Origin of the sequence: Kitasatospora sp. NPDC088391 (genome assembly GCF_044753345.1) — a bacterium.
GTDB lineage: Bacteria > Actinomycetota > Actinomycetes > Streptomycetales > Streptomycetaceae > Kitasatospora.
The window spans coordinates 300257-356347 of record NZ_JBIVNB010000007.1 but is presented as its reverse complement, the minus strand read 5'-3'; the positions used below and the strand labels follow the sequence as shown (position 1 = coordinate 356347).

Annotated in this window: 51 protein-coding genes and 1 riboswitch (1 of these 52 running past the window's edge); of the genes, 34 read left to right on the top strand and 17 right to left on the bottom strand. The window is 72.7% G+C overall.

Going from position 1 to position 56091, the window contains the following annotated elements:
- Positions 1 to 85: 85 nt before the first annotated feature.
- From ACIQBJ_RS22855 to ACIQBJ_RS22835, 5 genes are all read left to right on the top strand, one after another.
- Positions 86 to 1228, top strand: a complete 1143-nt coding sequence (locus ACIQBJ_RS22855; RefSeq protein WP_400713462.1) for an ATP-binding protein — start codon at positions 86 to 88, stop codon at positions 1226 to 1228.
- A gap of 300 nt (positions 1229 to 1528) precedes the next feature.
- Positions 1529 to 5269 (top strand): multifunctional oxoglutarate decarboxylase/oxoglutarate dehydrogenase thiamine pyrophosphate-binding subunit/dihydrolipoyllysine-residue succinyltransferase subunit, encoded by a 3741-nt coding sequence (locus ACIQBJ_RS22850; protein WP_400713459.1) that lies wholly within the window; start codon positions 1529 to 1531, stop codon positions 5267 to 5269.
- Between the two features lie 27 nt (positions 5270 to 5296).
- The gene (locus ACIQBJ_RS22845; protein ID WP_400713456.1) at positions 5297 to 5476 is read left to right on the top strand and encodes a DUF6104 family protein; all 180 of its coding nucleotides are present in this window, start codon (positions 5297 to 5299) and stop codon (positions 5474 to 5476) included.
- A gap of 246 nt (positions 5477 to 5722) precedes the next feature.
- Positions 5723 to 6616: a DUF4097 family beta strand repeat-containing protein gene (locus ACIQBJ_RS22840; protein ID WP_400713453.1), complete on the top strand. Its 894-nt coding sequence runs from the start codon at positions 5723 to 5725 to the stop codon at positions 6614 to 6616.
- Between the two features lies 1 nt (position 6617).
- A complete protein-coding gene (locus ACIQBJ_RS22835; protein WP_400713450.1) occupies positions 6618 to 7583 on the top strand; it encodes a PadR family transcriptional regulator in 966 nt (321 codons plus the stop codon).
- Positions 7584 to 7661: 78 nt separating this feature from the next.
- Here the strand turns inward: ACIQBJ_RS22835 and ACIQBJ_RS22830 are convergent, their stop codons facing one another.
- A complete protein-coding gene (locus ACIQBJ_RS22830) occupies positions 7662 to 8624 on the bottom strand; it encodes a zinc-binding dehydrogenase (protein ID WP_400713447.1) in 963 nt (320 codons plus the stop codon).
- A gap of 147 nt (positions 8625 to 8771) precedes the next feature.
- Entirely contained in the window at positions 8772 to 9965 is a 1194-nt protein-coding gene (locus tag ACIQBJ_RS22825; RefSeq protein ID WP_400713444.1) for an NADP-dependent malic enzyme, read from the bottom strand.
- 560 nt (positions 9966 to 10525) lie between these two features.
- Between ACIQBJ_RS22825 and ACIQBJ_RS22820 the strand changes: the two genes are divergently transcribed.
- The 5 genes from ACIQBJ_RS22820 (at position 10526) to ACIQBJ_RS22800 (ending at position 15193) form a co-directional block, all read left to right on the top strand.
- Positions 10526 to 11473 carry an ABC transporter substrate-binding protein gene (locus ACIQBJ_RS22820; protein WP_400713440.1) on the top strand — a complete coding sequence of 316 codons (948 nt, stop codon included), beginning with the start codon at positions 10526 to 10528 and terminating at the stop codon, positions 11471 to 11473.
- Positions 11474 to 11746: 273 nt separating this feature from the next.
- On the top strand, positions 11747 to 12688 hold the full coding sequence (locus ACIQBJ_RS22815; protein WP_400713438.1) for an ABC transporter substrate-binding protein: 942 nt from the start codon (positions 11747 to 11749) through the stop codon (positions 12686 to 12688).
- 35 nt (positions 12689 to 12723) lie between these two features.
- Positions 12724 to 13680, top strand: coding sequence for an amino acid ABC transporter permease (locus ACIQBJ_RS22810; protein WP_400713436.1), 957 nt, complete (start codon positions 12724 to 12726; stop codon positions 13678 to 13680).
- Positions 13677 to 14471, top strand: a complete 795-nt coding sequence (locus tag ACIQBJ_RS22805) for an amino acid ABC transporter ATP-binding protein (RefSeq protein WP_400713433.1) — start codon at positions 13677 to 13679, stop codon at positions 14469 to 14471. Before ACIQBJ_RS22810 ends, ACIQBJ_RS22805 begins: the two co-directional genes overlap by 4 nt.
- A 122-nt stretch (positions 14472 to 14593) precedes the next feature.
- Positions 14594 to 15193, top strand: coding sequence for a CGNR zinc finger domain-containing protein (locus ACIQBJ_RS22800; protein WP_400713430.1), 600 nt, complete (start codon positions 14594 to 14596; stop codon positions 15191 to 15193).
- A gap of 7 nt (positions 15194 to 15200) precedes the next feature.
- On the opposite strand, the gene sodX is transcribed toward ACIQBJ_RS22800, so the two are convergent.
- Positions 15201 to 15608 carry a nickel-type superoxide dismutase maturation protease gene (sodX, locus tag ACIQBJ_RS22795; protein ID WP_400713427.1) on the bottom strand — a complete coding sequence of 136 codons (408 nt, stop codon included), beginning with the start codon at positions 15606 to 15608 and terminating at the stop codon, positions 15201 to 15203.
- Positions 15609 to 15711: 103 nt separating this feature from the next.
- On the opposite strand from sodX, the gene sodN reads away from it, so the two are divergent.
- From sodN to ACIQBJ_RS22765, 6 genes are all read left to right on the top strand, one after another.
- Complete coding sequence (gene sodN, locus ACIQBJ_RS22790; RefSeq protein ID WP_030457790.1) at positions 15712 to 16107, top strand: superoxide dismutase, Ni; 396 nt, start codon at positions 15712 to 15714, stop codon at positions 16105 to 16107.
- Between the two features lie 556 nt (positions 16108 to 16663).
- Complete coding sequence (locus ACIQBJ_RS22785; RefSeq protein WP_400713424.1) at positions 16664 to 17011, top strand: GntR family transcriptional regulator; 348 nt, start codon at positions 16664 to 16666, stop codon at positions 17009 to 17011.
- Positions 17008 to 17991 (top strand): DUF1648 domain-containing protein, encoded by a 984-nt coding sequence (locus ACIQBJ_RS22780; protein ID WP_400713421.1) that lies wholly within the window; start codon positions 17008 to 17010, stop codon positions 17989 to 17991. Before ACIQBJ_RS22785 ends, ACIQBJ_RS22780 begins: the two co-directional genes overlap by 4 nt.
- 107 nt (positions 17992 to 18098) lie before the next feature.
- The gene (locus ACIQBJ_RS22775) at positions 18099 to 18578 is read left to right on the top strand and encodes a GNAT family N-acetyltransferase (RefSeq protein ID WP_400713418.1); all 480 of its coding nucleotides are present in this window, start codon (positions 18099 to 18101) and stop codon (positions 18576 to 18578) included.
- 172 nt (positions 18579 to 18750) lie between these two features.
- Entirely contained in the window at positions 18751 to 19164 is a 414-nt protein-coding gene (locus ACIQBJ_RS22770) for an anti-sigma regulatory factor (RefSeq protein ID WP_400713415.1), read from the top strand.
- A gap of 133 nt (positions 19165 to 19297) precedes the next feature.
- Positions 19298 to 20188, top strand: a complete 891-nt coding sequence (locus ACIQBJ_RS22765; protein WP_400713412.1) for an RNA polymerase sigma factor SigF — start codon at positions 19298 to 19300, stop codon at positions 20186 to 20188.
- Between the two features lie 84 nt (positions 20189 to 20272).
- Here ACIQBJ_RS22765 and ACIQBJ_RS22760 read toward each other — a convergent pair whose 3' ends face one another.
- Positions 20273 to 20689, bottom strand: a complete 417-nt coding sequence (locus ACIQBJ_RS22760; protein WP_400713409.1) for a hypothetical protein — start codon at positions 20687 to 20689, stop codon at positions 20273 to 20275.
- A gap of 51 nt (positions 20690 to 20740) precedes the next feature.
- On the opposite strand from ACIQBJ_RS22760, the gene ACIQBJ_RS22755 reads away from it, so the two are divergent.
- Positions 20741 to 21712 carry a diacylglycerol/lipid kinase family protein gene (locus ACIQBJ_RS22755; RefSeq protein WP_400713406.1) on the top strand — a complete coding sequence of 324 codons (972 nt, stop codon included), beginning with the start codon at positions 20741 to 20743 and terminating at the stop codon, positions 21710 to 21712.
- Positions 21713 to 22055: 343 nt separating this feature from the next.
- On the top strand, positions 22056 to 22307 hold the full coding sequence (locus ACIQBJ_RS22750) for a WhiB family transcriptional regulator (RefSeq protein ID WP_014138019.1): 252 nt from the start codon (positions 22056 to 22058) through the stop codon (positions 22305 to 22307).
- Between the two features lie 336 nt (positions 22308 to 22643).
- Here the strand turns inward: ACIQBJ_RS22750 and ACIQBJ_RS22745 are convergent, their stop codons facing one another.
- The 3 genes from ACIQBJ_RS22745 to ACIQBJ_RS22735 all read right to left on the bottom strand — a co-directional run bounded on the left by ACIQBJ_RS22745 (position 22644) and on the right by ACIQBJ_RS22735 (position 27095).
- Positions 22644 to 24164, bottom strand: a complete 1521-nt coding sequence (locus ACIQBJ_RS22745) for a sensor histidine kinase (RefSeq protein ID WP_400713403.1) — start codon at positions 24162 to 24164, stop codon at positions 22644 to 22646.
- Positions 24165 to 24536: 372 nt separating this feature from the next.
- On the bottom strand, positions 24537 to 25595 hold the full coding sequence (locus tag ACIQBJ_RS22740; protein ID WP_400713400.1) for an SIS domain-containing protein: 1059 nt from the start codon (positions 25593 to 25595) through the stop codon (positions 24537 to 24539).
- Between the two features lie 195 nt (positions 25596 to 25790).
- Positions 25791 to 27095: an extracellular solute-binding protein gene (locus tag ACIQBJ_RS22735; RefSeq protein ID WP_400713397.1), complete on the bottom strand. Its 1305-nt coding sequence runs from the start codon at positions 27093 to 27095 to the stop codon at positions 25791 to 25793.
- A gap of 1064 nt (positions 27096 to 28159) precedes the next feature.
- On the opposite strand from ACIQBJ_RS22735, the gene ACIQBJ_RS22730 reads away from it, so the two are divergent.
- The 8 genes from ACIQBJ_RS22730 to ACIQBJ_RS22695 all read left to right on the top strand — a co-directional run bounded on the left by ACIQBJ_RS22730 (position 28160) and on the right by ACIQBJ_RS22695 (position 37132).
- A complete protein-coding gene (locus ACIQBJ_RS22730; RefSeq protein WP_400713394.1) occupies positions 28160 to 29452 on the top strand; it encodes an extracellular solute-binding protein in 1293 nt (430 codons plus the stop codon).
- Between the two features lie 151 nt (positions 29453 to 29603).
- Positions 29604 to 30593, top strand: a complete 990-nt coding sequence (locus tag ACIQBJ_RS22725) for a carbohydrate ABC transporter permease (RefSeq protein ID WP_400713391.1) — start codon at positions 29604 to 29606, stop codon at positions 30591 to 30593.
- On the top strand, positions 30590 to 31510 hold the full coding sequence (locus ACIQBJ_RS22720; protein WP_400713388.1) for a carbohydrate ABC transporter permease: 921 nt from the start codon (positions 30590 to 30592) through the stop codon (positions 31508 to 31510). The genes ACIQBJ_RS22725 and ACIQBJ_RS22720 overlap by 4 nt, the downstream gene beginning before the upstream one ends.
- A gap of 62 nt (positions 31511 to 31572) precedes the next feature.
- Entirely contained in the window at positions 31573 to 33147 is a 1575-nt protein-coding gene (locus ACIQBJ_RS22715) for a glycoside hydrolase family 3 protein (protein WP_400713385.1), read from the top strand.
- A gap of 171 nt (positions 33148 to 33318) precedes the next feature.
- A complete protein-coding gene (locus ACIQBJ_RS22710) occupies positions 33319 to 34104 on the top strand; it encodes a GntR family transcriptional regulator (RefSeq protein ID WP_400713382.1) in 786 nt (261 codons plus the stop codon).
- Between the two features lie 193 nt (positions 34105 to 34297).
- Positions 34298 to 34603, top strand: coding sequence for a DUF3311 domain-containing protein (locus tag ACIQBJ_RS22705; protein WP_400713379.1), 306 nt, complete (start codon positions 34298 to 34300; stop codon positions 34601 to 34603).
- Between the two features lie 20 nt (positions 34604 to 34623).
- On the top strand, positions 34624 to 36222 hold the full coding sequence (gene mctP, locus ACIQBJ_RS22700) for a monocarboxylate uptake permease MctP (RefSeq protein ID WP_400713613.1): 1599 nt from the start codon (positions 34624 to 34626) through the stop codon (positions 36220 to 36222).
- Positions 36223 to 36376: 154 nt separating this feature from the next.
- Positions 36377 to 37132, top strand: a complete 756-nt coding sequence (locus ACIQBJ_RS22695; protein WP_400713376.1) for a histidine phosphatase family protein — start codon at positions 36377 to 36379, stop codon at positions 37130 to 37132.
- 27 nt (positions 37133 to 37159) lie between these two features.
- Here the strand turns inward: ACIQBJ_RS22695 and ACIQBJ_RS22690 are convergent, their stop codons facing one another.
- Positions 37160 to 38134, bottom strand: a complete 975-nt coding sequence (locus ACIQBJ_RS22690) for a helix-turn-helix domain-containing protein (protein WP_400713610.1) — start codon at positions 38132 to 38134, stop codon at positions 37160 to 37162.
- Positions 38135 to 38403: 269 nt separating this feature from the next.
- On the opposite strand from ACIQBJ_RS22690, the gene ACIQBJ_RS22685 reads away from it, so the two are divergent.
- The 3 genes from ACIQBJ_RS22685 to ACIQBJ_RS22675 all read left to right on the top strand — a co-directional run bounded on the left by ACIQBJ_RS22685 (position 38404) and on the right by ACIQBJ_RS22675 (position 42777).
- The gene (locus tag ACIQBJ_RS22685) at positions 38404 to 38919 is read left to right on the top strand and encodes a GNAT family N-acetyltransferase (protein WP_400713373.1); all 516 of its coding nucleotides are present in this window, start codon (positions 38404 to 38406) and stop codon (positions 38917 to 38919) included.
- Between the two features lie 126 nt (positions 38920 to 39045).
- Positions 39046 to 39173, top strand: a riboswitch (cobalamin riboswitch).
- Between the two features lie 173 nt (positions 39174 to 39346).
- Positions 39347 to 41761, top strand: a complete 2415-nt coding sequence (locus ACIQBJ_RS22680) for a ribonucleoside-diphosphate reductase subunit alpha (protein ID WP_400713370.1) — start codon at positions 39347 to 39349, stop codon at positions 41759 to 41761.
- 20 nt (positions 41762 to 41781) lie between these two features.
- The gene (locus ACIQBJ_RS22675) at positions 41782 to 42777 is read left to right on the top strand and encodes a ribonucleotide-diphosphate reductase subunit beta (protein WP_400713607.1); all 996 of its coding nucleotides are present in this window, start codon (positions 41782 to 41784) and stop codon (positions 42775 to 42777) included.
- A gap of 82 nt (positions 42778 to 42859) precedes the next feature.
- Here ACIQBJ_RS22675 and def read toward each other — a convergent pair whose 3' ends face one another.
- From def to ACIQBJ_RS22635, 8 genes are all read right to left on the bottom strand, one after another.
- Positions 42860 to 43522, bottom strand: a complete 663-nt coding sequence (gene def / locus ACIQBJ_RS22670) for a peptide deformylase (protein ID WP_400713366.1) — start codon at positions 43520 to 43522, stop codon at positions 42860 to 42862.
- Between the two features lie 71 nt (positions 43523 to 43593).
- Positions 43594 to 44577: a tetratricopeptide repeat protein gene (locus ACIQBJ_RS22665; RefSeq protein WP_400713363.1), complete on the bottom strand. Its 984-nt coding sequence runs from the start codon at positions 44575 to 44577 to the stop codon at positions 43594 to 43596.
- A 161-nt stretch (positions 44578 to 44738) separates the two neighbouring features.
- Positions 44739 to 46058 (bottom strand): HD-GYP domain-containing protein, encoded by a 1320-nt coding sequence (locus ACIQBJ_RS22660; RefSeq protein WP_400713360.1) that lies wholly within the window; start codon positions 46056 to 46058, stop codon positions 44739 to 44741.
- Complete coding sequence (locus ACIQBJ_RS22655; protein WP_400713357.1) at positions 46055 to 47500, bottom strand: HD-GYP domain-containing protein; 1446 nt, start codon at positions 47498 to 47500, stop codon at positions 46055 to 46057. Before ACIQBJ_RS22655 ends, ACIQBJ_RS22660 begins: the two co-directional genes overlap by 4 nt.
- Before the next feature lie 127 nt (positions 47501 to 47627).
- On the bottom strand, positions 47628 to 47993 hold the full coding sequence (gene rsrA, locus ACIQBJ_RS22650; protein WP_400713354.1) for a mycothiol system anti-sigma-R factor: 366 nt from the start codon (positions 47991 to 47993) through the stop codon (positions 47628 to 47630).
- Positions 47990 to 48640, bottom strand: coding sequence for a sigma-70 family RNA polymerase sigma factor (locus ACIQBJ_RS22645; protein ID WP_400713604.1), 651 nt, complete (start codon positions 48638 to 48640; stop codon positions 47990 to 47992). Before ACIQBJ_RS22645 ends, rsrA begins: the two co-directional genes overlap by 4 nt.
- A gap of 387 nt (positions 48641 to 49027) precedes the next feature.
- A complete protein-coding gene (locus tag ACIQBJ_RS22640; RefSeq protein WP_400713602.1) occupies positions 49028 to 49588 on the bottom strand; it encodes an alpha/beta family hydrolase in 561 nt (186 codons plus the stop codon).
- Between the two features lie 318 nt (positions 49589 to 49906).
- Positions 49907 to 50644, bottom strand: a complete 738-nt coding sequence (locus tag ACIQBJ_RS22635; RefSeq protein WP_400713351.1) for an SOS response-associated peptidase — start codon at positions 50642 to 50644, stop codon at positions 49907 to 49909.
- Between the two features lie 134 nt (positions 50645 to 50778).
- Between ACIQBJ_RS22635 and ACIQBJ_RS22630 the strand changes: the two genes are divergently transcribed.
- The 5 genes from ACIQBJ_RS22630 (at position 50779) to hisN (ending at position 55139) form a co-directional block, all read left to right on the top strand.
- Positions 50779 to 51492, top strand: a complete 714-nt coding sequence (locus tag ACIQBJ_RS22630) for a M50 family metallopeptidase (protein ID WP_400713348.1) — start codon at positions 50779 to 50781, stop codon at positions 51490 to 51492.
- A 28-nt stretch (positions 51493 to 51520) separates the two neighbouring features.
- Positions 51521 to 52840, top strand: a complete 1320-nt coding sequence (gene aroA / locus ACIQBJ_RS22625) for a 3-phosphoshikimate 1-carboxyvinyltransferase (protein WP_400713345.1) — start codon at positions 51521 to 51523, stop codon at positions 52838 to 52840.
- Positions 52841 to 52854: 14 nt separating this feature from the next.
- On the top strand, positions 52855 to 53910 hold the full coding sequence (gene rsgA / locus ACIQBJ_RS22620) for a ribosome small subunit-dependent GTPase A (RefSeq protein ID WP_400713342.1): 1056 nt from the start codon (positions 52855 to 52857) through the stop codon (positions 53908 to 53910).
- A gap of 88 nt (positions 53911 to 53998) precedes the next feature.
- Positions 53999 to 54322: a DMT family transporter gene (locus tag ACIQBJ_RS22615; protein WP_400713339.1), complete on the top strand. Its 324-nt coding sequence runs from the start codon at positions 53999 to 54001 to the stop codon at positions 54320 to 54322.
- Positions 54323 to 54341: 19 nt separating this feature from the next.
- On the top strand, positions 54342 to 55139 hold the full coding sequence (gene hisN / locus ACIQBJ_RS22610) for a histidinol-phosphatase (protein ID WP_400713336.1): 798 nt from the start codon (positions 54342 to 54344) through the stop codon (positions 55137 to 55139).
- 35 nt (positions 55140 to 55174) lie between these two features.
- On the opposite strand, the gene ACIQBJ_RS22605 is transcribed toward hisN, so the two are convergent.
- Positions 55175 to 56091 carry the 3' portion of a tetratricopeptide repeat protein gene (locus tag ACIQBJ_RS22605; RefSeq protein WP_400713332.1) on the bottom strand. 1006 nt of this gene lie beyond the right edge of the window, so the window shows 917 of its 1923 coding nt (coding positions 1007-1923); its start codon lies beyond the right edge, outside the window; it ends in the stop codon at positions 55175 to 55177.

Genomic DNA, 56091 nt, shown 5'->3' with positions numbered 1-56091 from the left:
CGGGCCTCCGGGGGGCCCGCACGGCGCCCGGCCGTCCCCCCGGGGGACGAGTCCGCACGACCAGGTCCTGACGACCAGGGGCACCATGACCTTTCCGCAGCAACGCAACGGGGAAGCCGAACCGGCCGCCCCGCGACCCCCGCTGGCGGTGCGCGCCGCGCGCCGGGTGTGGGCCGACATCCGCCCGTTCGACCCGGTCCGCTCGATCAAGGGCAAGCTGGCCCTGCTGGTGGTCGTCTCGGTGGTGCTGGCCACCGGCATGGTGGTGGTCGCGATCCGGTCGGAGACCCAGATCCGGATCATCATGATCTTCTCGCTGATCGCCTCGCTGCTGTTCATGCAGTTCCTGGCGAACGGCCTGACGGCGCCGCTGCGCGACATGACGGCAGCGGCCCGGTCGATGGCCGAGGGCGACTACAGCGCCCGGGTGGACGTCTCCTCCCGGGACGAGATCGGCGAGCTGGCCGACACCTTCAACCGGATGGCGGGCGACCTGGAGGCGGCCGACCGGCACCGCCGGGAGCTGATCGCCAACGTCTCGCACGAGCTGCGGACCCCGATCGCGGCGCTGCGCGGCCTGCTGGAGAACGTGGTCGACGGCGTGGTGAAGCCGGACCCGAGGAACCTGGGCACCGCGCTGGAGCAGACCGAGCGGCTGGGCCGCCTGGTCACCCACCTGCTGGACCTGTCGAAGCTGGACGACGGCGTGGTCCCGCTGGACTCCCGCCCGTTCCAGGTCCGCCCGTTCCTGGAGGGCGTGCTGCGCGGCCTGACGGTGGACGGGGCGGTGGCGGGCGGCGCGTACGCGCGGCGCGCGGACGTCCGGCTGGCCGTCGAGGTGCAGCCGGCCCAGCTGGCCGCGGTGGCGGACGCGGAGCGGCTGCACCAGGTGGTGGCCAACCTGGTGGACAACGCCTGCAAGCACTCGCCGGAGGGCGGCACCGTGACGGTGCGGGCCCGGGCGGCCGAGGGCGGCGGGCTGCTGCTGGAGGTCGAGGACCAGGGCCCGGGCATCCCGCCCGCGGACCGGGAGCGGGTGTTCGAGCGGTTCGGCCGGAGCGGTGCGCCGACCGCGCTGGGCCCCGGCAGCGACGGCGGGACGGGCCTGGGCCTGGCGATCGCGCGCTGGGCGGTGGACCTGCACGGCGGCCGGATCCGGGTGGCGGAGGCGGCCGCGGGCTGCCGGATCGAGGTCACTCTCCCGGGTGAGGCTCCGGTGCTCGCCTAGCTTGTGGCGGAATCGGTACAAACCGGCGTCCGGCCCTGTCGGGCCGCTCCCGGGCCGGGCCGGGCAAGTGGTCCAGACCACTGCTTTGTCCGATTTTCCACAGGTATGACCACGATCGACCACGGGCCTTGTTCCCTGCTTTCCGGCACCTCTAACGCTCGGTTCCGGCCAAAAATCGCTCCGACAATGTGATCTGGGCGACGCCTGCCCACCGGGGACTGCGCGATCACTCGTGGGAGGCGTAGCCTTAATCCCCGCTGTCCACCATCCCAAAAGGAAGCGGAAGAGGGCGGTTGCCCCGTGTCGCCACACCAAGAAACCCCCAGCTCGGCAAGTTCCACTGGCTTCGGCCCCAATGAGTGGCTCGTCGACGAGATCTACCAGCAGTACCTCCAGGACCCGGCCTCGGTCGATCGTGCCTGGTGGGACTTTTTCGCCGACTACAAGCCCGGTACCGAGGTGACTCCAGTGACCCAGGCCGCACCGGTCGGCGCCCAGCCGGCCCCTGTCGCCGCTCCCGCCGCCGCAGCTCCGGCCGCGACCGCCCCCGCTGCCCCGGCCGCCGCTCCGGCGCCCGCGCAGCCGGTGGCCGCGCCCGCGCCGCTCGCGGCCGCCCCCGCCGCCCCGCCCGCGCCGAAGGCCGCCGCTCCGGCCGCCCCGGCGCCGGCCGCCGCGGCGGGCCCGGAGCTGGTGCAGCTGCGCGGCCCGGCCAAGGCCGTGGCGTCCAACATGGACGCCTCGTTGGAGGTTCCGACCGCCACCTCGGTGCGCGCGGTGCCCGCCAAGCTGTTGATCGACAACCGCATCGTCATCAACAACCACCTGCAGCGCGCCCGCGGCGGCAAGGTGTCCTTCACCCACCTGATCGGCTACGCGCTGGTGCAGGCCGTGAAGGCCAACCCGGGCATGAACTACACCTACAAGGTGGAGGACGGCAAGTCCTACCTGGTGAAGCCCGAGCACGTGAACCTGGGCCTCGCCATCGACCTGGTCAAGCCGAACGGCGACCGCCAGCTGGTCGTCGCGGCGATCAAGAAGGCCGAGACGCTCGACTTCTTCGGCTTCTGGCAGGCGTACGAGGACATCGTCCGCCGGGCCCGCGCCAACAAGCTGACCATGGACGACTTCACCGGCGTCACGGTCTCGCTGACCAACCCGGGCGGCATCGGCACCGTGCACTCCGTGCCGCGCCTGATGCAGAACCAGGGCACCATCGTCGGCGTCGGCGCGATGGAGTACCCGGCCGAGTTCCAGGGCTCCTCCCCGGAGACGCTGGCCCGCCTGGGCATCTCCAAGATCATGACGCTCACCTCGACCTACGACCACCGGGTCATCCAGGGTGCGGCGTCGGGCGAGTTCCTGCGCTCGATCCACCAGCTGCTGCTGGGCGCGAACAACTTCTACGACGAGGTGTTCGAGTCCCTCCGGATCCCGTACGAGCCGGTCCGCTGGGCCACCGACGTGGCGACCACCCACGACGACGAGGTCAACAAGACCGCGCGCGTCATGGAGCTGATCCACTCCTACCGGGTCCGCGGCCACCTGATGGCGGACACCGACCCGCTGGAGTACATGCAGCGGAAGCACCCCGACCTGGACGTGGTCCAGCACGGCCTCACCCTGTGGGACCTGGAGCGCGAGTTCGCGGTCGGCGGCTTCGGCGGCCAGAAGATGATGAAGCTCCGCGACATCCTCGGCCTGCTGCGCAACACCTACTGCCGCACCGTCGGCATCGAGTACATGCACATCCAGGACCCGGCGCAGCGCAGGTGGCTGCAGGACCGCCTGGAGAAGCCGTACACCAAGCCGGAGCGCGAGGAGCAGCTGCGCATCCTGCGCCGGCTGAACTCGGCCGAGGCGTTCGAGACCTTCCTGCAGACCAAGTACGTCGGGCAGAAGCGCTTCTCGCTGGAGGGCGGCGAGTCGCTCATCCCGCTGCTGGACGCCACCATCGACGCCGCCGCCGAGCACCGCCTCGACGAGGCCGTCATCGGCATGGCGCACCGCGGCCGCCTGAACGTGCTGGCGAACATCGTCGGCAAGCCGTACGGCAAGATCTTCGGCGAGTTCGAGGGCAACCTCGACCCGAAGTCGATGCACGGCTCCGGCGACGTGAAGTACCACCTCGGCTCCGAGGGCACCTTCACCGGCCTGGACGGCGAGACCATCAAGGTGTCGCTGGCCGCGAACCCGTCCCACCTGGAGGCCGTGGACCCGGTCGTCGAGGGCATCGCGCGCGCCAAGCAGGACATCCTGGACTTCGGCGGCACGACCTTCCCGGTGCTGCCGATCCAGATCCACGGCGACGCGGCCTTCGCGGGCCAGGGCGTGGTCGCGGAGACCCTGAACATGTCGCAGCTGCGCGGCTACCGCACCGGCGGCACCGTGCACATCGTGGTCAACAACCAGGTCGGCTTCACCGCCGCCCCGGCGTCCTCCCGCTCGTCGATGTACTGCACCGACGTGGCGCGGATGATCGAGGCCCCGATCTTCCACGTGAACGGCGACGACCCGGAGGCCGTGGTCCGGGTGGCCCGGCTGGCCTTCGAGTTCCGCGAGGCGTTCCACAAGGACGTCGTGATCGACCTCATCTGCTACCGCCGCCGCGGTCACAACGAGGCCGACAACCCGTCCTTCACCCAGCCGCTGATGTACGACCTGATCGACAAGAAGCGCTCGGTGCGCAAGCTGTACACCGAGGCGCTGATCGGTCGCGGCGACATCACCATGGAAGAGGCGGAGCAGGCGCTCCAGGACTTCCAGGGCCAGCTGGAGAAGGTGTTCTCCGAGGTCCGCGAGGCCACCACCGCCCCGGCGCCGGCCGAGACCGGCCGCCCGGTCGCGGACTTCCCGGTGTCGATCCAGACCGGCATCTCCGCCGAGATGGTCAAGCGGATCGCCGCCTCGCAGGTCAACCTGCCGGACTGGCTGACCGTGCACCCGCGCCTGCTGCCGCAGCTGCAGCGCCGCGCCGCCTCGGTCGAGGACAACACCATCGACTGGGCCACCGGCGAGGCGCTCGCCATCGGCTCGCTGCTGATGGAGGGCCACCCGGTCCGGCTGGCCGGCCAGGACTCGCGCCGCGGCACCTTCGGCCAGCGCCACGCGGTGCTGATCGACCGGAACACCGGCGAGGACTACACCCCGCTGATGTACCTGACCGAGGACCAGGCCCGGTTCACCGTCTACGACTCGCTGCTCAGCGAGTACGCGGCGATGGGCTTCGAGTACGGCTACTCGCTGACCCGCCCGAACGCGCTGGTCATGTGGGAGGCGCAGTTCGGCGACTTCGTCAACGGCGCGCAGACCATGGTCGACGAGTACATCTCGTCCGCCGAGCAGAAGTGGGGCCAGCACTCCGGCGTCACCCTCCTGCTGCCGCACGGCATGGAGGGCCAGGGCCCGGACCACTCGTCCGCCCGCCCGGAGCGCTTCCTGGCGCTGTGCGCGCAGGACAACATGACGGTCGCGATGCCGACCCTGCCGTCGAACTACTTCCACCTGCTGCGCTGGCAGGCGCACAACCCGCACCACAAGCCGCTGATCGTCTTCACCCCGAAGTCGATGCTGCGACTGAAGGCCGCGGCGTCCGCCACCTCCGAGTTCCTGAGCGGCTCGTTCCGCCCGGTGATCGGGGACAGCACGGTGGACCCGGCGCAGGTGCGCAAGGTGGTGATCACCTCCGGCAAGTTCTACTACGACCTGGAGGCGGCCCGGACCGAGCGCGGCATCACCGACACCGCGATCGTCCGCGTCGAGCGCCTGTACCCGCTGCCGATCGCGGAGCTCCAGGAGGAGCTGAGCCGCTACGGCGAGGACGTCCAGTTCGTCTGGGCGCAGGAGGAGCCGGCGAACCAGGGTGCCTGGCCGTTCATCGCGATGAACCTGGTCGACCACCTGCAGGTCGTGGTCGGCCGCTCGGGCGGCACCGCCCGGCTGCGCCGGGTCGCCCGCACGGCGTCCTCGGCCCCGGCGGTCGGTTCCGCGAAGCGGCACGGCGCCGAGCAGAAGGCGCTGCTCGACGAAGTGTTCTCGCTCTGACATCCCTTCGACCGGAGAAACCCCACCGTGTACTTCACCGACCGTGGCATCGAGGAACTGCAGAACCGACGTGGCGAGGAGGAGGTCAGCTTCGAGTGGCTGGCCGAGCGCCTGCGGGAGTTCGTGGACCTGAACCCGGACTTCGAGGTGCCGGTGGAGCGGCTGGCCACCTGGCTGGCCCGGTTGGACGACGAGGACGACGAGTGACCGTCTGACGGACGGTCAGCAGCACGGCCCGGAAGGCGTTTTCGCCTTCCGGGCCGTTCGCTTTCCCGGGGCGGCCCCGGCGCGACCCCGGGGTGGTTCTCGGGGCCGGCTCGGGGCCGGCTCGGGGTGCGCTCCGGGTCGGGGTCGGGGTCGGGACTCCTTGACTTCCCGCCGACGCGATATATCGTAAGTAGCAGAAGAACGCGATACATCGCGTATGGCACGCGGGAGGACGGGGAACCCGACATGACGCAGTGGACGGTAGAGAGCGCCGAGAGCATCACCTTCGACGAGGCCGTGCGGACGCTGCACGTGCGCGTCGTCGACGGCACCGTGAACGTGGTCCCCACCGAGGGGCCGGCCCGCCTGGAGGTCGCCGCCCTGGAGGGCGAGCCGCTCCAGGTCACCGTGGTGGACGGCGTGCTGACCGTCACCTACCGGGACCTCAGCTGGGGCGAGTTCGGCGAGGCCGTGAAGTCGGTGCAGACGGTCAAGTCCTTCTTCTCCGGCCTGCGCCGCAAGCGCCGCGCGGAGCTCACCGTGGCCGTCCCGGCCGACACCGCCGTCAAGGTCGGCACCGTCTCGGCGGACGCCACGGTCTCCGGCATCACCGGCGAGGTCGGCGTGCACGGCGCCAGCGGCACCGCCACGCTGGCCGGCCTGACCGGCCAGGTCAACGCCAACACCGTGACGGGCGACGTCGACGCCGAGGGCCTGTCCGGCGAGCTGAAGGTCAACACGGTCTCCGGCGCGGTCACCCTGGTGGCCGGCTCGGCGACCCGGATCAGGGCCAACTCGGTCTCCGGCGCGGTCACCCTGGACCTCGACGCCGCCACCCCCACCGACATCGGCGTCACCACCGTCTCCGGCCCGGTCGGCCTGCGGCTGCCGTCCTTCGCGGACGCCAAGGTCGAGGCCGGCACCACCAGCGGCAGCCTCTCCAGCGCCTTCGCCGAACTGAGCGTCGGCGGCGGCTGGGGCTCCAAGAAGCTCTCCGGCCAGCTCGGCACCGGCCGCGGCCGCCTCCAGGTGACCACCGTCACCGGCGCGGTCACCGTCCAGCGCCGTCCGGACGCCGAGGAGGACCAGCCGGTCCGGGAACTGCCCGCCGGCCCGCTCGACCTGACCAAGGAGGTCTGAGATGACCCCGGTGTTCGGCCACGGCAGGCTCCGCCTCTACCTGCTGAAGCTGCTCGACGAGAGCCCCCGGCACGGCTACGAGGTGATCCGGCTGCTGGAGGAGCGCTTCCACGGCCTGTACGCCCCCTCCGCCGGCACCGTCTACCCGCGGCTGGCCAAGCTGGAGGCCGAGGGGCTGGTCAGCCACACCACCGAGGGCGGTCGCAAGGTCTACCGGCTCACCGATCCCGGCCGGGCCGAACTCGCCTCCCGCCAGTCCGAGTTGACGGACCTGGAGGCGGAGATCCACGACTCGGTCGGCCAGTTGGCCGGCGCCATCCGGCAGGACGTCCGGGACAACGCCAAGGACCTGCGCACCGAGCTGTGGAACCAGGCCGAGCACACCCCGGCGGCCGGCGGCAACCCGCTGCAGGACCGCGAGTCCTGGCAGCGCGCCAAGGAGGAGTTCGCCCAGTTCAAGGCGGAGGCCAAGGAGCAGGCCCGGCGCGCCAAGGAGCAGGAGAGGACCGCCCGCCAGCAGGCCAAGGCCGCCGAGGCGGAGGCCCGGAAGCTGCGCGAGCAGTCCAAGGCCGCCCGCACCGCCGCCCAGCAGGAGGCGCTGCGCCTCAAGCGCCGGGTGGAGGAGCAGGTCCGCGAGCACGCCTCGCGCGGCGACTGGTCCACCGGCCTGGCCGAGGGCCTGGCCGAACTCACCCGCGGCCTGGGCTCGTTGGCGGACGCCGCGCGCTGGGGCGCGGCCGACGAGCCGGTCCGGATCGACCTCGACAAGGACGCCCCGGCCGCCGAGGCGCCGGACTGGGCCCGCACCGACCCGGCCGGCGACCCGGCCCGCGAACTGGAGCGCCTGCTCGACCGCTTCCGCGACCACGTCCGGGACACCGCCCGCGACCGCGGCGTGGACGCGGCCCGGCTGGCCCGCGCCCAGCAGGCCCTGCCCGCCGCCGCCCGGGCCCTGTTCGAGCGCTAGGCAAAGTAGGCACCCCGTGTGCACGGAGCGCCCCCGGTGGACGGCCGGGGGCGCTCCGCCGCGTCTCCCGCCGCCCCGTCAGGGCGTGAGCACCAGCTTGCCGAACACGTCCCCGCTCGCCAGCCGGGCGAACGCGTCCCGGGCCCCGGCCAGCGGCAGCACCGAGTCGATCACCGGCCGGACCCCGGCGTTGGCGCACAGTGCCAGCAGGCCGGCCAGCTCCTCCTTGCTGCCCATGGTCGAGCCGACCACCTTCAGCTCCAGGAAGAAGATCCGGTTCAGCTCGGCGGCCTTCGGGTTCGGGCCGCTGGTCGCGCCCGAGATCACGATCGTGCCGCCCGGCCGCAGCGACTTCACCGAGTGCGACCAGGTCGCCGCGCCGACGGTCTCCATCACCGCGTCCACCCGCTCGGGCAGCCGGGCCCCGCTCTCGAACGCCGCGTCCGCGCCCAGTTCCACCGCGCGGGCCCGCTTGGCCTCGTCCCGGCCGGTGACCCAGACCCGCAGTCCGGCCGCCTTGGCCAGCACCACCAGGGCGGTGGAGACCCCGCCGCCGGCGCCCTGCACCAGCACCGTGTCGCCGGGCTTCACCCCGGCGTTGGTGAACAGCATCCGGTAGGCGGTCAGCCAGGCCGTCGGCAGGCAGGCGGCCTGCTCGAAGCTCAGCCCCTTCGGCTTGGGCAGCAGGTTCCAGGTCGGCACGGCGACCCGCTGCGCGAACGTCCCCTGGTAGCGCTCGGTCAGGATCGAGCGCGGCTCGGCGGGGCCGACGCCGTGGCCGCTCTGGCCGACCACCGAGTGGATCACCACCTCGTTGCCGTCCTGGTCGACGCCGGCGGCGTCGCACCCCAGCACCATCGGCAGCCGCTCGGCCGGCAGCCCGACCCCGCGCAGCGACCACAGGTCGTGGTGGTTGAGCGTGGCGGCCTTCACCGTCACCACGCTCCAGCCCGGTCGGGCCACGGGCTCGGGCACCTCGCCCAACTCCAGCGCGCTCAACGGGTCGTCGGGACTGATGCGGGCGGCATAGGCAGCGAACATGCCCGGACCATAGCCCCGCGGCCGCGGCCCTGGTAACCACGACCCGCTGTGACGGTGCGCATATTGCGCGACCGGGAACGGGCCGGGGCGCGGGGCACGGCGTCCGCCGTGCTGCCCGCGCCCCGGCCCGTCGGTGCGCTCCCGGCGTCAGATCCGGGCGATGCCCTCGGCCCGGGCGGCGGCGGCGACCGCGGCGGTGACCGCCGGGGCGACCCGCTCGTCGAACGGCGACGGGATGACCTTCTGCGGGGTCAACTCGTCGGCGACGACGCCCGCGAGGGCCTTCGCCGCGGCGAGCTTCATGCCCTCGGAGATCCGGCTGGCCCGGACCGAGAGGGCGCCCGCGAAGATGCCCGGGAAGGCCAGCACGTTGTTGATCTGGTTCGGGAAGTCGGAGCGCCCGGTGGCGACCACCGCCGCGTGGCGGTGCGCGACCTCGGGGTGGATCTCCGGGGTCGGGTTGGCCATCGCGAAGATGAAGCAGCCGGGCGCCATGGTGGCGACGGCCTCCTCCGGGACGGTGCCGCCGGAGACGCCGATGAACACGTCGGCCCCGGCCAGGGCGTCCGCGAGGCTGCCGGTCAGGCCGGTCCGGTTGGTGAGCGCCGCGATCTCCGCCTTGACGTCGGTGAGGTCGCCGCGGCCCTCGTGCACCACGCCGCGGCGGTCGCAGACCGCCACGTCGCCGATGCCGGCGGCGAGCAGCATCTTGGCGATGGCGATGCCGGCCGCGCCCGCGCCGGAGATGACGGCGCGCAGGTCGCCGACCTGGCGGCCGGTCACCTCGGCGGCGTTCCACAGCGCGGCGGTGGTGACGATCGCGGTGCCGTGCTGGTCGTCGTGGAAGACCGGGATGTCGAGCCGCTCCTGGAGCTGCTTCTCGATCTCGAAGCAGCGCGGGGCGGAGATGTCCTCCAGGTTGACGCCGCCGAAGGACGGGGCGAGCCGGACCACGGTCTCGACGATCTCGTCGACGCCGGTGCAGGCCAGCGCGATCGGCACCGCGTCGACGCCGCCGAACTGCTTGAACAGGATGGCCTTGCCCTCCATCACGGGGAGCGAGGCCTCCGGGCCGATGTCGCCGAGGCCGAGCACGGCGGTGCCGTCGGTGACCACGGCGACCGTGTTGGACTTCCAGGTGTAGTCGTTCACCAGGGCGGGCTGCTCGGCGATGGCGGTGCAGACCCGGGCCACGCCCGGGGTGTAGGCCAGCGACAGGTCGTCGGCGTCGCGGACCGGGACGGTCGCCCGGATCTCCATCTTGCCGCCGCGGTGCAGCGCGAAGACGGCGTCGACCGGGTCGTCGGTGCTCTGGGTGTCGGTGATGATCTCCGCTGCCACAATGACCTCTTCGTCATGTATTCGGCGAAGGCGCATCCGACGGACTTCGACCCGGCTCCGCGTGGCAATGCGCGAGTGCGGGCGCGCCGTCGCTGGCGCACCCGTGGCCGGGTCGGGGCGCTGCCGTCGGGCCGCGCCCTCGGGTGAGGGTATGGGTGTTCTGCGCTGTCGTCGGGACGCCGGTACCGCACCTGTGCCGGGTCCTTCTTGTCCGCGTGGCCCCCCGAGCGAGGAGTCCGCACGGCACTCGCAGGAGTGAACGCAGACACGGAGGAGAGTGGGCGCTTCGGATACGGAGCCGGTGAGGGCTTCCGTTCCTGGCACCCCGGCCCTTGTGGCGAACCGGCGGTCTGAGTTCTGCGTCGGGGGTCACCCGATACCAGATTCTGACATACCCGCGACCTGAAACATCAGGCCGGGATGGCAGTATCCGGTGTTCGACCACCGTTGTCCGGACGTTCCCGCTGCCGTCGGGCGGCGTCCGACCCCCGCCCTGACCAGGCACGCAGACCCGCGCGCGCGGGGGCGGGGCGCACCACCTCTCCCACAGGAGCTCCCCGATGACGTCCGCAGCCCGCCGTCCGATACTCCACCGCCGCCCGAGCGCCGCCGCGGCCGTCGCCGTGACCGCCGCCCTGCTGCTGTCCGGCTGCGGCAGCGGGGACGGGGCCTCCTCCACCGCCAAGGCGCCGGAACCGGGCGCGAACCTGAACACCCTGCTGCCGGACACGCTGCAGCGGACGGGGGTGCTGCGGATCGGGGCCGACCTGTCGTACGCGCCGATCGGCTTCAAGGCCGCGGGCGGCCGGCCGGACGGCATGGACGTGGACCTGGCGCAGGCCCTGGGCCAGGCGCTGGGGGTGCAGGTGCAGTTCGTCGACGCGCCGTTCGACAAGCTGATGCGGGGCCTGCAGGCCAGCCAGTTCGACGTGGTGATGTCGGGCATGACCGACAACGCGCAGCGCCGGGACGGCGCCGACGACGAGGGCCAGAAGTCGGGGCCCGGCGTGGACTTCGTGGACTACTTCATCACCGGCAGCTCGATCGTGGTGTCCCAGGGCAACCCGCAGAAGATCGGCTCGCTGGACGACCTGTGCGGCCGGACGGTGGCGCTGCAGAAGGGCACCATCCAGGCGACGCTGGCCGACCGGCAGAACCAGGCCTGCGAGAAGGTCCACAAGAAGCTGACGGTGCGCACCACCGCGACGGACGACGAGGCGCTGGCGCTGGTCGCCCAGGGCAAGGCGGCGGCGGACCTGAGCGACGCGCCGGTGGCGGCGCTGGCCGCCAAGGAGGGCCGCGGCGGGGCGCGGTTCCAGCTGACGGGCGATCAACTGTCGCAGGCGCCCTACGGGATCGCGGTGCTGAAGACGGACACCGCGCTGCGGGACGCGCTGGCGCGGGCGCTCGACCGGGTGATCCGCAGTGGCGACTACGAGAAGATCCTGGCGAAGTGGGGACTGTCGGCGGGTGCGGCGCAGAACGCGGTGGTGAACGGCGGGTTCTGAGCCGTCCGCCGACCGACTCGAAGCATGTGCATACTTATGCATCATGTGACATGGCCCGGAGAATGGTCCGAATAGCGGACACATGATGCTCCTGTTATCCGATTTTGATCTGTCGCGGGGCCCGTTCGCCCGGGCACGGTGGCAGGATTCCCCACACATCGGCTCCACCTGTCACCTCGGCGGAGGGTGGCGAGCACCGACCCCGCTGTACCCCGCGCCGCTCCCCCCGGCGGCGCGACCACCCGTCCGACTCCCCAGGAGGAGATCCCCCTCATGACCGCTCGTACCCAGCGCACCCGGCTGATCGCCGCCGCTGCCACCCTCGCCGCCGGCTCCCTGCTCCTCACCGCCTGCGGCAGCAGCACCAGCAGCAGCTCCGGGTCGACCGGCACCGCGGGCGGCAACGCGACCCAGCAGGTCTCCGCGGCCGCCGCCGACCCGGCCCTGGCCGCCCTGGTCCCGGCCGAGGTCAAGTCCGCCGGCAAGCTCGTGGTGGCGGCCGACGCCTCCTACGCGCCCAACGAGTTCAAGGACGAGAAGGGCAACATCGTCGGCATGGACGTCGACCTGGCCAAGGCCGTCGCCCAGAAGCTCGGCCTGACCGCGGACGTCCAGAACGCCGACTTCACCTCGATCATCCCGGGCATCTCGTCCAACAAGTACCAGCTCGGCATGAGCTCCTTCACCGACACCAAGGAGCGCGAGCAGACCGTCGACATGGTCACCTACTTCACCGCCGGCTCCGCGGCCGCCGTGAAGAAGGGCAACCCGGACAAGGTCAACCTGGACGACCTGTGCGGCAAGAAGGTCGCCGTGCAGACCGGCACCACCCAGGCCGACGAGATCAAGGACACCCGGAACCCGGACTGCACCAAGGCCGGCAAGCCGACCATCCCGAACGACGGCGACAAGTTCACCCTGCAGACCGACGTCACCGGTGCCCTGGTGGCCGGCCGCGACCAGGTCATGCTGGCCGACTCCCCGGTCATCGACTACGCGCTCAAGCAGACCGGCGGCCAGCTGGAGAAGATCGGCTCCACCTACGACAGCGCCCCCTACGGCATCGTCGTCGCCAAGGGCAGCGGCCTGACCAAGGCCGTCCAGGGTGCCGTCACCGCGCTGATCGCCGACGGCACCTACAAGCAGATCCTCGACAAGTGGGGCGTCGCCGCCGGCGCCGTCACCACCTCCGAGATCAACGCCGCCAAGAGCTGACCCTCCGCCACCCGAACCCCTGACGAGGTAATCACGTGAACAAGACCGACCAGGGGTCGGTGACACCGGGACGGCCCGAGGCCATCAAGGCCGTCCCGGTACGCCACCCCGGACGCTGGGTGGGCGTGGCCGTCATCGCGGTGCTCGTCGCGATGCTGGTGCACGCCCTGCTCACCAACCAGGCGATCAAGTGGGACGTCGTCGGCAACACCCTGACCGACCCCACCATCGTCCACGGCATCTGGGTCACCCTGGAGCTGACCGCGCTGTCCATGCTGATGGGCGTGGTCGGCGGCGTGCTGCTGGCCGTCATGCGGCTCTCCGGCAACCCGGTGCTCTCCGGCGCCGCCTGGGTGTACATCTGGGTCTTCCGCGGCACCCCCGTGCTGGTGCAGCTGGTCTTCTGGAACAGCATCGGCGCGCTCTGGCCGACCCTGTCGATCGGCATCCCGTTCGGCCCGTCGTTCTGGTCCGAGAGCTCCAACACCCTGATCCCGGTGTTCACCGCGGCCCTGCTCGGCCTCGGCCTGAACGAGGCCGCCTACATGGCGGAGATCGTCCGCTCCGGCATCCAGTCGGTGGACGAGGGCCAGACCGAGGCCGCGCACGCGCTCGGCCTGTCCAAGGCCGCCACCATGCGCCGGATCGTGCTGCCGCAGGCGATGCGGGTGATCATCCCGCCGACCGGCAACGAGACCATCTCGATGCTGAAGACCAGCTCCCTGGTGCAGGTGATCGCGCTGGTCGAGCTGTTCACGGCCGGCCACGACATCTACGCCCGCACCTTCCAGACCATCCCGGTGCTGATCGCCGTCTCCATGTACTACCTGCTGATGACCTCGATCCTGACCGTCGGCCAGTACTACATCGAGCGCCACTACGCCCGCGGCACCAACCGGACCCTGCCGCCCACCCCGGTCCAGCGGCTGCGCACGCTGCTCGCCGGCCGGGCCCCGGCCAGGCCCGCGCAGGACGGAGGGACCCCGTCATGACCGACCTGTCCAAGCCGCAGGCGGCCCCCGGCCGCCCGATGGTCCGGGCCGAGGGCGTCCACAAGTCCTACGGCCAGGTCGAGGTGCTCAAGGGCATCGACCTGGAGGTGCAGCAGGGCGAGGTGTTCTGCCTGGTCGGCCCGTCCGGCTCCGGCAAGTCCACCTTCCTGCGCTGCATCAACCACCTGGAGAAGATCAACGCCGGGCGGCTGTACGTGGACGGCGAACTCGTCGGCTACCGGCAGCGGGGCGACCGGCTGTACGAGCTGAAGGACCGCGAGGTCGCGCTCAAGCGCCAGGACATCGGCATGGTGTTCCAGCGCTTCAACCTCTTCCCGCACATGACCGCGCTGGAGAACGTCATCGAGGCGCCGGTGCAGGTCCGGAAGGAGAACCGGGCGCAGGCCAGGGAGCGGGCGATGGCCCTGCTGGAGCGGGTCGGCCTGGCCGACAAGTCCGGCAACTACCCGTCCCAGCTCTCCGGCGGCCAGCAGCAGCGGGTGGCGATCGCCCGGGCGCTGGCCATGAAGCCCAAGCTGATGCTGTTCGACGAGCCCACCTCGGCGCTCGACCCCGAACTGGTCGGCGAGGTGCTGGACGTCATGCGCGGCCTCGCCGAGGAGGGCATGACCATGATCGTGGTGACCCACGAGATGGGCTTCGCCCGCGAGGTCGGCGACGCGCTGGTGTTCATGGACGGCGGCGTGGTGGTCGAGTCCGGCCACCCGCGCGAGGTGCTCACCAACCCGCAGCACGAGCGGACCAGGGCCTTCCTCTCCAAGGTGCTCTGACCCGCCCGCACCCCCCGGTGCCCGCCCCGCGCCCCCGGCGCGCGGCGGGCACCGCCTTTTCCGGGCCCGACTGTAATACCCTGGAGTCATTCGACCCGTTACATTCGTTCGGAAGGAACCCCGTGGAGCTCTCCTCCTACGCCGACTTCGCCGTCCGGCTGGTCAACAGCGAGGAACCCGCCCGCGGCACCGACGAACTGACCTCGGCGGACGCCGTCCGCGCCCTGTTCGGGGCGCCGTCCCGGGCCGCCGCGCTCGCCGACGGCTCCGACCTGCCCCGGCTGCGCGCCGTCCGCACCAGGCTGCGCGGGGTCTTCGAGGCCGCCGACGCGGGCGAGGACGTCCGGGCGGTCGACCTGCTGAACAGCCTGATGGTGGAGTACCCCGTCAGCCCGCTGGTCTCCGGCCACGACGACCTGGACGACACCGGCCGCCCCAACTGGCACCTGCACCTGGCCGACAACGCGCCCACCGCCGCCGCCAACTACGCGGCCGTCGCCTGCATGGGCCTGGCCATCCACCTCACCGAACTCGGCGTCGACCGGCTCGGCATCTGCCAGGCCGCGCCCTGCCGCAACGCCTACCTGGACACCTCCACCAACCGCTCCCGGCGCTACTGCTCGGACCGCTGCGCCACCCGGGCCAACGTGGCCGCCTACCGGGCCCGCAAGCGCCAGGAGGCCCAGCGGGCCGCCGAGGAGGCCGTGGCCGCCGGGGCCTGACGCCCCGTCACGGCTCCGCCTCGAACGGTGCCACCACGCCCAGCCGCGCGGCCAACCGCCCCGGCCGCCCGCGCAGCACCCGCTCCAGCCGCCGCCCCGGAGCCAGCCAGGCCGGCCGGGGAGCCAGCCGCAGCAGCACCCGGCCCAGCACCAACTCGTCCGGCACCACGCCGTATTCACGGCTGTCGGTACGCACCAGCGGATTGTCGGAGAGCATCCACCACCCGCCCGGACGGCGCCCGACCGCCCGCTTCACCACCAGCAGCTCCGGCCGCCGCGGGTGCCGGAACAGCACCACCGCGCCGGGCCGCGGCGGCGCGCCGTACCGCACCAGCACCCGGTCGCCGTCGGACAGCAGCCGGCGCATCGACGGGCCGGCGACGTCGACGACGCCGAACGGTGTCCCATATCGCACGATTCGGACTCCTTCTTTTGCCCTAGGCCCCCGGGGCGACCGCGAATTCGGCCGGGCGTCGGGGTAATCTCGGCGCGGGAAGACGATCTAAGGAAGGACCACCATGTTCTCTCGTCTGTTTGCTCCGCGAGTCACCGCCCACGCCCACTGCGACCTGCCCTGCGGCGTCTACGACCCCGCCCAGGCCCGCATCGAGGCCGAGTCGGTGAAGGCGACTCAGGAGAAGTACCAGGCCAACGAGGACGCCGAGTTCCGCGCGCGCGCCATCGTCATCAAGGAGGAGCGCGCCGAGCTGGTCAAGCACCACCTCTCGGTCCTGCACACCGACTACTTCAAGGCCCCGCACTTCGAGGCCTACCCCGGCCTGCACGACCTCTTCAACCGGGCCGGCAAGGCCGCCTCGGCCGCCAAGGCGTCCACCGACCCGGCGACCGGCCAGGCCCTGCTCGACCTGATCGCCGAGATCGACGCCATCTTCTGGGAGACCAAGAAGGCCTGACGCCCTCTCACCCGCACCACCGGAACACCCGGCCACCACCACCCCGACCAACGGGGCCCCGGCGGCCGGGTGTTCCGCATTCCCGCCCCGACACCTCACCCCACACCGCAGGCCCTCCCACACCAACGCCTCGTCACCCACCTCACGCCGCAGGCACTCCCACCCAGCGTCCGGCGTCCACACCCGCCGCAGGCGTCCCGTCCCGACACCTCGCCACCCACCGCAGGCAGTCACGCCTCGTCACCCGCCTCCCAGCCGCCACCCCTCGCCGCAGTCGCTCCCACCCAGCGCCCGGCAGCCACACCCGCCGCAGGCGTCGCCCCCGCCTGCCCTGCCCTGCCCTGCCCTGCCCCCGCAGGCATCGCCTTCTCTCCTGCGCCCGCCGCAGGCGTCTCCTCTCCGCCGCGTCCGCCGCAGGCGTCGCCCCCACCTGCCTCCCCTCCCCCACTCGCCCCTCCATCTCTCCGTCCGTTCCCGCCCCCGCCCGCCGCAGGCGTCGTCTCCCCACCGACCCCCCTTCACTGATGAAGCCGATGGTGCTACTTTCATTAGCACCATGCTGCTGAGACTGGACACCCGGGACACCCGCCCCCTGCACGAGCAGGTCGCCGCCGCCGTCCGCCGCGCCGTCGCCGAGGGCGAGTGCCGGCCCGGTGACCGGCTGCCGTCGGCGCGGGAGCTCGCCGAGGCGCTCGACGTCAACGTCAACACGGTGCTCCGCGGCCTGCGCGACCTGCGCGACGACGGCCTGCTGGAGTTCCGCCGCGGTCGCGGCGTGACCGTCGCCGCCGCCGCCGACCACCGCTCCGGGCTGCTGGAGCAGGCCCGCGCCCTGGTCGCCGAGGCGGCCCGTCTCGGCTACAGCAGGGCCGAACTCGTCGAACTGATCAGGGGGATGCCATGACCGGACCGGAGGACCCGCCCCGCGGCGGCCTGCTGCTGCCGACCGCCTGGTGGGCGGTGACGGCGGCGCTCACCGCCGTCCTGCCGCTGCTCGCGGCCGACCGCCTGCCGGCGGAGCTCGCCACCCACTGGAGCGGCCGCACCGCGAACGGCTCGATGCCCTTCTGGGCGGCCTGCGCGGTGCCGGCCCTGCTCTGGGCGGCGCTGGGCGGCGTGGCCCTGTTCGGGGTCCGCCGGGGCGTCGACCCGGGCTTCCGGGCCTGGAGCCTGGGCGGTCTGGCGGCGGGCGGCGTGCTCTTCCCCGGCCTGCAGGCCGTCTCGGTCGGCGCCAACCTGGACCGCGCCGACTGGCACACCGCCGCCCTGCCGCTCGGCGGGTTCCTCGGCGTGCTCGCGGCCTCGCTGGCGACCGGCGCGGCGGTCCGGCTGCTGACCGGCCGGGGCGGCCCCGTGCCCGCGCCGCCCGCCGTCACCGGCCCGGTGCTCGAACTCGCCGACGGGGAGCGGCTGGTGTGGTTCTCCCGGGCCGTGAACCGGCCGCTGGGCGGGCTGGCGGCGGTGGGCGGGCTGCTGGCCGCGGCGGCGCTGCCGCTCGTCCTGACCGGCGTGCTGGCGGCCGGGCCGGGCTGGACGCTGTTCGCGGTGTCCGCCGTGGTCGGCGCGGCGGGCGCGAGCTGCTGCTCGGTGCGGGCCCGGGTCTCGGCGGCGGGCCTGGAGGTGGCGCTCGGCCCGCTCGGCCTGCCCACCCGCCGCTGGTCCCCGGCGGAGCTGGACTCGGCCCGGGTCGAGGTCCGCACCGCCGCCCGGGTCGGCGGCTGGGGCTACCGGCTCTCCGGGCTGGGCACCACGGTGATGCTGCGCTCCGGCGAGTGCCTGGTGGTCCGGCTCCGCGCCACCGGCCAGGACTTCGCGGTCAGCGTGGACGACGCCGGGCGCGGCGCCGCCCTGCTGAACGCGCTGCTCGCCCGCCAACGCGCCTGACGCCCGGCCCTGTTGTCCCCCTGCCCGGCACGGACCGTTTTCGGCGGTCCTGTGCCGGGCATAAAGACCGTTCCGGACGGAGGGGGGAGATGAGTACGCTCGACCGTATGATCCGCACCGCGACTCCCGCCGACGTCCCCTTCGTCCACGCCATGATCCGCGAACTCGCCGAGTACGAGCGGGCCCTGCACGAGGCCCGGGCCACCGAGGAGCAGCTGCGCGACGCGCTGTTCGGCGAGCACCCGGCGCTGTTCGGCCTGATCGCCGAGGACGAGAGCGGCGAGCCGGTCGGTTTCGCGCTCTGGTTCCGCAACTTCTCGACCTGGCGCGGCACCCACGGCATCTACCTGGAAGACCTCTACGTCCGCCCGGAGAAGCGCGGCGGCGGCCACGGCAAGGCGCTGCTGACCGAGTTGGCCCGGATCTGCGTGGAGCGCGGCTACCACCGGCTGGAGTGGTCGGTGCTGGACTGGAACGAGCCGTCGATCGGTTTCTACAAGTCCCTCGGCGCGGTGCCGATGGACGAGTGGACGGTCTTCCGGCTGACCGACGGCGCGCTCGCCGAACTGGGCTCCACGCCCCGTTGAACGCGCCCCTGTTCGAACGGTGATCCCTCGTTCCCGTGACGGTGGTACGAGATCACGACAGACCGGCCCCGGGCGCGGTAACGTCTCGGGGCACAAGGCAGTTGAACCGAGCCAGTGGTGTTGGCAGGGCCTTCCCCGGCCGCGAGCACCGTGCGTCACCCAGGAGGTGAGGGTGTCCCAGATCGACGGCGAGCCCGGAGTGAAGGACTTCGTTGAGGTCCGCCTGCCCGCGGCGGGCGCCTACCTCTCGGTGCTGCGGACGGCGACCGCCGGCCTCGCGGCCCGGTTGGACTTCACCCTGGACGAGATCGAGGATCTCCGCATCGCGGTGGACGAGGCCTGCGCGATCCTGCTCCAACAGGCCGTTCCCGGCTCGATCCTGAGCTGCGAGTTCCGGCTGGTGGGCGACGCGCTGCGGGTGACGGTCTCCGCCCCGACCACCGACGGCCGCGCCCCGGAGCGGGACACCTTCGCCTGGACGGTGCTGTCCGCGCTGGCCGGCGAGGTGGACTCGACGGTGGCCGCGGACAAGACGGTCACCATCAGTCTGCACAAGAAGCGCGGCGGGTCGCCGGGCCAGCCGTAGCCAGTGACGTGTTCTCGGAACGGAACGGGTGATCGCCGTGAGTGATCTGGACCGCACAGCCGTCGTACCGCCGCAGGCCAGTGCTGCCCGCACCGCCGCCCCTGAAGAAGCCCTCGTGAAGGACTCCCACCGGATGAGCCAGCCGACCGACCCGAAGCCCGAGCGGCCCGAGACGTCGCCCGCGGCCGAGACCGCCGCGGACGACGCCCCGGTGGCCGCCGCCGAGGCGGTCCGTTCGACCGTCCCGGCGCAGGCGCACCGCAGCGGCGCCCCGGACCGCGAGGCGGCCCGGGCGCTGTTCGTGCGGCTGTCCGAGCTGCCGGAGGGGTCGGCGGAGCGGGTGGAGATCCGCAACCAGCTGGTCCGGATGCACATCCCGCTGGTCGAGCACCTGGCCCGGCGCTTCCGCAACCGGGGCGAGCCGCTGGACGACCTGACCCAGGTCGCCACCATCGGCCTGATCAAGTCGGTGGACCGGTTCGACCACGAGCGGGGCGTGGAGTTCTCCACGTACGCGACGCCGACCATCGTGGGCGAGATCAAGCGGCACTTCCGGGACAAGGGCTGGGCGGTGCGGGTGCCGCGCCGCCTGCAGGAGCTGCGGCTGTCGCTGACCACGGCGACCAGCGAGCTGTCCCAGCGGCACGGCCGGTCGCCGACGGTGCACGAGCTGGCCGAGCACCTGGGCATCTCGGAGGAGGACGTGCTGGAGGGCCTGGAGTCCGCCAACGCGTACTCCACGCTCTCGCTGGACGTCCCGGACAGCGACGACGAGTCGCCGGCCGTGGCGGACACCCTGGGGGCCACCGACGAGGCCCTGGAGGGCGTCGAGTACCGCGAGTCGCTGAAGCCGCTGCTGGCCCAACTCCCGCCCCGGGAGCAGAAGATCCTGGTGCTGCGGTTCTTCCGGAACATGACGCAGTCGCAGATCGCGGCCGAGGTCGGCATCTCGCAGATGCACGTCTCCCGGCTGCTCGCCCGCACCCTCGCGCAGCTGCGCGAGAAGCTGCTGGTCGAGGAGTAGCCACGGCCGCAGGCGCCGGCGAACGCCGCAGGGCCCGCCCCCGATCCCGGGGCGGGCCCTGCGGCGTTCGCGCGGGCGGAGGCCCTACTGCTCGCCGTAGAGGACGGCGGTGACCCGGGGGTTGAGCAGCGCGACGATGCCGGCCAGGCCGAGCACGGCGACCGCGACGGCGGCGACCGCCATCGCCCCGCCGGACTGCCACATGTAGTACGCGACGGGCAGGCAGATCGAGTTGGTGAGCACGGCGGGGCTGCGGCCCCAGCGCTGCCGGCGCAGCAGCGCCCGCCCGGCCAGCAGCGGCAGCAGGCCCATCAGCAGCAGCACGGCGCCGCCGAGTTCGGCGCGGCCGAAGTCGGCGTCCTCGCCGAGGAAGCCGGCGACCAGGTCGTAGAGGCCCCAGCCGGCCATGGCGGCGCCCTCCAGCGCGGTGATGCCCGCGCCGACGAGCAGCGGGACGGGCCGGTCGGCGGCGGGGGCGGCGGTGGCGGATTCAGCGGTCACCGGGCCAGGGTAACGGTCGCCCCGCGCGGGCCGGGTCGTAGGCTGATCACCATGCGCGCTCTCCTGGTCGTGAACCCGAAGGCGACCACCACCAGTGGCCGGACCCGGGACGTGCTGATCCATGCCCTGCGGAGCGATCTGAAGCTGGACGTGGCCGAGACCCAGTACCGCGGCCACGCCGGCGACCTGGCCCGGCAGGCGGCCGAGGACGGCTCGGTGGACCTGGTGGTGGCCCTGGGGGGCGACGGCACCGTCAACGAGGTCGTGAACGGCCTGCTGGCGCACGGGCCGGGCGAGCGGGTGCCGCGGCTGGCGGTGGTCCCCGGCGGGTCGACCAACGTGTTCGCCCGCGCGCTGGGCCTGCCGAACGACCCGGTGGAGGCGACCGGCGCCCTGCTGGACGCGCTGGCGCACCGGCGGGAGCGGGCGATCGGCCTGGGCAAGGCGCTGACCGCCGGGCTGCCGGACCGCTGGTTCACCTTCACCGCGGGACTGGGCTTCGACGCGGGCGTGGTCGGCCGGGTGGAGCGCCAGCGCCGGGCGGGGCGCAAGTCCACGCACGCGCTCTACGTGGTCGAGGCGCTCCGGCACTACGTCACGGAACGTGAACACCGCCGTTCCGGGCCGATCTCCCTGGAGATCAACGGCCAGGACCCGGTGCCGGGCATGGTGATGGCCATAGTGTCGAACACTTCGCCGTGGACGTTCCTGGGTTCCCGGCCGGTCTTTCCCTCGCCCTCGGCGTCCTTCGAAACCGATCTGGACATCTTCGGAATCACTCGAATGACCGCGTTCCGGACCGCCCGAACGGTTCGTCAGATTCTGCGTCCGCTCCCCCCGGCGGAGCACGGCAGGCGCCCGGACGGCCCGGCGGGGAAGCATCTCGTCACCTATCACGACGTCCGGCACTTCACCTTGGTTTCACAGGAACCGGCCCCGTTTCAGGTCGACGGGGACCACCTTGGAGACAGGAGTCGCGTCAGTTTCACAGGCGTACGCCGGGCACTGCGTGTGATTGTGTGACCAGAAGGGGTGCATTGCCTTGCTCTCGAACGTTCGAGCCCCTTCACTCCATAGAAGTACTGCCTGTGAGGTAGGCGACACCGAAGAATCAAAAATTTCTTGCCGAAGGGGGTTGTATCCGGCTCCGAGGTTTGCGAACCTCTACATGGCGATCGGGACACACCGCAGCGGGACATCGCGGGAGAGCCCCTCGAATCGCCGAACCCCTCTCAGCACAGACCGCCCGGGCCCGATGGGCCTTAGGTCCCTTTTGCTGTTGCGGGATTCGTGAAAGCGTTCACATTCACAAGCCATTCGAGTGAGTCACGGGCTTCCGCCCGTCGACCGGAGGAGTTGGACGACCATGGACTGGCGCCACCGCGCTGTCTGCCGCGAAGAGGACCCGGAGCTGTTCTTCCCGATCGGGAACACCGGCCCCGCTCTGCTGCAGATCGAGGAAGCCAAGGCCGTGTGCCGCCGCTGTCCCGTCATGGAGCAGTGCCTGCAGTGGGCGCTCGAGACCGGCCAGGACGCCGGCGTCTGGGGCGGCATGAGCGAGGACGAGCGCCGCGCGATGAAGCGCCGGGCCGCCCGCAACCGCGCCCGCACCGCCTGACACACCGTCAGAAGCCTTACGGATCAACCCACGATCAAGGGTTCGGCCGCGCTGGTCGGCCGAGCCTTCCCGAACGGGCCCGCTCCCATCCGCGGGACCGACGACGCGAGCCGCTCAGGCACTTGATACTGTTCACACAGAGCAATATCGTTGGCCTGTGGCGCTCACCGTGTGCAACGCACGGGGCGTGCGTCGCGCCACTCCAGAGCCCCCGTTCCGGCCGACTCCCCCCGACGGCCGGACCGGGTTGAGAGGCCCTGCCGACCCACCCCCCCCGGTCGGCAGGGCCTCGTTTCTGTCTCCGGGCCCTGCCGTGCGGACGGCGGTCGGCGGCGGTCAGCGGACGGGGATCTCCAGCACCACCTTGGTGCCGCCGCCGGGGACGGCCACCATGTCGAAGGTGCCGCCGAGTTCGCCGGTGGCGAGGGTGCGAACGATCTGCAGGCCGAGGTTGCCGGCCTGCTGCGGGTCGAAGCCCTCGGGCATGCCGCGGCCGTCGTCCTGCACGGTGATCAGCAGGTACTCCTCCGGCTTGACGCCGTTGTTCCAGCTGTCCGACCAGCCCTTGCCGCCGACCGGCGCGCGGCCGCGCAGTGCGCCGACCTCCAGGTGGCCGGAGGCGCTCGGGCCGAACGCGTGCTCCAGGGCGTTCTGGGTCAGTTCGGTGAGGATCATCGCCAGCGGGGTGGCGACCTCGGCGGAGAGGATGCCGAAGGAGCCGCTGCGACGGGTCACCACCCGGCCGTCCTGGGAGAGTTCCATCACCATGGCGAGCACCCGGTCGGCGATCTCGTCGAAGGCGACCTGCTCGTCCAGGGCCTGGGAGAGCGTCTCGTGCACGATGGCGATCGAGCCGACCCGGCGGACCGCCTCGTCCAGGGCGGCCCGGCCGGCCTCGGAGTCCATCCGGCGGGACTGCAGCCGGAGCAGCGCGGCGACCGTCTGCAGGTTGTTCTTGACCCGGTGGTGGATCTCCCGGATGGTGGCGTCCTTGGTCATCAACTCTCGGTCGCGCCGCCGTAGTTCGGTGACGTCCCGGCAGAGCACCAGGGAGCCGGTGGGGGTGCCCTTGGGCTTGAGCGGGATGGTCCGCAGGGTGACCACGCCGCCCTGCGCCTCGACCTCGGTCTGCCGGGGGGCCCAGCCGCTGGCCATCTTGACCAGCGCCTCGTGCACCTTGCTGCGGCTGGGCGGCACCAACTCGGCGGTGCTCCTGCCGAGGTGACTGCCCACCAGGTCGGTGGTGAGTCCGAGCCGGTGGTAGGCGGACAGCGCGTTCGGGCTGGCGTACGTCACCACGCCCTCGGCGTCCAGCCGGATCAGGCCGTCGCCGACCCGGGGGGCGGCGTCCATGTCGGCCTGTTCGGCGCCGGGGTAGGGGAAGCTGCCGGCAGCGATCATCTGGGCCAGGTCGGAGGCGCTCTGCAGGTAGGTGAGCTCCAGCCGGCTGGGGGTGCGCACCGTCAGCAGGTTGGTGTTCCGGGCGATCACGCCGAGCACCTTGCCCTCCCGGCGCACCGGGATGGACTCCACCCGGACCGGGACCTCCTCGCGCCACTCCGGGTCGCCCTCGCGGACGATCCGCCCCTCGTCGTAGGCGGCGTCCAGCAGCGGCCGGCGGCCGCGCGGGACGAGGTGGCCGACCATGTCGTCCTGGTAGGAGGTGGGGCCGGTGTTGGGCCGCATCTGGGCCACCGAGACGTACCGGATGCCGTCCCAGGTGGGGATCCACAGCACCAGGTCGGCGAAGGAGAGGTCGGAGAGCAGCTGCCACTCCGAGACCAGCAGATGCAGCCACTCCACGTCGGCACCGGTGAGGGTGGTGTGGCGGCGGACGAGTTCGTTCAGCGAGGGCACACCGTGAGCGTATCGCCGACCGCCCCCGGCGGCGTTGTCCAGACCAATCGCCGCGCGGCTCTGGACAACCCAGATTGGTCTAGTCCACAATGGTGATGCACCAAGGAGACGTCCTCCGCGCATCTGCCCTGACCGCGCGAGGCACCTCCTCGGTCGGAGGCGTCGTTCGAGGGCCCCGCACAGCTCTCGGACGGTCCCCGCCTCCGGCATACAGCTCCGGGCTGCGGTGCCGCACAGGTTGAGGGTCCTGTGTCGGCGCCGTGGCCCGTAGTGTTTTCCGGGCCCGGCCCGGGCCCCGCACGGCGTCCCGTACGACAAGGAGCCGCCCCCGCGAGACCTCGCGGGGGCGGCTCCTTCGTGCGTGCGGGCGGGTCAGTGGGTCTCGGTGACCTTGGCCAGCGCGCGGGGGGCGTCCGGGTCCTGGCCGCGGGCGATGGTGACCTCGTAGGCCAGCAGCTGCAGCGGCAGGATCTCCAGGATCGGCTGCACCTCCTCGGGGACGCCGGCCGGCAGCGCGAAGCCGGCGCTGGCGGCGTCGACCTGGTCCTGCTGGCCGACCACCACGAGGTCCGCGCCGCGGCCGCGCAGGCGGTCCAGGACGGGCTGCAGGGCCTCGCCGCCCTTGCCGTCCGGGACGATCGCGATCACCGGCGAGACGTTGTCGACCATGGCCAGCGGGCCGTGCAGCAGGTCGGCGCCGGAGAACGGGGAGGCCGGGATGTAGGTGGTCTCCATCAGCTTCAGCGCCGCCTCGCGGGCGGTCGGGTAGCCGTAGCCGCGCGAGGTGATGACCAGGCGCTGGGCGAACCGGTACCGCTCGGCGAGCGCCTTGACCTCGGCCTGGCGGGCCAGGATGCCGGCCGCCAGCGCGGGCAGCTCCTTGGCCGCCGCGCCGTCGCCGCCGCGCAGGCCCTCGACGAACAGGTACAGCGCCAGCAGCTCGGCGGTGTAGGTCTTGGTGGCGGGCAGCGCCTTCTCCGGCCCGGCCAGCACGTCGATGTGGAACTCGGAGACCTCGGCGAGCGGCGAGGCCGCGTTGTTGGTGACCGCCAGGGTGATCGCGCCGGCCTCGCGGGCCGCCTTGGTGGAGGCCACCAGGTCCGGCGAGCCGCCGGACTGGCTGACCGTGATCACCAGGCAGTCGGTGAGGTCGGGCTTCGCGCCGTAGGCGGTGGTGGTGGACATCGAGGTGAGGCCGGCCGGCTTGCCCAGCACGACCTCGATCAGGTACTTGGCGTACAGCGCCGCGTTGTCGGAGGTGCCGCGGGCGGTGAGCAGCACGAAGCGCGGGTTGCGGGCGGCGATCTGCGCGGCGATCTCACGGATCGCCGGCGCGCCCTCGTCGAGGATGCGCTGCAGGACGGCCGGCTGCTCGGCCATCTCCGCCGACATGATCCTGCCGGGAACGGAAACAGTCTGCGGGTCGGACATCGGGGTGTGCCTCCGTGGAGAGATGGTTCTACCCCGTGGGCGGACGCCCGACGGGGTACCTCTGGAACGGCGGCGAGTCCGCACCCTCGCTGCAGGAACTGCGTGGAACTGTTCCGTCCCGATCCTACGTGGGACCGGGCCCCGCGGCACACTCCATGCCGGTGTCCGGGGGCCGGTCCCACCCTTCGGGACGGATCAGCTGGGGTTGTTGATCAGCTGGTTCATCTGCGCGTCGGCGGCCTTGGTCGCCTCGTCGACGCTGGTGCCCTTGAAGATCGAGTCCAGCATGGTCACCAGGACGTTCTGCTTCTCCACCGCGCCCCAGCCGGGGGCGACGGGGGTGAACCAGGCGTCGGGGACGGCGTTGGCCGCCGCGGAGGTGGCCGGCTTGTTCTTCAGCGGCTCCAGCTGGGTCAGGTTGTTGGGCAGGATGTCCTTGTCGGCGAGCACCTGCTGGGCCTTGGTGCTGGTGAACATCCGGACCCAGTCGGTGGCGACCGCGGCGTTCTGCGACTTGGCGGTGACCGCCAGGTCGGAGCCGCCGATGAAGGAGGGCAGCGGCTTGCCGTTCGGGCCGGGCATGCCGACGATCCGCAGCGAGTCCTTGAGCGCCGGGGTGCCGGTGATCGGGGCGATGGCGTTGCCCAGCTCCCAGCCGTTGGCGTACATCAGGGCGCTCTTCTCGCGGCCGACGACGGTGGCCTGGTCGGTCTCCTTGACCAGCAGGTTGCCGCTCTTGTTGTACTTCTTCACCAGGTCGGCGAAGTGCTGGATGCCCTGCTGGGCCTTGGCCTCGTGCAGGGTGCCGTGCCAGGTGCCGGTGTCGTCGAACTTGGCGATCGACCCGCCGTACGCGGTGACGTACGACATCGCGGCGTACCAGTACTCGCCGGGCAGGTAGAGCGGGGAGAAGCCGGCGTTGCCCTTGTTCCTGGTGGCCAGCTTGTCGAGCGCGGTGAGCAGCTCGTCCTCGGTGCGCGGCATCTCGCCGGAGCCGGTGGCGTCCTGGAACATCTTCGAGTTGTAGATGCCGACGCGGGCGCCCGCGTAGTAGGGGACGCAGAACAGCTTCTGGTTGTAGGTGCAGGTGTCGGAGAGGCCCTTGATCCAGTTGTCGGCGTTGTCGAAGGTGTTGCGCTTCAGCTCGGCCAGGTTGCCGTTGACCATGTACTTCATGGTCTCGGTGTTGCCGAGCTCGACCACGTCGGGGACCTGGTTGGTGGTGAGGGCCTGGTCCAGTTCGGCGACCTTGTTGTCCCAGTTGTGGTAGCTGAGCTTCAGCTCGACCTTGGGGTACTTCGCCGCGAACTGGTCGTTGACCTGCTGGACCAGTTCGGGCCAGCTCTTTCCGGCGTCCTCCATCAGCCAGACGGTGACGGTGCCGGTCATGTTCTTGGTGTCGGCGCTCGCCGCGGCGGGCGAGGGGCCGCCGGACGAGCAGCCCACGGCGGTGGCCAGCAGGGCGGCGGTGCCGAGCGTGGCCAGTACCTGACGCTTCACGCAATCCTCCGGATCGGGGCAGGGGAGGTCTGCGTGTGGTACAGACCAGATTTCCGAATCCTGGCCTAGACCAATTTTCGACGTCAACGCGTGTGCGGTTTCGCACCCTCCCCGTTGTCAACCCGTTGCCTCACCTGCCCTGGCCACGTCAAGTAACGGGGTGGCCACGGCGGGCCGTTCGCACTTTAGGTTCACTTAATGTCACCCATCGTGATCGGAAATGAATTCCCGGGGGTCCGGAGGGGGGAATGGGGCGCAATAGCCCCGCCCGCGGCCCGCCCCGGCACCCCCGACGGAGTCCTCACGAACGACCGGCACCGGCCCTGACCGGGCGGGTGCCGCCGGGCGGGCCCGGGGGCGGCGCGGGCGGCCGGACCGGGCGCCACCGGGTGCGGGGGCGGGCCGGAAATCCGGGCGGCGGGGCGGGCGCGGGCGGTCGGCGGAGATCGGCGACCCGGCGGAAATCCGGCCCGCCCGCCGCCCGGGGGACTTCGGAAATGCGGCGGGAAATCGATCGGCGGGGGCCGGGAATTCCGGGCGGACGCCGATAGCCGGACCCCCCGGGAAGGCCCGACCGCCGGGCCCGCGGGCCGCCCCGCGCACCGCCCGGCGCGGCCCGCGCGGCGCGCCGGGCACCGCACTGGACCACCCCTCGACCCGCGCGGCCGCGCCGGGGCGGGGTTGACATGGCCGCGAAGAAGTGCAGGGTCCTCCCCCGGCGGTCCCCCGCGACCCCGGCGGGATGTCCGCTTAGGTGCCGATTAGTCCCCGGCTTGGTCCAGTCCAACACGGCCGAGTCAAGCGTTGATAACGGCTTGCGCAGAGCCTCTTCGAAACCTTGACGCCCCTCATTGGTCCATGCCAATCTCCAGGCGTTGGTCTAAACCAATGGTCTACTCCACCTCACGGATCGGCCCGCCGGCCCCGGCAGTTCGTGTCCGTGTCATCCGGTGACGTTCCCCCATGCGGCACAGCGCAGCTTCAGGGCCAGTCGGCCCCGGCGGCCCGGGTGCCCGCCCTTGCTCATCCCTCTGGAGGATGGTTTGAACCGCAAGATCGCAGCCGTGGCCGCTATCGCCACTGTGCTCGTCGCCTCGGCTTGCTCCTCGTCCGGCTCCTCGTCCGAGACGAAGCAGGCCACGCTGAGCAAGGACGGCAAGGGCAAGAAGATCACCGTCTGGCTGATGGACGACGCCCAGAAGGGCTGGCCCGAGGTTCTCGACGCCGCGAAGAAGGAGTTCACCGCGCAGACCGGCGCCGAGGTGGACGTCCAGTGGCAGACGTGGACCAACTACACCACCAAGCTCGACACCGCGCTGCTCTCCGGCAACGCCCCCGACGCCCTGGAGCTCGGCAACACCCAGGCCGCCAAGTACATCGAGGCCGGCTCCTTCGTCGACCTCACCTCGGTCAAGGGCCAGTTCGACAACTCGGACAAGTGGCTGGACTCGCTGGCCGCCTCCGGCCAGTCCGGTGACGGCAGCAAGACCTACGCCGTCCCGTACTACGCCGGTGCCCGCGTCCTGATCTACCGCAAGGACCTCTTCGAGGCCGCCGGTGTCGCCCAGGCCCCGACCACCCTGGAGGAGCTGAAGGCCGCCCTGACCAAGGTCAAGGCCGCCAACGCCTCCGTCCCCGGCTTCTCCGCCCTGTACCTGCCGGGCAAGAACTGGTACTCCGCGGTCTCCTTCGGCGCCAGCGGCTTCGGCGTCAAGGGCGTCATCGCCAAGAAGGACGGCGACAAGTGGGCCGGCACCCTGTCGGACCCGAAGTTCGTCGAGGGCATCAACACCTGGAACGACCTGCAGAAGAACTTCTCGACCGGTGGCACCACCGTCGACGAGTCCACCCAGGACGCCCTGATGGCCAAGGGCAACATCGCCGCCATCATCGGCAACGGCTGGGAGGTCGGCTCGGTCGTCGACCCGAAGACCGGTGACCCGTCCCTGAAGGACAAGCTCGCCACCATCGCCCTCCCGGGCACGGCGGCCGGCCAGCCCACCCCGGCCTTCCTCGGCGGCTCCGACCTGGCCGTCCCGGCCAAGGCGGCCAACGCGGGCCTGGGCGCGACCTTCCTGCAGATCTACACCAACACCGCGCAGCAGACCGCGCTCGCCAAGCACGCCATCCCGAACGCCAAGAACCTGGTCGCCGCCTACAAGGCCGCCGACCCGGCGAACAAGGCGACCGGTGACGCGGCCGAGGGCCAGACCTGGTTCATCCCGAACTCGCCGCTGTGGTCCGGCGCCGACGAGACCGCGCTGCAGAACGCGTTCTCCGCGATCGCCGGTGGCGGCGACGTCGCGGCCGAGCTGAAGAAGGCCCAGGAGACGCTCGTCAAGGACCTGAACGGCTGACCGAGCAGATCTGCGGTCGGCCCGGGGGCCCCACCCCCGGGCGGACCACCGCACTGAGCGCCGGATAAAGGGGGTGGGCAGTCCGCGAGTACGCGGACTGCCCACCCGCGCGCCAGGACCGACCAGAACCGCGGGCCCGGGAAGGACCCTGATGAGTGTGACCACTGACGAGACCGTGACCCGGTCCGAAAGCACGGGGCCCGCCCCGGCGGAGAAGCCGCAGCGGCGCGGATTCTTCGCAGCCGGCCTGTACATCCCCTACGCCCTCCTGCTGCCCGCCGTCGTCGCGCTGGTGGGCGTTCTGGCGTACCCGCTGTACAGCCTGTTCGACCTGTCCTTCAAGAACGTGAACCGGTACGCGTACCTGGTCAACCCGTCGCTCTCGAAGTACATCGGCTTCGACGGCTACACCAAGATCTTCACGGACGACCAGTTCTGGGAGGTCGTCCTCCGGTCGATCTACTTCACCGCCGAGCTGGTCGTCCTGTCGATGGTGCTGGGCATGCTGATCGCCCTGCTCCTGAACCGGGTCTCCAACTGGGTCAAGGTCACCGTCATCACGGTGCTGATGTTCGTCTGGGCGATCCCGGCGCTGGTCACCGGCCAGGTGTTCCGCTGGCTGTTCTCCTCCAACGGCGGCGTGGTCGACTACCTGCTCTTCGAGATCACCGGTGACGAGAGCTGGAAGCACTACGACTGGTTCGCCGACCCCACCGTCGGCCTGTACGTGGTCGGCGCCGCCGTCATCATCTGGGGCGCGCTGCCGTTCCTGGTGCTCGGCCTGAACGCCGCCCTCACCCAGGTGCCGAAGGAGCTGATGGAGGCCGCCAAGCTGGACGGCGCCACCGGCCTGCAGGCGTTCCGGCACGTCACCATCCCGGTGATCCGCCCGTTCCTGATGATCAGCGCCGCGCTGAGCTTCATCTGGGACTTCCAGGTCTTCGCGCAGATCTTCTCGCTGCGCAACACCTCGCCCGAGCCCGGGTACTGGACCATCGGCACCTACCTGTACCAGAAGGGCATCGTCGCCTCGAAGTACAGCGACAGCTCGGTGATCTCGCTCGCGATGATCCTGATGATGCTGGCTGTCCTCGTCTTCTACATCCGGCAGATGCTCAAGATCGGAGCCAACGAACGATGAGCGCGGACACCCTTGCTGCCAAGCCCTCTCCGACTCCCGGCCCCGAGCGCGCCCCGCTGAAGACCCGCCGGGTCCGCAAGACCGGCGAGAACCGGGTCATGACCGGGGTGTGGAACGCCGTCGGGCTGGCGATCGCCGCCGTGATGGGCTTCCCGATCTACTGGATGGTCATCACCACCTTCAAGACCAACAAGGACCTGATCGCCCAGGACCCGACGTTCTGGCCGAGCTCGTTCTCGTTCGACAGCTACACCACGATCTTCGACGACGACCAGTTCCTGCCCTCGCTGCAGAACACCGTGGCGATCACCCTCGGCTCGGTCGTGCTCGGCCTGGTGGTCGGCTTCCTCGCCGCCGTCGCGGTGGCCCGGTTCAACTTCCGCGGCCGGAACTTCTTCATCGTCACCATGCTGGTGGTCCAGATGGTGCCGCTGCTGGCGATCATCGTCCCGCTGTTCGTGGTGATGAACGGCGCCGGCCTGACCGGCAGCGCCTTCGGTGTGATCCTGGCCTACCTGGTCTTCACCGTGCCGTACGTGATCTGGACGCTGCGCTCCTTCATCGTGAACATCCCCACCGAGCTGGACGAGGCCGCGATGGTCGACGGCTGCACCCAGTGGGGCGCGTTCTTCCGCGTCATCCTGCCGCTCACCCTGCCCGGTCTGATCACCACCGGCGTCTACACCTGGATCCAGGCCTGGAACGAGTTCATCGTCGCCAACACCCTGCTGTCCACGGGCGGCCAGCGCACCGCGATGGGCTGGCTGACGTTCTACTCCACCACGCCCACCCGCGGCGCGGACTACGGCGCGCAGATGGCTGGCGGCCTGCTGGTCTCGCTGCCCGTGATCATCCTGTTCGTCATCTTCCAGAAGAAGGTGTCGGCGGGCCTCACCGCCGGTGCGGTCAAGGGCTAGTCCCCTTCCTCGCTCACCACTGCACCTGAAGCACCTCCACCCCCAGGGAAGGAACCATGGCGATGCCCGGTACGGAAAGCGCCGATCTCCTCCGCGACGCCGGAGCGGTCCTGCAGCCCGGCTTCGCCGGTCTGACCGCGCCCGAGTGGCTGCGCCGCAGAGTGGGCGAGGGCGAACTGGGCGGCGTCGCCCTGTTCGGCCGCAACATCCGCACCCCGCAGCAGGTCGCCGCGCTCACCGGGGAGCTGTACGCGCTCAACCCGGACCTGCTGGTCGCCACCGACGAGGAGGGCGGCGACGTCACCCGCCTCGAAGTGGTCAGCGGCTCCTCCTACCCGGGCAACCTGGCGCTCGGCGAGGTCGACGACACCGAGCTGACCGAGCGGGTCGCCCGCGCCATCGGGTTCGACCTGGCCGCCGTCGGCGTGAACCTCAACTACGCGCCGGACGCGGACGTCAACTCCAACCCGGACAACCCGGTGATCGGCGTCCGGTCCTTCGGCGGCGACGGCGAGCTGGCCGCCCGGCACACCGCCGCCTACGTCCGCGGCCTGCAGTCGGCCGGCGTCGCGGCCTGCGCCAAGCACTTCCCCGGGCACGGCGACACCGCGGGCGACTCGCACCTCGGGCTGCCCCGGATCGACCTCGCCCTGGACCGGTTCGCCGAGCACCTGCTGCCCTTCCGGGCCGCCATCGCGGCGGGCGCGAAGAGCATCATGACGGCGCACATCCTGTTCGACGCCTACGACGCCCAGCTGCCCGCGACCATGTCGCAGCGCATCCTGACCGGCCTGCTCCGCGAGGAACTGGGCTTCGACGGGCTGATCGTCACCGACGGCATCGAGATGGGCGCGATCTCCGGCACCCACGGCGTCGCGGCCGGCTCGGTCCGGGCCGTCGCGGCCGGCGCCGACACCATCTGCGTCGGCGGCGGCCTGCACGACGAGGACGCCTTCGTGTACCTGCGCGACGCCCTGGTCTGGGCGGTCCGCGAGGGCCGGCTGTCCGCGGACCGCCTGCACGAGGCCGCCGAGCGCAACCGGGCCGTCGCCCGCTGGTCCGCGGAGCGGCGCGCCGCGCTGGCCGGCGAGCGGGCCGAGGCGGGCGTCGGCCTGGCCGCCGCCCGCCGGGCGCTGCGGGTCACCGGCGGGCTCCGCCCGCTCGGCGGCGTCCCGCACGTGGTCGAGTTCTCCCCGGGCGCGAACATCGCGGCCGGCGACGAGACCCCGTGGGGCGTGGCCGGCCCGCTGGCCGAGCTGGTGCCCGGCACCACCTCCAGCCGGGTCTCCCCGCCCGCGACCGTCACCGAGGGCTCCGGCCTGCTGCAGGTGACCGTCGCCGCCGAGGACGCCGTGATCGACACCGCCCCGCTGCTGGGCGCCGCGGTCGGCCGCCCGCTGGTCCTGGTGGTGCGCGACGTGCACCGGCACGGCTGGATGCGCCGGGCCGCGCTCGACCTGGTCGGGCACCGGCCGGACGCGGTGCTGGTGGAGATCGGCACCGCGCACGGGACGGCCGGGCTGTTCGGCCCGCACGGGGTCACCGTGCTGGCCACCTACGGCGGTTCGCGGGTCTGCGCGGTCGCCGCGGCCGAGGCCCTGGCGGGGCTGGCGGTCACCGCGCCGCAGGCCGGCTGAGACCCTCGGGAACGGGCCCGGGACGGGCGCGGAGCGCCTCGTTCCGGGCCCGTCGCGCACCGGTTTGCGAACCGGAGCTCACGCTCGCTCCCCACTGCGTGCAACCATGTGCTGTTACATAGGACTTAGGGGTCCGTTAAGGACCGCCTCCAACGAGGAGTGAGAGCTGCCATGAGTGGCGACAGGGACACGGCGGCGCCCGCCGAGGGCTCCGCGGTGCCGACCCAGACCGGCCCTGCCACCGCCACGGCCCGGGTGCCCAAGTACTACGGCCTCAAGCGGCACCTGCTGCAGCTGACCGAGACCCAGCCGGCCGGCACCCCGGTGCCGCCGGAGCGCGCGCTGGCCGCCCAGTTCGACACCTCCCGCACCACCGTCCGGCAGGCCCTGCAGGAGCTGGTCGTCGAGGGCCGGCTGGAGCGCATCCAGGGCAAGGGCACCTTCGTCGCGAAGCCGAAGGTCGCGCAGGCCCTCCAGCTGACCTCCTACACCGAGGACATGCGGGCCCAGGGACTGGAGCCGACCTCCCGGCTGGTCGAGGTCGCCTACATCTCCGCCGACGACCGGCTGGCCCCGCTGCTGGACATCAAGCCCGGCGGCCGGGTGCTGCGGATCGAGCGGCTGCGGCTCGCCAACGGCGACCCGATGGCGATCGAGGTGGCGCACCTGTCGGCCAAGCGCTTCCCCGCGCTGCGCCGCAACCTGGCCAAGCACAACTCGCTGTACACGGCGCTGCGCGAGGTCTACGGCGTCACGGTCGCCGAGGCCGAGGAGACCATCGAGACCACCCTCGCCAACCCGCGCGAGGCCGGCCTGCTCGGCTCCGACCTGGGCCTGCCGATGCTCCAGCTGTCCCGGCACTCCTTCGACGCGGACGGCGCGCCGGTGGAGTGGGTCCGCTCGATCTACCGCGGCGACCGCTACAAGTTCATCACCAGGCTCCAGCGCCCCGCGTAGCGGGGCGAGCGGCGGCCGGAGCGGCTCCTCGTTCGGAGGACTGCGCACTCCCGGGTTGACAGGGTAGTGACACGAGTCACTCCGTTGCCCTAACCTCGCGTGGACCTTTCGATCACCGAGGGTGCTGCTCGGCGGGCGCACGTTGTGCGCGGCGGCGCCAGCGAGGTGACTCCTCGTCGTCCGGGAGCCGCTCATGTCGTCGTCCCACCTGCCGTCCGCGGGCGCACCGCCCGCCCTCTCCCCCGCCCGGGTGCTGGCCGGGCTGTGCCTGCTGGTGCCGATCGTGGCGGTGCTGTGGGTGCCGTCCTACGGCAAGACCGATCCCGCGCTGGGCGGGATGCCGTTCTTCTACTGGTACCAGTTGCTCTGGGTGCCGGTGTCCGCGCTGTTCACCGGCGCGGCGTACCTGCTGATCCGGCGGGACGAGGCGGCCCGCCGGGCCGTCGCCGCGCTGCCGGCCCCGTCCGTGCCCGCGCAGGCGGAGGGGGACGGGAAGTGAAGCACGTGGACTGGACCGCGATGACGGTCTTCCTGCTGTTCTTCGCCCTGGTGTCGGTGATGGGCTTCCTGGCCGCCCGCTGGCGGCGGGCCGACGACGCGCAGCACCTGCACGAGTGGGGGCTGGGCGGCCGCAGCTTCGGGACCTGGATCACCTGGTTCCTGCTGGGCGGCGACCTGTACACCGCGTACACGTTCATCGCGGTGCCGGCGGCGGTCTACGCGACGGGCGCGATGGGCTTCTTCGCGGTGCCGTACACGATCATCGCGTACCCGCTGGTGTTCCTGTTCCTGCCGCGGCTGTGGTCGGTCTCGCGGGTGCACGGCTACGTGACGCCGGCCGACTTCGTGCGCGGCCGGTACGGGTCGCGGACGCTGTCGGTGGTGGTGGCGCTGACCGGCATCCTGGCGACCATGCCGTACATCGCGCTGCAGCTGGTGGGCATCCAGGCGGTGCTGGACGTGCTGGGGGTGGGCGGTTCCGGGAACTGGTTCCTGAAGGACCTGCCGCTGTTCCTGGCGTTCGGGGTGCTGGCGGCGTACACGTACTCCTCGGGGCTGCGGGCGCCGGCGCTGATCGCGTTCGTCAAGGACGCCCTGGTCTACGTGGTGATCATCGTGGCGGTGATCTACATCCCGATGCGGCTCGGCGGCTACGGGCACGTCTTCGACGCGGCGGCGCACAAGTTCTCGCAGCTCAACCCGAAGACCGGCAAGCCGGTCGGCTCGATGGTGGTGGGCCCGTCCGGGCAGTGGACGTACGCGACGCTGGCGTTCGGGTCGGCGCTGGCGCTGTTCATGTACCCGCACTCGGTGACCGGCGTGCTGGCGTCGAAGTCCCGGAACACGGTGCGCCGGAACATGGCGATCATGCCGGCGTACTCGCTGATGCTGGGCCTGCTGGCGCTGCTCGGGTTCATGGCGATCGCGGCGGGGGTGAGCAAGGGCGACCCGAAGTACAACAGCCAGCTGGCGGTGCCGCAGCTGTTCGCGGACATGTTCCCGTCCTGGTTCACGGGCGTGGCGTTCGCGGCGATCGGGATCGGGGCGCTGGTGCCGGCGGCGATCATGTCGATCGCGGCGGCCAACCTGTTCACCCGCAACGTGTACAAGGAGTTCCTGCGGCCGCAGGCGACGCCCGCGGACGAGACCCGGGTGGCGAAGCTCGCCTCGCTGCTGGTGAAGGTCGGCGCGCTGGCCTTCGTGCTGGTGATGGACAAGCAGGCGGCGATCAACCTGCAGCTGCTGGGCGGCCTGTGGATCCTGCAGACCGCGGTGGCGCTGGTGGCGGGCCTGTTCACCCGGTGGTTCCACCGCTGGGCGCTGCTGGCGGGCTGGGTGGTCGGCATGGTCTACGGCACCTGGACGGCCTGGGGGCTGTCCTCGCCGGCGACCAAGCACTTCGGCGGGAACAGCGCGAAGATCCCGGGGATCGGCGAGATCGGCTACATCGGTCTGACGGCGTTCGTGCTGAACCTGGGGGTGGCGGTGGTGCTGACGCTCGTCCTGCGGGCCCTGAAGGCCCCGGAGGGCGTCGACGAGACCGCTCCGGCGGACTATGCCGCGGAGACCGGCGACGAGGCCGTGGAGCGCGCTCCGCAGCCCGCCTCGGCGCACTGACGCACCGGGGGCGCACGGGCCCGTCCCGTGCGCCCTGTGGTCGCGCCGTTGCCTCGATCGACACCGGGGTGACGGCGCGATCATCTGTTATGACCGCCCGCCGAGCGGAGAAGACCGGGGAGAGAACCAGCACCACCGACACGGGGAGCCTCGGATGACCGACCTGACCGCGGTACGCAACGGCCACCGGCCGGACGACGGGCTCCCGGGGGGCGGCAGACGGCTCCCCTCGGTGCTGGTCGCCACCCGGCACGGCGAGTCCACCGCCAACGTGGAGTTCCGGCACGCCGACGCGACCGGCGCGCTCTCCGTCCCGATCACCTCCCGGGACGCCGACATCCCGCTCTCCCTGCACGGCCAGGACCAGGCCCGCGACCTGGGCCGCTGGTGGGCCGCCCGGCCGCCCGCGGACCGGCCCCGGGCGGTCTGGTGCTCCCCGTACGTGCGGACGGCGGAGACCGCCCGGATCGCGCTCGCCCAGGCGAGCGGGCTGGGCGCCGTCCCGGTCGGGCTGGCGGTCCGCTACGACGAGCGGCTGCGCGACCGCGAGCTGGGCGTGCTGGAGATGCTCACCAAGGCCGCGATCGAGCGCGACCACCCGGCCGAGGCGGAGCGCCGGCGGCGGCTGGGCGAGCTGTACTACCGGCCGCCGGGCGGCGAGTCCTGGCTGGACGTGGCGCTGCGGGTCCGCGACCTGCTGCGCGACCTGTGCGAGGAGGAGGCGGGGCGGCCGGTCCTGGTGGTCGCGCACGACTGCACGGTGCTGATGCTGCGCCAGGTGCTGGACCGGCTCGGCGAGGAGGAGCTGCTGGCGCTGGACCCGGTGGCGAACTGCTCGGCCAGCGTGTGGCGGGCCCGGGACGGGCGGCTGCGGCCGGCCGGCTGGAACCGGACCGAGCACCTGTCCTGAGGGCGCGGCGGGCGCCCGGGAGCCCGCTCAGACGCTCTGTCGCACCCCGGCCCGGCCGGTCCCGCCGAAGGCCCGCCGGTAGGCCAGCGGGGTGGTGCCGAGCCGGCGGCCGAAGTGGTGCCGCAGGGTGGCGGCGTTGCCGAAGCCGCAGCGGGCGGCGACCGCGTCGACGCTCTCCTCGGTGGACTCCAGCAGGCGCTGCGCGAACAGCACCCGCTGGCCGGTCAGCCAGCGGTGCGGGGTGGTGCCGGTCTCCTGCTGGAAGCGCCGGGCGAAGGTCCGCGGCGACATGTGGGCGCGCCGGGCGAGGTCCTCGACGCTGCTCTCCCGGTCGAGGTGGCGGCGCATCCAGTCGAGCACGCCGGTCAGCGAGTCGGCGCCGTCCTCGGGCAGCGGGCGGCTGATGAACTGGGCCTGGCCGCCCTCCCGGTGCGGGGCGACGACCATCCGGCGGGCGATCCCGCGGGCCACCTCGGCGCCCTGCTCCTGGCGGACCAGGTGCAGGCAGGCGTCGATGCCGGCGGCGGTGCCGGCCGAGGTGATCACCGGGTGGTCGTCCACGTACAGCACGTCGGGTTCGACGGTGGTGAGCGGGAAGCGGGCGGCCATCAGGTCGGCGTACTGCCAGTGGGTGGTGGAGCGGCGGCCGTCGAGCAGTCCGGCGGCGCCGAGCAGGAAGCTGCCGGAGCAGATCGACAGCAGCCGGGCGCCGCGGTCGTGGGCGGCCCGCAGCGCCTCGATCAGCACGGCCGGGTACTGCTCGCGAATGCCGGTGGCGGTGGCGATCACCAGGTCGGCCTCGGCGATCCGTTCGGGGCCGTGCGGGACGTGGACGTCGAAACCGGCGTGGGTGCGCATCGGGCCGGGGCGGTCGCCGACCAGGCCGAACTCGTAGACCGGCAGGCCGGCCCCGCTCCGGTCCAGGCCGAAGACCTCGCAGGCCACGCCCAGTTCGAAGGGGTGGATCTCCTCCAGCACGATCACCGCGACGTTGCTCAGCATCCGCCCAGCATGGCAGTGGCAGGATTTCGCGGCAATGGGGCGTTCCTGCCACTCGTCGCGGCGGGCGCCGGGCGGGAGGGTGGAGCCATGACCACCGCGCTCGCCCTGCTGGGCTTCCTCGGCAGTTTCGGACTCCTCGGCGTCCTGGTCGGCCGCGACCTGGAACGCACCACCGCCCACGGTCGCTCGGACCGGCACCGGCCCACCGGCTACCCCTACGACCCGGACCTGCACGACCCGCGCCGGAGCGCGTCCGGCACACTGTCCGGATGCGCTCCCCGATCGTCCGCCGCGCCCTCGACCACGACCTCGCCGCAGCCGCGGAGGTCACCGTCGAGGCTTTCGTCGGCGACGGCCACACCCGGCCCGACTCCGACTACGTCCACCTCCTCCGCGACACCGCCCGCCGCAACCGGGAGGCCGAACTCCTGGTCGCCGTCGACGACGCGGGAACCGGAGCCGTGCTCGGCTGCGTGACCTTCGCCGCGGGCGGCACCCCGTGGGCCGACATCGCCGGGCCGGACGAGGGCGAGATCCGGATGCTCGCGGTCGGCGCGGCGGCCCGCGGCCGCGGCGTCGGCCGGGCCCTGGTGGCGGCCTCGATGGACCGCAGCCGGGAACTCGGCCTGGCCGGGATGGCGTTCTCCACCCGTCCGGAGATGCGCCACGCCCACCGGATCTACGACGCGCTGGGCTTCGCCCTGGCGCCCGAGCGCTACTGGTCGCCGCACCCCGGCACCGACCTGCTGGTGTACACGACGCGGTTCCCGCACGCACCGTCCTAGGGCGCTCCCCCGGCCCCCGGCGGGCCGTCCCCGACGGCCCGCCACCGGTGTTTTCGTTGTCTACGCGCGGCGCCACCGACACGACACGCTCTACTACATCTGGTGCTTCCAGCTCCAGCCGCCACTACATGTATGCTCACTCTCGCTGTCGACGCAGGGGAACCCGGTGCGAGTCCGGGACTGCCCCGCAACGGTGAGCGGGCTGTAGCGACGCCCGCAGAGTCCGAGGACCTGCCGACGGTGTGCGACACGGCATCCCCGCAGACGCCATGCAGCACAGCTTTGCCGTCCGGTCTCGCGGGCGGACCGGGGGTGGTCTTCGGCGCGCCGGAACGCGTACGCGTTCCTCCGTGCTGCCCTCCCCTGGCCGCGTACGGTCCCGGACACCCCGAGCCACGTCCGCCGCCGCCACAGGAGAGAGTGCGCCTTGACCGTCGCCGCCTCAGTCACCCTGCCGTCCCAGGGAACCGCCGACGCCTTCACCGACCCCGGTGCGGCGCTGCTCCGGCTGCTCACCGACCGCAGCACCGATCTCCCCCAGGTGGACCCCGGCCACGTCGCCGCCGCCGCGCTGCGCGGCCGCCACGCCGGCTCGGACTTCGCCGAGCTGCGCGGGCTGGCCGTGGAGGCCGCCGCGTCGATGATCGCCGAGGACCCGCAGTACTCGAAGCTGGCCGCCCGCCTGCTGGCGCTGGAGATCCGCGACGAGGCCGCCACCCAGCAGGTCACCTCGTTCTCCTCCTCGGTGGCCGTGGGCCACGCCGAGGGCCTGATCGGCGACGCCACCGCCGCGTTCGTGGCCGAGCACGCCGACCTGTTCGACTCGCTGATCGACGAGTCGGGCGACGACCGCTTCGAGTACTTCGGCCTGCGCACCGTGCAGTCCCGCTACCTGCTGCGCCACCCGATCACCCGCAAGGTGGTCGAGACCCCGCAGCACTTCCTGCTGCGCGTGGCGGCGGGCCTGGCGGTCGGCACCTCCCAGGAGTCGGTGCGCGAGGTCGCCGAGCTGTACACCCTGATGAGCCGCCTGGAGTACCTGACCAGCTCGCCGACGCTGTTCAACTCCGGCACCCGGCACCCGCAGATGTCCTCCTGCTACCTGCTGGACTCGCCGCTGGACAACCTGGACTCGATCTACAACCGGTACGCCCAGATCGCCCGGCTGTCCAAGCACGCCGGCGGCATCGGCCTGTCCTACTCGCGGATCCGCTCGCGCGGTTCGCTGATCCGCGGCACCAACGGCAAGTCGAACGGCATCGTGCCGTTCCTGCGCACCCTGGACTCCTCCGTGGCGGCGGTCAACCAGGGCGGCCGGCGCAAGGGCGCGGCCTGCGTCTACCTGGAGACCTGGCACGCCGACATCGAGGAGTTCCTGGAGCTCCGCGACAACACCGGCGAGGAGGCCCGCCGGACCCACAACCTGAACCTGGCGCACTGGATCCCGGACGAGTTCATGCGCCGCGTGAACGCCAACGCCGACTGGTCGCTGTTCTCCCCGGCCGACGTGCCCGAGCTGGTCGACCTGTGGGGCGCCGAGTTCGACGAGGCGTACGTCAAGGCCGAGCTGGCCGGCAAGGCCGTCCGCACCATCCCGGCGCAGACCCTGTACGCCCGGATGATGCGCACCCTGGCGCAGACCGGCAACGGCTGGATGACCTTCAAGGACGCCTCCAACCGGGCCGCCAACCAGACCGCGCTGCCGGGCCGCACGGTGCACTCCTCGAACCTGTGCACCGAGATCCTGGAGGTCACCGACGACTCGGAGACCGCGGTCTGCAACCTCGGCTCGGTCAACCTGGGCGCGCACGTCGCCGCCGGCGCCACCGCCGCCGACCTGGCGAACGCGATGGACTGGGACCGGCTGGACGCCACCGTGCGCACCGCGGTGACCTTCCTCGACCGCGTGATCGACATCAACTTCTACCCGACCACCGAGGCCGGGACGTCCAACTCCCGCTGGCGGCCGGTCGGCCTGGGCGTGATGGGCCTCCAGGACGTCTTCTTCCAGCTCCGGCTGGACTTCGACTCGGCCGAGGCGAAGGCCCTGTCCACGCTGATCGCCGAGCGCATCATGCTCACCGCCTACGAGCGCTCCGCCGACCTGGCCGAGCAGTTCGGCCGGCACGAGGCGTACGGCGAGACCCGCGCGGCCCGCGGCCAGCTGCACATCGACCACTTCGGCAGCGCGGACCCGCGGTGGACGGAGCGCTGGGACGCGCTGCGCGCCCGGATCGCCACCACCGGCCTGCGCAACTCGCTGCTGCTGGCGATCGCCCCGACCGCGACCATCGCGTCCATCGCGGGCGTCTACGAGTGCATCGAGCCGCAGGTCTCCAACCTGTTCAAGCGCGAGACCCTCTCCGGCGAGTTCCTCCAGGTCAACCCGTACCTGGTGCGCGAGCTGAAGGAGCTGGGCGTCTGGGACCAGCAGACCCGGGACGCGCTGCGCGACGCCAACGGCTCCATCCAGGAGTTCAACTGGCTGCCGCAGGAGGTCCGTTCGCTGTACCGCACGGCGTGGGAGCTGCCGCAGCGCGCCCTGATCGACCTGGCCGCCGCGCGCCAGCCGTACATCGACCAGAGCCAGTCGCTGAACCTGTTCATGGCGGCGCCGACCATCGGCAAGCTCTCCTCGATGTACTCGTACGCGTGGAAGGTCGGTCTGAAGACCACCTACTACCTGCGCTCGCGCCCGGCGACCCGGATCGCCCAGGCCGCGTCCGGCGCCACCCGCACCGCCGCCCCCGTGCCGGTGCAGACCCCTTCCCTCTCCCAGGCCGAGCAGGACGCCATCGCCTGCTCGCTGGAGAACCCCGAGTCCTGCGAGGCCTGCCAGTGAGCACCGACGACCGGAAGAAGATGCTGCTCGACCCGGGCTTCGAGCTGACGCTCCGTCCGATGCGCTACCCGTCGTTCTACGACCGGTACCGGGACGCGATCAAGAACACCTGGACCGTGGAGGAGGTGGACCTGCACTCCGACGTCGCCGACCTCGCCAAGCTCTCCGAGGGCGAGCGGCACATGATCGGGCGGCTGGTCGCGTTCTTCGCCACCGGTGACTCGATCGTCTCCAACAACGTGGTGCTGAGCCTCTACAAGCACATCAACTCCCCCGAGGCCCGCCTGTACCTGTCGCGGCAGCTGTTCGAGGAGGCCGTGCACGTCCAGTTCTACCTGACGCTGCTGGACACCTACCTGCCCGACCCGGAGGACCGCAACGCGGCCTTCGCCGCGGTGGAGAACATCCCCTCCATCGCGCAGAAGGCCCAGTTCTGCTTCAAGTACATGAACGCGGTCGACCACCTCGACTCGCTGCAGTCCAAGGACGACCGCCGGGCCTTCCTGCTCAACCTGATCTGCTTCGCGGCCTGCGTCGAGGGCCTGTTCTTCTACGGCGCGTTCGCCTACGTGTACTGGTTCCGCAGCCGCGGCCTGCTGCACGGCCTGGCGACCGGCACCAACTGGGTGTTCCGCGACGAGTCGATGCACATGGACTTCGCGTTCTCGGTGGTCGACACCGTCCGCGAGGAGGAGCCCGACCTCTTCGACGACAAGATGGCGCGGCAGGTCACCGAGATGCTGGAGGAGGCCGTCGAGGCCGAGCTCCAGTTCGCCCGCGACCTGTGCGGCGAGGGCCTGCCCGGCATGAACACCGAGTCGATGCGCGAGTACCTGCAGGCGGTCGCCGACCAGCGGCTGGCCCGCCTCGGCCTGCCGGTCCGGTACGGCTCGACCAACCCGTTCGGGTTCATGGAGCTGCAGAACGTCCAGGAGCTGACCAACTTCTTCGAGCGCCGGGTCTCCGCGTACCAGGTCGCCGTCGAGGGCTCGGTCTCCTTCGACGACGACTTCTAGGCCGCGCCCGCCGCACCGGCCGCACGCGACAGGGCCGCACCCCCGCCGGGGGTGCGGCCCTGTCGCCGTTCCTGCCGGGCCGTCAGTCGTTCGGGACGGTCGCGTACTTGGGGGTGCCGTCGGCCATCTGCCGCAGCGCGTCCTTGCGGTCCCGCTTGGAGAGCCGGTCGATGTACAGGTACCCGTACAGGTGGTCGGTCTCGTGCTGGAGGCAGCGGGCGAAGAAGCCGGTGCCCTCGACCCGGACCGGGTTGCCGTCCTTGTCCTGGCCGGTGACGGCGGCGTAGCCGGGGCGGGCCAGCTCCTGGTAGGCGGTGGGCACCGACAGGCAGCCCTCCTGGCCGTCGTCCAGCACCCGGCGGCCGGCCGGGAGGTCCTCCAGGACCGGGTTGACCACGTGGCCGATGTGCCGGACGCCCTCGTCGTCGGGGCAGTCGTAGACGAAGACCTTCAGGTCGACGCCGATCTGGTTCGCGGCCAGGCCGACGCCCTCGGCCGCGTACATCGACTGGAACATGTCGTCGATCAGCGCGGACAGCTCGCCGTCGAAGGCGGTGACCGTCTTCACCTCGCGGTGCAGCACCGGGTTGCCGACCACGGTGATCGGCCGGGCGGTGCCCTTCGTCAGGTCGGGCTCCTCGCCGACCACCCGCAGGGGCTCGCCGTCCTCGTGCGCGTGGTCGTGCGCGTGGTCGTGCGCGTGGTCGTGCTCGTGGTCGTGGTCGTGGTCGTGGTGCTCGGCCATCGCTCGGTTCCGCTTTCGTCCGCATCCGCCTGGTGTACCGGCCCAGCCTACGGGGCGCGGGCCCGGAGGGGTCAGCAGACCTCTTCGAGGTCCCGGTAGGCGCGGGTCGCGGGCGAGGCCGCCGCCCACCGCTCCAGCAGCGAGCGGACCAGGCCGGCCGGCGCGGCGATGCCGCACTCCCGCTCGACCTGCCAGGGGCCGCCGGCCGCGCCCTGGCTGAGGTGGCTGAGGTGGCCGGGGTGCAGCGGGTCGCCGTCGTCGTGCGGGTCGTGGTGCGCGGTGCGGCCGTCGTCGATCGCCATCCGGGACTCCGAGCAGGTCCGGCACAGCAGCCGCACCGAGGACGTCCAGTCCTCGGCGGCGTACCCGGCGTCGGAGACGGTCTTCTCCAGTGCGTCCCGGTCGGCGGCGGTCGCGGCCTGCAGCAGCACCACCCAGGTCGGCACCGGGGACGGCGCCCACAGCTCGATCTCGTCGAAGACCGGGTAGGCGACGCCGTCGGCGACCCGCTCGCCGTGCGGGGCGCCGTCGTGCAGCACCACCTCGCCCCAGCGGCGGCCGGAGGACGGCAGCGGGATCGACAGCACCTCGATCCGGGCCGGGTCGAGCCGCCGCCCCCACACCACCTCGGACTCGCCGTCCGGGGACAGCCGCACCGGGGTGGTGCCGAGGTCCAGCTCGATCGGCCCGGCCGCGGTCGGCCCGCCGGACAGCCGCAGCCCGTACGCCTGCCAGGCCCGGCGGGCCAGCGGCCAGTCCTGCAGGGCGGTGGCGGTGATGCCGAGGTTCCACCAGTCCGGGGCGCCGTGCTGGCGCTCCAGCAGCGCGACGGCGCGCAGCCCGGCCGAGCGGGCCTGCTCCCAGTCGCGGCGGAACTTGTGCAGCAGCGCCAGGTTGAACCAGGAGTCGGACAGCCACGGCTCCAGGTCCGCGGCCATCACCAGCAGCGCCCCGGCGTCCTCGTAGCGGCCGTCGCCGATCAGCGTGAAGGCACGGTCGGTGGTCTGCCGCCAGGTCGCCGACGGACGGTGCCGTGCGCGGTGGAAGATCCTCACGTTGGTCCCTTGCCGTCTGGTCGTCACCGGGTCGCCCCGCCTCCGGGTCTTCCCGCCACGACCGCATCCAACCACGGCAGCCCTCGGCCGCGCGCCCCGCGCGGCCATTCAGGCCGTGCGGGGGACGGGCCCCGGCGGGCGCGGTGCGCGGCGGGCGGGGCTCAGGCGGCGGGGCGGGAGCGGGCCGCGCGGTGGCCGCGGCGGCCGAGCCGGGCCAGCGCGTCCAGCACCACCGGGTCGTAGCCGCGGCCGGAGTCGAGGCGCAGGTGCTCCAGCGGGTCCAGCGCGCCGGCCCGGGGGCGGTCGGCGGCGGCGGTGCGCAGGTCGTCGTGGGCGTTGGCGACCCGGATGATCCGCGAGGCCAGCGGCAGGCTGGGGTCGTGCCGGCCGTCGGCCAGCCGGCACGGGTCGGCGAGCCGGGCGACCTGCTGCCACACCTGCTTCGGCACGCCGGTGCGCTGGATCACCTCGCTGCCGAGCCGGGCGATCCGCTGCTGCTCGCCGTCGGCGAGCAGCGCGGTGGCGCCGCCGGGCACCGGCTCGACCAGCGACAGCTGGCCGATGTCGTGCATCAGGGCGGCGTATTCCAGCAGGGTCAGCTCCCGGCTGCCGAGGCCGAGTTCGCGCCCCAGCGCACACGCCGTGTCGGCGACCCGGCGGGCGTGCCCGGGCGTGGTGTAGCCGGCGATCTCGGTGGCCCGGGCCAGCGTCTCGATGGTCTGCCCGGTGGTGGCCCGGACGGCGACGGCGCGCCGGAACGAGGCCTGGGCGAGCAGCAGCGGCACGCAGAACACCGGCAGCGCCCACAGCCCGGCCTCCCCGGCGAGCAGGCTGAGCAGCAGTCCGGTGGCGACCTGCGCGGAGCCGATGCCGAGCAGCGCGTGCAGCTGGTCGTCGAGCGCGGCCGCGTACCGCAGCCCGGTGCGGGCGCACTGCTGGGCGGCGGCCAGCACGGCGTCGCCGAGCGCGGCCAGGCCGGCGATCCCGGCGAGCAGCGCCCCGTAGGCGGGGCCGGGGAGCCGGTCGGTGACGCCGGTGTTGTAGAGCGGCTGGAACAGCAGGGCGGCGAAGGCGACGGTGACCAGGCGGCGGGCGGCGGCGTCCAGTCCGCCGAGCGGGGCGGGCGGGCGGTGCCGGAGCGCGGCGAGGGCGTACCGGCCGGCGCTCTGCGCGCCGAGCCCGAGCCCGGTGCCGGCCGCGGTGACGGCCGCGACCTGGAGGACGCCGTGTGTGGTGGGCAGTCCGTGCAGCGGCCCGAGCAGCGCGTAGGCGAGGGCGACGGCGGTGGCGACCGGCGCGGGCTCGCGGTCGCCGGGCAGCGCGGGCCCGGCGCACTGGCCGAGCGCGATCAGCCCGGTGAAGGCCAGCGCGACGCCGGTCTGGCCGGCGCCGTGCAGCAGCAGGTGCAGCACCGCGGCGGCGCCGAGCAGCGCGGCGACGGCGTGCAGCAGGTCGGCGGGGACGGGGCGGCGGGGCGTCACACCGGCCCTCCGGTGGGCAGGCCCTGCCCGGACTGCTTGGGCAGCCGGGCGGGTTCGGGCACGCCGAGCGGGATGTCCGGGACCTCGCCGTCCCAGCCGCCGGGGGGCGGCGGTTCGGGCTGCCAGCCGTGCTCGGCGACGGCCTCGACCAGGGCGCCCACCATCACCGGGTCGAACTGGCTGCCCGCGCACCGCTCCAGTTCGGCGACCGCCTCGGGGACGGGGCGGCCGCGCCGGTAGGAGCGGGTCGAGGTCATCGAGTCGAAGGCGTCGGCGACCGAGATGATCCGGGCGAACTCGGGGATCCGCTCCCCCGCCAGGCCGTGCGGGTAGCCGCGGCCGTCCATCCGCTCGTGGTGGTGCAGGATGCCGTCCCGGCCCTCGCCGAGGAAGTCCAGCCGCCGCACCAGCTCGTGCCCGAACACCGGGTGCACCTCGACGGCGCGCCGCTCCGCCTCCGTCAGCGGGCCGTTGCGGCGCAGCAGTTCGGTGGCGACGGCGAGCTTGCCGACGTCGTGCAGGGTGCCGGCGAAGTGCAGGGTGCGGACCCGGTCCTCGGTCAGGCCGAGCTGGCGGGCGATCAGCACCGAGGCCCGGCCGACCCGTTCGCTGTGGCCGCGGGTGTACGCGTCCTTGATCTCGACGGCCTGCACCAGGGCCTGCACGGTGGCCCGGTGCGCGGCCCGCTCCCGGTGGCCCTGCGCGGACAGCCAGGCGGTGATGGTCAGCGGCAGCAGGCCGAGCACCGCGGCGAACGCGCCGTACGGGCCCTGCCAGAGCACCGCGATCATCAGGCCGCCGGAGCCGTGCAGCAGCGCCGCGGGGGCGGCCCGGCGGACCGCGCGCAGCGCGCCCTGGCCGGAGGAGCCGCAGGTCAGCCGGACCATGCCGGCCACCAGGACGCCGTTGACCAGGCAGAACGTCAGGATCGCGGCGAGCGCGCCGAGGGCCGCGCCGGGGAACCTGGTGCCCAGCAGCAGCCGGACCCCGCCGAGCAGCCGGAACACCTCGGCGGCGGCGGCCGCGGCCAGCGCCAGCTGGGCGGCGTTCCAGATCCGGCGCAGCCCGCGCGGCGGCGCGGCCGGGCCGAGCAGCGCGCCCGGCAGGGCGACCAGCGCGGCCGCGGCGGGCGGCAGCATCAGGACCCCGGCGAACAGCACCGGGAAGAAGCCGCTGCCGCGCGGGTCGGCGGCGGGTTCGTCGCCGGAGCGGCCGCGCAGCCAGCGCCACAGCCGGGCGCACGGGGTGCGGGCGCCCTGCGCCAGCGACTCCAGGCACAGGTGCAGCAGGGCCAGCAGGCCGATCCGCGGCCACTCCGACCCGGGCCCGACGGCGGCCAGCGGCAGCAGGACCGCGAGGGCGGCCGCGAGCACGACGGCCAGGTAGGCCGCGGCCCGCGGGGGCAGGGCGCTGTGCTCGCGTTCGCTGGCGATCTCGGCCACCCCCGCCCGTACCGGGCCCTCCGACGTGAGGACTCGTCAGAGAATAGGGCCCGCCCGCACGGGCGCGGCGCACGATCGCGGATCGCCGCAGTCGGAGCAGCGACAGCTCACCCGATCGAGTGAGTGACTACTCGGCGGTGGCGATCGCCGAGCCGTGCCCGGCCTTGCCTTCGACCGTCACCTCGATGCTGACCGAGGACACCTCGATCACCGAGGTGTCGACCTCGCCGGTGCGCTGCCCGGCCCGGATCGAGTCGATCCGGGCGAGCACCTTCGAGCGGAGGTCGCTCGGGGTGTCGTCGCAGCCGCAGGAGCGCTTGATCAGTGCCTTGATCGCCTGCTCCAGGCCGTACTTCTCCAAGCACGGCGAGCACTCGTCGAAATGCACCCGCAGCTTGACGCAGTCGCCCTCGGGCATCTCGTTGTCGAGGAATTCGTAGAGGTGGTCGAGCACCTCTCCGCACTCGGTCTCGTGCGGATCGCCGCAGCTCATGAGCCCGTGCCCTTCGCTTCCTGCCCTGCACCGGTACCGGCCGGGACCAGCCCCCGCTCGCGGGCGTAGTCCTCCAGCATGCCGCGCAGCTGGCGGCGGCCACGGTGCAGCCGGGACATCACCGTACCGATGGGTGTACCCATGATGTCCGCGATTTCCTTGTACGCAAACCCCTCGACGTCCGCGAGGTAGACCGCGATCCGGAATTCCTCCGGAATGGCCTGGAGCGCGTCCTTCACGTCGCTGTCGGGCAGGTGGTCGAGCGCCTGCGCCTCGGCCGAGCGCAGCCCGGTCGACATGTGCGACTCGGCGCGCGCCAGCTGCCAGTCCTCGATCTCCTCGGCCGCGGTGCGCTGGGGTTCGCGCTGCTTCTTGCGGTACGAGTTGATGAAGGTGTTGGTGAGGATGCGGTAGAGCCAGGCCTTGAGGTTGGTGCCCTCGCGGAACTGGTGGAACGACGCGTACGCCTTGGCGAACGCCTCCTGGAGCAGGTCCTCCGCGTCGGCGGGGTTGCGGGTCATCCGCAGCGCCGCCGAGTACATCGGGTCCAGGTAGCCCAGCGCGTCGCGCTCGAAGCGCTCGCGCCTGGCCTCCTCGCTCTCGCTCTCGGACACCCGGAAGGTGTCCTCGCCGATCGCCTCGGCCAGTTCGTCGCCGGTGAGCTGTTCGCCCTCCGGACGGCCCTGGTCGGCGCCAGAAGCGCCCGACACGGCCGCGTCATCGGTCCCGACGACCGGACCCACCTCCTCGGAAACCCGCACACGGCCCACGTCGGGCCGACCCGGAAGCGAGGATATCGGGCTGACCGGCTTCTCGCCCGCGACAACCCACTCCGACCAGTCCGGCAGCAGGGGCGACTGCGCCGCACGCTGCTCCGGCCGCTCGGGGCATGCGATCGGACCCATGGACGACTGCCTTTCCACCAGGGGGCACGCTCTGACGCTTCGTGCAACCCCTGCCGTTGCCCGGGCATTCCCGGCACCCGGAGTGCGACGCAACTCACCTCCCCCGCGCGGGCCTTGCCGGCCCGGGGCTCAGGACGGCAGCCAGGCCGCGACCGCGTCGGCGACCGTCCGCAGCGGGTCCGGCCCGGCGGCCCGCTTGGGGACCTTGAAGGGGTGCGAGGCGTGCGGGACCTCCACCAGGCGGTGGGTCTCCGGCAGGTCGGGGAACTCCTCGGGGGTGCCGAAGGTGTCCGCGCCGCCCTGCACCACCAGGGTGGGCAGGCCGGTGCCGAGCAGCTCCTCGGCCCGGCTGCGCTCCGGCCGGCCGGGCGGGTGCAGCGGGAACGCCAGCGCGAGGACGCCGGCCGCGCCGAGCGCGGCGGAGGTCCGGCAGGCGACCCGGGCCCCGGCGCTGCGGCCGCCCGCGTACAGCGGCAGGCCCTCCTCGCGGGCCGCGGCGACCTGGGCGGGCCAGCCGGCGTCCAGGGTGGCCGGGGCGGGGGCCAGCTTCCGGCCGGCCACCCGCCAGGGCTGCTCGGCGAGCACGACGGTGACCCCGCGGGCCGGCAGCGCCTCCGCCAGCGCCCGCAGGTCGGGGGCCTCCACCCCGCCGCCCGCCCCGTGCCCCAGCACCAGCACGGCCCGCGGCATCCCGGCCCGGAACCAGTGGAGCCGGGCATCCCCGGCAGGAGTGGTGACAATCCGCTGCACGCCCCGGAGCCTACCCGCGCACGCCCCCTCCTTCCCTCGCCCCGCCTGGAAGGCGCTTCCCCCTGTCTCCCCCTGCACCGCCACCCGCCCGAAGGGCGTTAACCACGCCTTCTTCCCTCGCCCAGCCCGGAGGGCATTTCCCTCTCTGTCTCCCCCTGCTCTCCCGCCCGGAGGGCGTTCCCCACGTCTTCTTCCCTCGCCCCGCTCGGAGGGCATTTCCCCGCCCTGTTTCCGCTGCTCTCCCGCCCGGAGGGCGCTTCAGAACAGCGTGGTGAGGTCGTCCTCGGTGAGCGGGCGGGTCAGGCCCGGGTGGTTGTTGCGGATGCTGCCGACCGCGTCGGGGACGGCGTGGATGCGCAGGTCGCCGGGCGGGGGCGGGGTGAGGTCGGCGGTCTCGGCGTGCGGGTCGAGCCAGGCGTCCCAGCGGTCGGGGCCGAGGTAGAGGGGCATCCGCTCGTGGACGGGAGCGAGCAGCGGTTCGGCGGCGGTGGTGACGACGGTGCAGGTGACCAGCCAGGCGTCGGGGTGGTCGCCGGGGTGCCGGCGGTCGCGCCAGAACTCGTAGAGGCCGGCGAGGGCGAGCGGGGCGCCGTCGGCGCGGTGCACGAAGTAGGGGCGGCGGGGCGGCCGGGAGACGTCGTCGGTGGGGGCGGTCTGCCACTCGTAGTAGCCGTCGACGGGTATCAGGCAGCGCCGGGAGGCGTAGGGCTGGCGGTAGGCGGGTTTCTCGTGGACGGTCTCCGCCCGGGCGTTGATCATCTTCACCGCGGCGTCGGGGCTGTCCGCCCAGGCCGGGACCAGTCCCCAGCGCAGCACCCGGAGTTGACGGACCGGCAGGCGCTGCCCGCGCGGGACGCGGTCCAGGACGGCGAAGGTCCGCGCGGTCGGGGCGACGTTCCAGCTCGGGGCGAGGGTCTCGGTCGGGTCCCACTGCCGGACGCCGAACCGGCGGACCAGTTCGGCGGGGTCGGTGGAGGAGGCGAAACGGCCGCACATGGCCCCCAGCTTGCCAGAGCGGGTGGGGGCCGCAGGGCCCGACCGGAGAACCGGCGGCTTCCGGTGGCCCGTCCTTCCGTGGGAGGCTGCCCGCCCCGGGCGGGGGAAGCGGCGGTGATCGGAGGTCGACGGCGATGGACTTCGCGGGACTGGCGGGACTGTGGGACCGGGTGACGGCCGTGCAGCCGGACCCGCCGCACTGGCTGGTGTGGGGCACGTTCGCGGCGGCGCTGGCGGCGGTGGCGGTGCGCCCGGTGTGGCGGGTGCTGCGCACCGTGGTGACGATCGCGCACGAGGGCGGGCACGGCCTGACGGCGCTGCTGACGCGCCGTCGGCTGTCCGGCATCCGGCTGCACTCGGACACCTCGGGGCTGACGGTCTCCTCCGGGAAGCCGACCGGCCCGGGGATGGTGCTGACCGCGGCGGCGGGCTATCCGGCGCCCTCGCTGCTGGGCCTGGGCGGGGCGGCGCTGGTGGCGGCGGGCCGGACCACGGCGCTGCTGTGGATCGGCATCGCGCTGCTGGCGGCGATGCTGCTGACGCTGCGGAACCTGTTCGGGGTGCTGGCGGTGCTGGTCACCGGCGGGACGTTCCTGGCGGTGTCCTGGTACGGGAGCGCCGAGTGGCAGGGCGCGTTCGCCCACCTGGGCGTGTGGTTCCTGCTGCTGGCGGGGGTGCGTCCGCTGCTGGAGCTGTGGTCGTCCCGGCGGCACGGCCGGACGCCCGGCTCGGACGCGGACCAGCTGGCGCGGCTGACGGGCGTGCCCGGGGCGCTGTGGGTGGTGCTGTTCCTGCTGCTGGCGCTGGCCTGCCTGGGGCTCGGGGCGGCCTGGCTGCTGCCCCGGTAGCGGCGGCGGGCCTCATAGACTTGGCGGCATGACCGAACCCCTGTGGCCCGCCCCCGTCGCCACCGCCGCCGTGGACGCGACCGTGACCGTCCCCGGCTCGAAGTCCGCGACCAACCGCGCGCTGGTGCTGGCCGCCCTCGCCGACGGCCCGGGCTGGGTGCGCCGCCCGCTGCGCAGCCGCGACTCGCAGCTGATGGCGGACGGCCTGCGGGCGCTGGGCGTGACGGTCGAGGAGACGGTGAACGCGGCGTCCGGCGGCACCGGCGGCGGCGAGGCGTGGCGGGTCATCCCGGCCGAGCGGCTGCGCGGCCCGGCGCGGGTCGACGTGGGCAACGCGGGGACGGTGATGCGCTTCCTGCCGCCGCTGGCGACGCTGGCGGACGGCCCGGTGCACTTCGACGGCGACCCGCGCAGCCACGAGCGCCCGCAGCACGGCGTGATCGACGCGCTGCGCGCGCTGGGCGCCCGGATCGACGACGGCGGCCGCGGCGGCTTCCCGCTGACCGTGCACGGCACGGGCGCGCTGGACGGCGGCCGGGTGGAGCTGGACGCCTCGTCCTCCTCGCAGTTCGTCTCGGCGCTGCTGCTGTCCGGGGCGCGCTTCAACAACGGCGTGGAGATCCGCAACACCGGCGGGACGGTGCCCTCGCTGCCGCACATCCGGATGACGGTCGACATGATCCGCAAGGCCGGCGGCCAGGTCGACGCGCCGGAGGACGGCGGCGAGAAGGACGTCTGGCGGGTCACCCCGGGCGCGCTGATCGGCCGCGACCTGGTGGTCGAGCCGGACCTGTCGAACGCGGCCCCGTTCTTCGCGGCGGCGCTGGCCACCGGCGGCCGGGTGACCGTCCGGGACTGGCCGAGGCACACGTACCAGCCGGGCGACCAGCTCCGGGAGATCTACACCGCGATGGGCGGCAGCTGCCGGTTCACCGACGACGGGCTGGAGTTCACCGGCACCGGCAAGATCCACGGGATCGAGGCGGACCTGCACGACGTCGGCGAGCTGACCCCGGTGATCGCCGCGGTGGCGGCCCTCGCCGACTCCGAGTCGCACCTGTACGGCATCTCCCACCTGCGGCTGCACGAGACCGACCGGCTGGCCGCGCTGGCCAAGGAGATCAACGGCCTGGGCGGCGACGTCACGGAGACCGAGGACGGCCTGCGGGTCCGGCCCCGGCCGCTGCGCGGCGGGGTGTTCCACACCTACGAGGACCACCGGCTGGCGACCGCCGCCGCCGTGCTCGGCCTGGTGGTGGACGGCGTCCTGGTGGAGAACGTGGCGACCACGGCCAAGACCCTGCCGGACTTCCCGCAGATGTGGGCCGACCTCCTCGGCCAGGGCTGACGGGGGGTCATCAGATGCGCCGCTACGACAAGAACGCCGACGAGGACGACATCCGCAGCCGCCCGGGCCGCCGGGGCTCCCGCCCCCGCACCCGGATCAGGCCCAAGCACGAGGACGCCGACGAGGCGATGATCCTCACCGTGGACCGGGGCCGGATGACCTGCCTGGTCGGCGGCGGCACCAAGGACGAGCGGCAGGTCGTCGCCATGAAGGCGCGCGAACTGGGCCGCAAGGGCGTGGTGGTGGGCGACATCGTCGGGGTGGTCGGCGACCTGTCCGGCGACCCGGACACGCTGGCCCGGATCGTCCGGGTCGAGGAGCGCACCTCGGTGCTGCGCCGCACCGCGGACGACGACGACCCGTACGAGCGGATCGTGGTCGCCAACGCCGGGCAGCTGGCCATCGTCACCGCCCTCGCCGACCCGGAGCCCCGCCCCCGGCTGATCGACCGCTGCCTGGTGGCCGCGTACGACGCCGGGATGGAGCCGCTGCTGGTGCTCACCAAGTCCGACCTGGCGTCCGCCGACGAGTTGCTGGAGTCGTACGCGACGCTCGGCATCCGCTCCGTGGTGACCCGGGCCGACGAGTTGGAGACGGTCGGCGCGGAGGCCGTCCGGGAGCACCTCCGCGGGCGGACCACCGTGTTCATCGGGCACTCCGGCGTCGGCAAGACCACCCTGGTCAACGCGCTGGTGCCGGAGCGGCAGCGGAGCACCGGCCGGGTCAACGCGGTGACCGGCCGGGGCCGGCACACCACCGTCTCCGCGCTCGCCCTGCGGCTGCCCCCGCCGCCCGGGGCGAAGCCCGGCTCGAAGAAGGCGCTCGACCCGGGCTGGGTGATCGACACCCCGGGCTTCCGTTCCTTCGGCCTGTCCCACATCGACCCGTCCCGGGTCATCCTCGCCTTCCCCGACCTGGAGCCCGGGACGGTCGACTGCCCGCGGGCCTGCTCGCACGACGAGCCGGACTGCGCGCTGGACGCCTGGGTCGCCGACGGGCACGCCGACCCGGCCCGGCTGTACTCGCTGCGCCGCCTGCTCGCCACCCGCGAGGCGTCCGAAGGGGATTGAGGGTTCACGCGGACACGAGTCGCTGGGCCCGTGCCACTGGGTGACGATAGGGAGGTCACACCGTCCTCTCTGACAGGGAGTCAACCCGATGGCATGGGCCATGGTGATCCTCGCCGGTCTGCTGGAAACGGGATTCGCGGTCAACCTCAAGCTCAGCCACGGCTTCACCCGGCTCTGGCCCACCGTCAGCTTCGCGCTGTTCGCGCTCGGCTCCTTCGGCCTGCTGACGCTCTCGCTGAAGACCCTCCCGGTCGGCAGCGCCTACGCGGTGTGGACCGGCATCGGCGCGGCCGGCACCGCCGTGTACGGGATGGTCTTCCTGGGCGAGTCCTCCTCCACCCTGAAGCTGGTCTCCATCTCGCTGGTCATCGCGGGCGTGATCGGCCTCCAGCTCAGCGGCTCGGGGCACTGAGTCCGCTAGGGTTCCGGGCATGGCCGACTACCACGACGACCTCCGCCTCGCCCACGTCCTCGCCGATTCGGCCGACTCCGTGACCATGGAGCGCTTCCGGGCGCTCGACCTGAAGGTCGAGACCAAGCCGGACCTCACCCCGGTCAGCGACGCCGACAAGGCCGCCGAGGAACTCGTCCGCTCCGTCCTGCAGCGGGCCCGCCCGCGGGACGCGGTCCTCGGCGAGGAGTACGGCCTGCAGGGCTCCGGCCCGCGCCGCTGGGTGATCGACCCGATCGACGGCACCAAGAACTACGTGCGCGGCGTCCCGGTCTGGGCGACCCTGATCTCCCTGCTGGAGGAGCGGCCCGACGGCGAGCACGTCCCGGTGGTCGGCATCGTCTCCGCGCCCGCGCTCGGCCGCCGCTGGTGGGCCGCCAAGGACCTCGGCGCGTACGCCGGGCGCAGCCTGGCCAAGGCGCAGCGCATCCACGTGTCGAAGGTGTCCCGGCTGGCCGACGCCTCGCTCTCCTTCTCCTCGCTGAGCGGCTGGGAGGAGCGCGCCCGGCTGGACGCCTTCCTCGACCTGACCCGGGCCTGCTGGCGGACCCGGGCCTTCGGCGACTTCTGGTCCTACATGATGGTCGCCGAGGGCGCCGTCGACATCGCCGCCGAACCCGAGCTGTCGCTCTGGGACATGGCGGCCCCCTGCATCGTCGTCCAGGAGGCCGGCGGCCGGTTCACCGGCCTGGACGGCATCGACGGGCCCTCCGGCGCGGACGCGGTCGCCACCAACGGCGTCCTGCACGAGGCGGTGCTGCGCTCGCTCAGCCTGTGACGCCGTGACGGAGTGACGCCCCGTCCGGCACCCCGTCAGGCGCTCAGTTCGGCGTTCAGGGCGCCGAGCAGGCGGCCGGCCCGTTCGGCGACCTCGGCGGGGCCCTGCTCCATGGCGCGGCGGCACCAGTTCTCGGCCTGCACGGCCTCGCCGCGGCGCAGCGCGAGCAGGGCGAGCCGGAGCGCGGCCCGGCCGTGGCCGGCGTCGGCGGCGCGGGTGTACCAGAGCATCGCCTCGGCCTCGCTGTCCTGCCGGGCCAGCAGCAGGCCGAGGTTGAAGGCGGCGCTGCGGCTGCCGCCCTCGGCGGCCCGCCGGTACCAGCTCTCGGCGATCTCCAGCGCGCCGCGCTCGGCGGCCCGGACGCCCATCCGGACCTGGGCGCGGCGGTGTCCGGCGTCGGCGGCGACGGCGTACCAGTGCTCGGCCTCGGCGTCGGCGTCGCCGCGCCGGTCGAGCAGCGAGGCGAGCCGGAACGCGCCCTCCGGGGAGCCGCCGTCGGCGGACTGCCGGTAGCGGTCGAGGGCGCCGTTGAGGTTGCCGCGCTGCTCCTGGACGACGGCGAGCTGCAGGGCGGCCTCGCCGTGGCCCTCGGCGGCGGCCCGGGCGTACCACTCCTGGGCCTGCCGGGTCTCGCCGCGGCCGGCGTGCAGCACGCCGAGGTTGAACGCGCCGTCGACCGAGCCGGCCTCGGCGGCCTTGGAGAACCAGGGTTCGGCGCCGGACTCGTCGCCGCGCTGGAGCAGCATGACGGCGAGCGCGTTGCAGGCTTCGCGGTGGCCGGCGTAGGCGGCGCGGCGGTACCACTGCTCGGCCTGGGTCTCGCGGCCGGCGCCGGCGCAGAGCAGGCCGAGGTTGAAGGCGCCGTTGTGGTCGCCGGCGTCGAGGGCGGCGCGGTACCAGCGTTCGGCGACGGTGTTCTCGCCGCGGCCGGCGTGCAGGGCGCCGAGCGCGT

What these genes read in the sequence shown, in the direction of transcription:
- ACIQBJ_RS22855 (WP_400713462.1), top strand. Translation starts at nt 86, where the DNA reads ATGACCTTTCCGCAGCAACGCAACGGGGAAGCCGAACCGGCCGCCCCG.
- ACIQBJ_RS22840 (WP_400713453.1), top strand. Translation starts at nt 5,723, where the DNA reads ATGACGCAGTGGACGGTAGAGAGCGCCGAGAGCATCACCTTCGACGAG.
- ACIQBJ_RS22835 (WP_400713450.1), top strand. Translation starts at nt 6,618, where the DNA reads ATGACCCCGGTGTTCGGCCACGGCAGGCTCCGCCTCTACCTGCTGAAG.
- ACIQBJ_RS22830 (WP_400713447.1), bottom strand. Translation starts at nt 8,624, where the DNA reads ATGTTCGCTGCCTATGCCGCCCGCATCAGTCCCGACGACCCGTTGAGC.
- ACIQBJ_RS22820 (WP_400713440.1), top strand. Translation starts at nt 10,526, where the DNA reads ATGACGTCCGCAGCCCGCCGTCCGATACTCCACCGCCGCCCGAGCGCC.
- ACIQBJ_RS22815 (WP_400713438.1), top strand. Translation starts at nt 11,747, where the DNA reads ATGACCGCTCGTACCCAGCGCACCCGGCTGATCGCCGCCGCTGCCACC.
- ACIQBJ_RS22805 (WP_400713433.1), top strand. Translation starts at nt 13,677, where the DNA reads ATGACCGACCTGTCCAAGCCGCAGGCGGCCCCCGGCCGCCCGATGGTC.
- sodN (WP_030457790.1), top strand. Translation starts at nt 15,712, where the DNA reads ATGTTCTCTCGTCTGTTTGCTCCGCGAGTCACCGCCCACGCCCACTGC.
- ACIQBJ_RS22785 (WP_400713424.1), top strand. Translation starts at nt 16,664, where the DNA reads ATGCTGCTGAGACTGGACACCCGGGACACCCGCCCCCTGCACGAGCAG.
- ACIQBJ_RS22780 (WP_400713421.1), top strand. Translation starts at nt 17,008, where the DNA reads ATGACCGGACCGGAGGACCCGCCCCGCGGCGGCCTGCTGCTGCCGACC.
- ACIQBJ_RS22775 (WP_400713418.1), top strand. Translation starts at nt 18,099, where the DNA reads ATGATCCGCACCGCGACTCCCGCCGACGTCCCCTTCGTCCACGCCATG.
- ACIQBJ_RS22765 (WP_400713412.1), top strand. Translation starts at nt 19,298, where the DNA reads ATGAGCCAGCCGACCGACCCGAAGCCCGAGCGGCCCGAGACGTCGCCC.
- ACIQBJ_RS22755 (WP_400713406.1), top strand. Translation starts at nt 20,741, where the DNA reads ATGCGCGCTCTCCTGGTCGTGAACCCGAAGGCGACCACCACCAGTGGC.
- ACIQBJ_RS22750 (WP_014138019.1), top strand. Translation starts at nt 22,056, where the DNA reads ATGGACTGGCGCCACCGCGCTGTCTGCCGCGAAGAGGACCCGGAGCTG.
- ACIQBJ_RS22740 (WP_400713400.1), bottom strand. Translation starts at nt 25,595, where the DNA reads ATGTCCGACCCGCAGACTGTTTCCGTTCCCGGCAGGATCATGTCGGCG.
- ACIQBJ_RS22725 (WP_400713391.1), top strand. Translation starts at nt 29,604, where the DNA reads ATGAGTGTGACCACTGACGAGACCGTGACCCGGTCCGAAAGCACGGGG.
- ACIQBJ_RS22720 (WP_400713388.1), top strand. Translation starts at nt 30,590, where the DNA reads ATGAGCGCGGACACCCTTGCTGCCAAGCCCTCTCCGACTCCCGGCCCC.
- ACIQBJ_RS22715 (WP_400713385.1), top strand. Translation starts at nt 31,573, where the DNA reads ATGCCCGGTACGGAAAGCGCCGATCTCCTCCGCGACGCCGGAGCGGTC.
- ACIQBJ_RS22710 (WP_400713382.1), top strand. Translation starts at nt 33,319, where the DNA reads ATGAGTGGCGACAGGGACACGGCGGCGCCCGCCGAGGGCTCCGCGGTG.
- ACIQBJ_RS22705 (WP_400713379.1), top strand. Translation starts at nt 34,298, where the DNA reads ATGTCGTCGTCCCACCTGCCGTCCGCGGGCGCACCGCCCGCCCTCTCC.
- mctP (WP_400713613.1), top strand. Translation starts at nt 34,624, where the DNA reads ATGACGGTCTTCCTGCTGTTCTTCGCCCTGGTGTCGGTGATGGGCTTC.
- ACIQBJ_RS22695 (WP_400713376.1), top strand. Translation starts at nt 36,377, where the DNA reads ATGACCGACCTGACCGCGGTACGCAACGGCCACCGGCCGGACGACGGG.
- ACIQBJ_RS22690 (WP_400713610.1), bottom strand. Translation starts at nt 38,134, where the DNA reads ATGCTGAGCAACGTCGCGGTGATCGTGCTGGAGGAGATCCACCCCTTC.
- ACIQBJ_RS22685 (WP_400713373.1), top strand. Translation starts at nt 38,404, where the DNA reads ATGCGCTCCCCGATCGTCCGCCGCGCCCTCGACCACGACCTCGCCGCA.
- ACIQBJ_RS22675 (WP_400713607.1), top strand. Translation starts at nt 41,782, where the DNA reads ATGCTGCTCGACCCGGGCTTCGAGCTGACGCTCCGTCCGATGCGCTAC.
- def (WP_400713366.1), bottom strand. Translation starts at nt 43,522, where the DNA reads ATGGCCGAGCACCACGACCACGACCACGACCACGAGCACGACCACGCG.
- rsrA (WP_400713354.1), bottom strand. Translation starts at nt 47,993, where the DNA reads ATGAGCTGCGGCGATCCGCACGAGACCGAGTGCGGAGAGGTGCTCGAC.
- ACIQBJ_RS22640 (WP_400713602.1), bottom strand. Translation starts at nt 49,588, where the DNA reads ATGCCGCGGGCCGTGCTGGTGCTGGGGCACGGGGCGGGCGGCGGGGTG.
- ACIQBJ_RS22635 (WP_400713351.1), bottom strand. Translation starts at nt 50,644, where the DNA reads ATGTGCGGCCGTTTCGCCTCCTCCACCGACCCCGCCGAACTGGTCCGC.
- ACIQBJ_RS22630 (WP_400713348.1), top strand. Translation starts at nt 50,779, where the DNA reads ATGGACTTCGCGGGACTGGCGGGACTGTGGGACCGGGTGACGGCCGTG.
- aroA (WP_400713345.1), top strand. Translation starts at nt 51,521, where the DNA reads ATGACCGAACCCCTGTGGCCCGCCCCCGTCGCCACCGCCGCCGTGGAC.
- rsgA (WP_400713342.1), top strand. Translation starts at nt 52,855, where the DNA reads ATGCGCCGCTACGACAAGAACGCCGACGAGGACGACATCCGCAGCCGC.
- ACIQBJ_RS22615 (WP_400713339.1), top strand. Translation starts at nt 53,999, where the DNA reads ATGGCATGGGCCATGGTGATCCTCGCCGGTCTGCTGGAAACGGGATTC.
- hisN (WP_400713336.1), top strand. Translation starts at nt 54,342, where the DNA reads ATGGCCGACTACCACGACGACCTCCGCCTCGCCCACGTCCTCGCCGAT.